This is a genomic window from Rhizorhabdus sp. (assembly GCF_018006725.1).
In the GTDB taxonomy this organism is placed as follows: domain Bacteria; phylum Pseudomonadota; class Alphaproteobacteria; order Sphingomonadales; family Sphingomonadaceae; genus Rhizorhabdus.
On the sequence record NZ_JAGMXV010000012.1, the window covers coordinates 1 to 46,846 of the forward strand.

The following is a 46,846-nucleotide window of genomic DNA, read 5'->3' on the forward strand; positions in this document are numbered from 1 at the left end:
GTGCTCAACCTGTCGGGCCGCGGCGACAAGGACATCTTCACCGTCGCCGAAGCGCTCGGAGTGAAGATGTGAGCGCCACCCCGAAGACCGTACCGGAGCCGAACGCATGAGCCGCCTGTCCGCAACCTTCGCCCGGACCCGCGCCGAGGGCCGCGCCGCGCTCGTCGCCTTCATCACGGGCGGTGACCCCACCCCGGCCGACACCGCAGCGATGCTCGACGCGCTGGTCGAAGGCGGCGCCGACGTGATCGAACTCGGCATGCCCTTCACCGATCCGATGGCGGACGGTCCCTCGATCCAGCGCGCCAATCTGCGCGCGCTCGGCGCGGGCACGACGACCGGCGACCTGCTGGCAATCGCCAGCGCCTTTCGCGAACGCCACCCGGAAGTTCCGTTGGTTCTCATGGGCTATGCCAATCCGATGGTCCGTCGCGGCGCCGACTGGTTTGCGGCCGAAGCGGCGAAGGCCGGCGTCGACGGCGTGATCTGCGTCGATATTCCGCCGGAGCAGGACTCGGTCCTCGGCCCGGCGCTGCGCGCGGCAGGGCTCGACCTGATCCGCCTCGCCACCCCGACGACCGACTCGGCGCGTCTGCCGGCGGTGCTGAACGGTGCCTCGGGCTTCGTCTATTATGTCTCGGTCGCGGGCATCACCGGCATGCAGCAGGCGGGCCAGGCCAGCATCGAATCCGCCGTCGAACGGCTGCGCGCCGCGACCGACCTGCCGATCGCGGTGGGCTTCGGCGTACGCGGGCCCGAACAGGCCGAGGCGATCGGCCGCGTCGCCGACGGCGTGGTGGTCGGATCGGTCATCGTCGACCTGATCGGCGAACATGGCGCGGCCGCCGCGCCGCATGTCCGCGATTTCACATCCACCCTCAGCGCCGCCGTCCGGCGCGCCGCGAAGGAGAAGGCCGCATGAGCTGGCTCGACCGCGTCCGCAAGAAGATCCCGTTCATCACCAAGCGGGATTCGCCCGACAATCTCTGGCACAAATGCCCGGGTTGCCAGCAGATGGTGTTCGCCAAGGAATATGAGGCGAACCTGTCGGTCTGCCCGAAATGCGGCCACCATGGCCGGATCGGCCCCGATGCACGCTTCGACCAGCTGTTCGACAATGGCGTCTACACGCTGCTGCCCGCACCGCAGGTCCGCGAGGATCCGCTGAAATTCCGCGACTCCAAGCGCTATAGCGACCGCATCAAGGAAGCACGCACCAAGACCGGGGCACAGGACGCCTATGCCAATGCACGCGGCACGATCGAGGGCTTCAAGGCCGTCGTCGGCGTGCAGGATTTCGCCTTCATGGGCGGGTCGATGGGTCTGGCCGTCGGCGCGGCCTTCGTCGCGGGCGCCGAAGCGGCGATCGCCGACAAATGCCCCTATATCGTGTTCACCGCTGCGGGCGGGGCGCGCATGCAGGAGGGTATTCTCTCGCTGATGCAGATGCCCAAGACCACGGTCGCCATCGCCAAGCTGCGCGAGGCAGGCCTGCCCTATATCGTCGTGATGACCGATCCGACGACGGGCGGTGTCACCGCCTCCTATGCGATGCTCGGCGACATCCAGATCGCCGAACCCGGCGCGCTGATCGGCTTCGCCGGCCAGCGCGTGATCGAGCAGACGATCCGCGAGAAGCTGCCCGAGGGCTTCCAGCGGGCCGAATATCTGCTCGAGCACGGCATGCTCGACATGGTCGTATCGCGCCACGAGCTGCGTGCGGAGCTGGCGCGGCTGATCGACTATCTCTGCCCCGGCAAGAAGGCGGCCTGAACCGGGCCGGGCGGCGGATTCCATGCCCGATCACGCGATCTCCAGCGATCCGGCGGTCCAGGCGCAGCTCGACCGCCTGTCACTGCTGTCGCCCGGCGCCGATAGTCTCGGGCTGGAGCGGATAGCGCAGCTGTGCGAGCGGCTGGGCCATCCCGAGCGCCGGCTGCCGCCGGTCTTCCATGTCGCCGGCACCAACGGCAAGGGCTCGACCTGTGCCTATCTGCGCGCCGCGATCGAGGCGGCGGGAATGACCGCGCATGTCTTCACCAGCCCGCACCTGATCCGCTTCAACGAGCGCATCCGCATCGCCGGCACATTGATCGACGATGCCGAGCTGGCCGCACTGCTGGCCGAGGTGCTCGACATATCGGATGGCATCGCTCCCAGCTTCTTCGAGGTCACCACCGCCGCCGCCTTCCTCGCCTTCTCGCGCCATCCGGCCGATGCCTGCATCGTCGAGGTCGGCCTGGGCGGACGGCTCGACGCGACCAACATCATCGCCGATCCGATGATCTGCGGCATCGCCCAGCTCGGCCTCGACCATCAGAGCTTCCTCGGCGACACGATCGAGGCGATCGGCGCGGAGAAGGCGGGTATCGCCAAGCCGGGCGTGCCGATCATGACGCTCCATTATCCGGACAAGGTCGCCAACCGCGTCGGTCAGGCGATCGGCGCGGCCGGCGGCGAATGGCATGCCAAGGGCGGCTCCTGGGACGCGGTCGCCTATCAGGGGCGGCTCCATTATCGCGACAGCCAGGGCAAGCTCGACCTGCCCCTGCCCGGCCTCGCCGGGCATCATCAGGCACAGAATGCCGCGCTCGCGGTGGCGATGCTGCGCAAGCAGGATCGCCTCGCCATACCCGCTTCGGCCCTGCGCGCGGCGATGGGCTGGGCGGACTGGCCCGCCCGGCTCCAGCATCTGCGCGGTGGAACGCTTGTCGAGATGCTACCGCCGGGATCCGAACTGTGGGTCGATGGCGGGCATAATCCATCAGCTGGTCGCGTAATCGGCGATTTCCTGCGCTCGCACCAGGCGCCCGGGCGCCCACTGCACATCGTCATGGGGCTTCTCGCCAACAAGGATGCCGGGGGTTTCCTTGCCTCGATGGGGCGGCTGTCGGCCAGCTTTCACATGGTGCCGGTGCCGGGACATGAGCATCATGCGCCCGACGATCTTGCGGAGACTGCCAGGCTGGCCGGTTTCGATGCCCATCCGGCAGCGTCGGTCGAAGGCGCGCTGGCCCGCATCGCGGCGGGCTTTGACGCGGTCCCGCCCATGGTGCTGGTGGGGGGATCGCTCTATCTCGCCGGACGGACGCTCGCCGCCAATGGCACCATCATCGAGTGAGCCATCACCTTACTATTGCGATTGACTCGCAATAGCTATCATGCTTCTCTCATCTCTCAACGGTGAGAGAGATGACCATGTCAGACAAAGCAAGCTCGACCGCCCACCTTCTGCCCCACGACGCGCCCGACCGTTCTGGGACCAGGCTCCTGCTGCTCACCGTTCGCCGGATGGGCGTCGGCGGGCTCGACGATGCGCAGGCCGTGGCGATGCTGATCGGCAGCTTCGGCCTGTCCTTCCGCCGCCCGCTGATCCTCGTCCGCGCGCTGATGGCGGAGGTGGCCCGTGCTTCCCAGCGCACGATCATGATCGCGCCGTCCTGCTGCTGCCGGATGACCGATGCGGAGTCGACATTGCTCGACGCGGTCGCGGTCTCGCTCGACACGCCCGGCTCGGCACACCGCGCCTTCTGCCGCCTGCTGGGCATCGAAACGGCGATCGGGGTACTGTCGAGCGCGCAGGCGGTAGCCCAGGCCTTCGCCGATCTGGGGCGCCCGCTCGACGGCTGATCCTGCGGGTCGCGCCACCCGCCCTCTCCCCCTTTCCCTTGCGCGAACCCGTCGCTATAGCGCCGCTCGACTCTCGCATTCGCAGCATAGGGGCATAGCCAATGACGGCCGTCGGTCAGGACTCTCTCAAAACCCGCTCCACCCTCAACGTCGATGGCAAGCATTACGCTTATTACTCGCTCGCCAAGGCATCCGAGCGGCTCGGCGACATCTCGCGCCTGCCCTTCTCGATGAAGGTGCTGCTCGAAAATCTCCTGCGTTTCGAAGACGGCACGACCGTCACCACCGAAGACGTGCAGGCGATCGTCGACTGGCAGAAGGACCGCACCTCCGAGCGCGAAATCCAGTATCGCCCCGCGCGCGTGCTGATGCAGGATTTCACCGGCGTTCCCTGCGTGGTCGACCTCGCCGCGATGCGCGACGCGATCAGCAAGCTCGGCGGCGACGCCCAGAAGATCAACCCGCTCGTTCCCGTCCACCTCGTCATCGACCACTCGGTCATGGTCGACAGCTTTGGCAGCCCCAAGGCGTTCGACGAGAATGTCGCGCTCGAATATGCGCGCAACGGCGAACGCTATGAGTTCCTCCGCTGGGGCTCGAAGGCGCTCAACAATTTCAAGGTCGTGCCCCCGGGCACCGGCATCTGCCACCAGGTGAACCTCGAGAACATCGCCCAGACGGTATGGGCCTCGCCCGACGGTTCGGGCGTCGACGTCGCCTATCCCGACACCTGCGTCGGCACCGACAGCCACACCACGATGGTCAACGGCCTTGGCGTGCTCGGCTGGGGCGTTGGGGGCATCGAAGCCGAAGCCGCGATGCTCGGCCAGCCGGTCTCGATGCTCATCCCGGAAGTCGTCGGCTTTAAGCTGACCGGCACGCTCAAGGAAGGCATCACCGCCACCGATCTCGTGCTGACCGTGACGCAGATGCTGCGCGCCAAGGGCGTCGTCGGCCGCTTCGTCGAGTTTTACGGCCCCGGCCTCGACGCGCTGTCGCTCGCCGACCGCGCCACCATCGCCAACATGGCGCCGGAATATGGTGCGACCTGCGGCTTCTTCCCGATCGACGACGCGACGATCACCTATATGCGCCTCACCGGCCGCCCGGCCGAGACGGTCGCGCTGGTCGAAGCCTATGCCAAGGAGCAGGGCTTCTGGCGCACCGCCGGTGCTCCGGATCCGGTCTTCACCGACACGCTCGAACTCGACATGTCGACGGTCGAGCCTTCGCTCGCCGGCCCGCGTCGCCCGCAGGATCGCGTCCTGCTCAGCCAGGTTTCGGCCGGCTATAATGGCGAGCTCGCCAGCGGCTACAAGAAGGGCGACGAAGCGAACAAGCGCGTCGCCGTCGAGGGCACCGATTTCGACATCGGCCATGGCGACGTCGTGATCGCGGCGATCACCAGCTGCACCAACACGTCCAACCCGTCGGTGCTCGTCGCCGCCGGCCTGGTCGCCCGCAAGGCGAATGCGCTCGGCCTCAAGGCGAAGCCCTGGGTCAAGACCTCGCTCGCTCCCGGATCGCAGGTGGTCACCGACTATCTCGAAAAGGCCGGCCTGCAGAAGGATCTCGACGCGATCGGCTTCAACCTGGTCGGCTATGGCTGCACCACCTGCATCGGCAATTCGGGCCCGCTGCCCGAGCCGATCTCGAAGGCGATCAACACCAACGATCTGGTCGCCTCGGCGGTCCTGTCGGGCAACCGCAACTTCGAGGGCCGCGTGTCCCCCGACGTGCGCGCCAACTATCTGGCCTCGCCGCCGCTGGTCGTCGCCTATGCGCTGTTCGGCACCACCGCCAAGGACATCACCAGCGAGCCGATCGGCACGTCCAAGGACGGCAACCCCGTCTATCTGAAGGACATCTGGCCGAGCACCGCCGAAGTCGCAGCGACCGTCGCCTCGGCGATCGACTCCGACATGTTCGGCAAGCGCTATGCCAATGTCTATCTGGGCGACAAGAACTGGCAGGCGATCGACGTCGAGGGTTCGGACACCTACACCTGGCGTGCAGGGTCGACCTATGTCGCCAACCCGCCCTATTTCGACGGCATGTCGATGACCCCGGCCCCGGTCGGCGACATCGTCGACGCCCGCCCGCTCGCCATCTTCGCCGACTCGATCACCACCGACCACATCAGCCCGGCCGGTTCGATCAAGCTCGACAGCCCGGCCGGTCGCTACCTGACCGAGCACCAGGTGTCGAAGGCGGACTTCAACAGCTATGGCGCGCGTCGCGGCAACCATGACGTGATGATGCGCGGCACCTTCGCCAACATCCGGATCAAGAACCAGATGATCCCCGGCATCGAGGGTGGCCTGACCAAGCATATCCCGTCGGGCGAAGTGCTGGCGATCTACGACGCGGCGATGAAGTACAAGGACGAGGGCACCGCGCTCGTCGTCATCGCGGGCAAGGAATATGGCACCGGCTCGTCGCGCGACTGGGCGGCGAAGGGCACCAACCTGCTCGGCGTCCGCGCCGTCATCGCCGAGAGCTTCGAGCGCATCCACCGCTCGAACCTGGTCGGCATGGGCGTGCTGCCGCTGCAGTTCGCCGAAGGCATCGACCGCACGACGCTCAAGCTCGACGGCACCGAGACCTTCTCGATCGACAATGTCGCCGGTCTCCGCCCGCGCCAGACGGTCAGCGTCAAGATGACGCGCGCCGATGGCTCGACCGAAACCTTCGAGACCCGCTGCCGGATCGATACCGTCAACGAGCTCGAATATTTTCTCAACGGCGGCATCCTGCAGTACGTGCTGCGCAAGCTCGCCGCCTGATCGGAAACACTTGAAGAAAAAGGGCCGGTCCGCAGCTGCGGGCCGGCCTTTTTCCTGTCTGGCGGCGGTCAGTTCTCATCCCGCTTCCGCCTATGGCGCCGACGCTCTAGGGTCCCGCCATGATCGCGTCCGAAGCCCGCCCGAAAATCGTCCTGCACATCGGTCAGGGGAAGACCGGCACGTCCGCACTGCAATCGGCGCTGGCCCGCAACCATGAGCTGCTGAAGAGTGCGGGCGTCCTCTACCCCGAGCATGCGAGCGCCGAACAGGCGCGCGCCGGCCACGTCATGTCGGGCAATCTCGACCCCGAAAACTGGTTCGAGGGGCAGGTGATCCCGATCGTCGCTGCGGCGCCGGGCTATGCCTCCTATATCTTTTCGAGCGAGCATCTCTTCCGCCGGATGGACACGTTCTTCGCCGCCGAGGGCCGCTATCGCGACCTTTATGATTTCGAGATCCTGATGGCGGTGCGCAGCCCGATCGAGATGCTGCCGTCGGTCTATCAGCAGGCGGTCAAGCGCGGGGGCTTTCACGAGGATATCGCCGCCTTTGCCGAGCATGAGACCAGCACGCGCATCGCCGCCGACCTCGTCGCCGCGATGGAGCGGCAGGGTATCGCCTTCACCCTGTTCAACTATTCGGTGATCCGCGACGCGATCGTCCCGCGCATCCTCGACCATATCGGTGTCCGCACCGTCGTCGAGGGCGGCGAGGCCGCGACCGTCGGCCGGGTCAACCGCTCGCTGACCCTGGCCGAACTGGCCTTCGTCCGCTTCGTCAACCAGATCTTCGGCGCCGATTATGGCCGCCTGATCGCCGATGCGCTCGTCAACGAACTTCCTGACATAGATGGACAATTGCCGCCGCTGGACGAGGAGCTCCGTCGGGACGTGATCGCGCGCAACCGGGCGGCGGTCGATCGGCTCAATGCCTGCCTCCCTCATGCAGAGCAGATCGATCTTGATGCCGAGCAGGTTCCACCCCCGCCTCCCGCCGATGCGACGCTCTCGGCTGAACAGGCCGCGCTGATCCGCCGCATCTTCCCGTCCGCCCTCACGCCGGCCGACGGCGTGATCCTGCGCGACATTGCCATGACGCACGAGCAGGCGGCCCCGCTGTCGCGCGACCAGGCGATCCATCTGATGGAGTATGCGCAGAAGGCCAGGCCGCACGGCCAGATCATCGCCGGCAAGCTCGCCGAATGGCGCGCCGCGCGCGACGCCGAAGCCGGCCGGACAAAAGACTGACGGGCTTGCGGCGAGGGGGTGCGACTGCCATAGGCGCCGGCCCCATGGAGTCGCCCACTATGTCCGCCCCCACCACCGGCGAGGCCATCGGCCTCGACTTCGGTACCACCAACAGCGTTGTGGCACAGACTCAGGCCGACGGCACGGCCGAGCTGCTGAGCTTTGCCGGTGACCGGGCGACAGGCGCGGTGTTCCGCTCGGCGCTGTGCTTCTGGGAAGATGACGGTGCGCGGGGTGGCGTCGCCCATGAGGCTGGCCCCTGGGCGATCGCCGAATATCTCGACTTCCCGCAGGGCAGCCGTTTCATCCAGTCGTTCAAGTCGGTCGCGGCAAGCCCCTTGTTCGACCAGGCGTCGATCTTCGGCAAGCGCCTGCGCTTCGAGGAACTGGGTCAGCTCTTCCTCGAGCGGCTGCGCAGTCATGCCGGCCCGGCCTTCGACCCGCGCGACCGCCGGATCGTCATCGGCCGTCCGGTGACCTATGCGGGCGCCCGCGCCGACGCGGCGCTGGCGCGCGAACGCTATGACAGGATGTTCGCGGACTTCGGGGCCGAGATTCATTATGTCTATGAACCGCTCGGCGCCGCCTTCAGCTATGCCTCGCGCCTGACCGAGCCGACCACCTTGCTGGTCGCCGACTTTGGTGGCGGCACCAGCGACTTCTCGCTCGTGCGGGTCGGCGCGCCGCACGAGCGCCCGCGCTGCGTCCCGCTCGGTTCGTCGGGCATCGGCATTGCTGGCGACCGCTTCGACAGCCGTATCGTCGAGAATCTGGTGCTGCCGCTGCTCGGCAAGGGCGGCAGCTATCGCTCCTTCGACAAGGTGCTGGAGATTCCGGGCGGCTATTTCTCGGACTTCTCGGACTGGTCACGGCTGGCGCTGATGCGCAACCGGCGGACGCTGGAGGAACTGGAGAAGCTGCGGCGCAGCGCACTGGATCCCGAGGCGATCGGCCGCATGATCGCGATCGTCGAGCATGAGCTGGGCTATGCGCTCTACGACGCGGTGGGCACGCTCAAGCGCCAGCTGTCCGAGCAGGAGGTCGCCCGCTTCCGCTTCACCGGCGGCGGGCTCGACCTCGACCGCGAGGTGACCCGCACCGAATTCGAGCGTTGGATAGCCCCCGATCTGGCGCGCATCGACGCGGCGGTCGACGAGGCTCTGCTCGGCGCCGGGATCGCGCCGGAGCAGGTCGATCGGATCTTCCTGACCGGGGGCTCCTCGCTGCTCCCCGCCATCCGGGATCTGTTCGCCCGCCGCTTCGGTGCGGAGCGGCTCGGCTCGGGCGGCGAGCTGACCTCGATCGCGCACGGCCTCGCGCTGATCGGCCAGGCCGAGGACATCGCCGACTGGACGGTGTGAGTTCGCCTGTCAAAAGAGCGGCGTGGCACCGGCGCAACATCGCGCTATGAGGGCGGCATAACCGGCCATTGGAGAGCGTCGTCCCGCCATGCAGCACGAGCAGACCGCAGACCTTCCCTATCTCCGCAAGGTCGTGGGGGCGTCGATGGCGGGGACGGTCGTCGAATGGTATGAGTTCTTTCTCTACGGCACGGCGGCTACGCTCGTCTTCGGCAAGCTCTTCTTCCCGCAGACGGGCAACGAGCTCGACGGCATCATCGCCGCCTTCGGAACCTATGCGGTGGGGTTCATCGCCCGTCCGCTCGGCGGGATCGTCTTCGGTCATATCGGCGACAAGGTCGGTCGCAAGTCGCTCCTCCAGTTCAGCCTGGTCCTGATCGGACTGTCGACCTTCCTGATGGGCTGCCTGCCGACCTTCGGCACGATCGGCTATTGGGCGCCGGCGCTGCTGGTCTTCCTGCGCTTCGTCCAGGGCTTCGCGCTGGGCGGCGAATGGGGTGGCGCCGTGCTTCTGGTGGCGGAACACAGCCCCAACCGCAGCCGCGCCTTCTGGGGCAGCTTTCCGCAGGCCGGCGTGCCGATGGGCAACCTCCTCGCGACGATCGTCCTGCTGCTCCTGTCGGCGACCCTCGACGAGGCCCAGTTCCTGAGCTGGGGCTGGCGGATCGGATTCTGGCTATCGGTCGTGATCGTCGCGGTCGGCTATTATATCCGCACCCAGGTCACCGACTCCCCGATCTTCGAAGCCGCCAAGGCCGAGGCCGAGCAGAAGGCCGATGCCGGCTATGGCCTGACCGAGGTGTTCCGCCGCTATCCGCGCGGCGTATTCAACGCCATGGGCCTGCGCGTTGGCGAGAATATCCTCTATTATATGGTGGTCACCTTCTCGATCACCTACCTCGCCCATATCGGCGTCGACACGACCGAGATCCTGGCGCTGCTGTTCTGCGCGCATCTCCTCCATGTCTTCGTCATCCCGGCGGTGGGAGCTCTGGCCGACCGGATCGGACGCAGGCCCGTCTATCTGATCGGAGCGGCGCTCACCATGGCCTGGCCTTTCGTCGCCTTTCCGTTGTTCGGCACCGGCAGCGCCTGGATCATCCTGTCGGCGATCCTGCTTGGCATGGTCGTCCACGCCTTCATGTATGCGGCCCAGCCCGCGATCATGGCGGAGATGTTCCCGACCCGGATGCGCTACTCGGGCGTGTCGCTCGGCTATCAGGTGACAGCGATCGTCGCCGGCTCCTGGGCGCCGCTGATCGGGACCTGGCTGCTGCGCGCCTATGACCGGTGGGAGCCGATCGCCTTCTACATCCTCGGCGCGGGCGCGATCAGCCTGATGTCCGCGCTGGTGATGCGCGAGACGCGCGGCGTCTCCCTGCTCGCGATCGATCAGGCCGACCGCGAGGCGACCGCCTGATCGGCAGGCTCAGTCGCCGCGCAGCATCGACTGCAGAACGCCATCCCGGCGGACCCAGCCGTGGTGGAGCGCGGCGCCGATATGGACCAGCAGCAGCGCGAACAGCCCCCAGGTCATCAGGAAATGCGCCTCGCGCAGCCAACCATAGCAGGCCAGATCGGGAGCGGTGAGGGGCGGCAGCGTGAACAGGCCGAAGGGCCGCACCGGCGTGCCGGCGGCACTCTGCATCGCCCAGCCCGATAGCGGCACCGCGAACATCCCGGCGTAGAGAAGCCAGTGACTCGCCTTGGCGGCCAGAGCCTGCAGCGGTGACAGGTCGGCGGGCAAGGGCGGCGCGGTGAAACGCAACCGGTTGAGCAGCCGGACCGCCGCGAGCAGCAGCACGAGGATGCCGAAGGACTTGTGCAGCAGGATGGCCGGATCGTGCCAGCCGGAGAGGCTCGTTACCATCGACACGCCCAGGAAGAGCATCGACAGGATCAGCGCCGCCATCACCCAGTGGAGCAGCCGCGCGCTGGCGGGAAAGCCGTGCTTGCTCATCGGGCCTCTCCCAGCGCGGTCTCGCGCGCACGGCGGCGATAGGATTCGGCATAGGCGGAAGACCGCGCGCGCAGGATCGGATCGTCGCTGGCCGCGATTCCGTCTGGCAGGACGAGCGGGTCGAAGGTCAGCCCGTTGCACGCACCGCCTGCCTGCGGACGCATAGCGGTGATGCTCAGCACGCCCGCCGACAGCTCCTGCCGGCCTGCGGTCCAGGGCTTGGTCGCATCGTCGGGATCGTCGCCCGCACCCGCAAAGGTAAAGACCAGGTCGAACTCGACAGGTCCCCGCGCCAGCCGTGCAGCAAGCTCTTTCTGCAGCGCCAGCGGTTCGTCGCTCTCCTGCATGGGAAGCGCGGCCGCTTTCGGCACCGCCGTCCACCGCACCGCACGTCGGCTGCCGTCGGGTGCGACCAGATAGAAGGCGTTGATGCTGTTGTAGCGTTCGGTCGCCCAACTGCTGCTCGTCTTGTAGGCGGCTTGCCAGCTGCGGAAGGGCGCGCTTTCGGGATGCGCCGCGAAGAAGGCGGCGATGCGCGCCGGATCCGGCTTGCCCGTCGCCGGGTCCGGCTTCATCGCGCCCATCTGGTCGAAAAAGGCCTGCGGGGTTCCTACCGCCAGGACTGGCGGCGTGTTCATCGCCGAGCGCCATTGCTGCCCATCGGACTGCGCGAGCATGAAGGCGAGGCTGCGGACCGACGCCTTGAGGTCGGGCGCGGTCGGGTTGCCGCCGCCTAAGGAGAAGCGACCGATCAGCGGCGTCGAGCCCCGCGCGAACAGCGGCGAACGGCTATAGGGCGCCAACGCCCCCGAGGCCTGGAAGCTGCCCGACAGGCAGACGCCCTTGGCATGGGCGCGGCGGAAGCCGGCGAAGACCTTCTCCCCCTGCATCCGGTCGATGAACTTCTGCGTCGTCAGCCCGCGCCCGCCGAGGCGGCCCGACGCCCAGAGAAAGGACGCCAGCAGCAGCAGAATGAGGCCGAAGATCGCGGCCAGCCGCCCCACCGTGGCCTTTTCCCTGGATGTCGTCATGCTGCAGTCCTTAGCCGCGGCTCGGATCGATCAGATATTTCTCGCCGGTCGCCTTGCGCTCATAGGCACGCAAAATGTCGGGATCGAGCGCCTCGGCGAGGCTGATCGTGCGGGTGTAGCCGCTGGCGAAGGTCGTCGTCAGCTCGTCGACGACGCGCTGGCGCAGGCGGTTGGCCACCTCGACGCCCGCCTTGCGCAGGAAGGGCATCAGCAGCCAGGCCGACACGCCCCACTGGAAGCCGAAGGCGAGCCGGTTGAGCGTCGTCGGGCTCTGGTCGAGCGCGCCATAGAGGTACATCTGCTTGAACACGTCCGATCCATAGCGGTTATACCCGCCGGAGCGCGCATTGGCCGCCTGCTCCATCGCGGTGAGGATGTCGCTGGCGAGGCGTCCGCCGCCGATCGCATCGAAGCCGACCGTCGCCTCAGTCTCGCTGATCGCCGCCAGCAGTTGCTTCTGGAAATCGGGCGCGCGGCTGTCGAGGACATAGGTTGCGCCGATGTTGCGCAGGATCGCCGCCTGCTCCTCCGAACGGACGATGTTCACCAGCGGGATGCCGTCGGCGAGGCAGATTTTCTGCAGCATCTGGCCAAGGTTCGACGCTGCCGCCGTATGGACGATCGCCTTGTGCCCCTCGCTGCGCGCGGTCTCGACGAAGCCGAGCGCGGTCAGCGGGTTGACGAACATCGCCGCGCCATCAGCCGCTGTCGCGCCATCGGGAAGCGCCAGCACCTCGCTTGCCTTCAGCTTGCGATAATCGGCATACATGCCGCCGCCGAAGGCGCCGACTTTTCGGCCTTCGAGCGCCTTGGCCGAAGCGCCCGCCGCAACCACCGTGCCCGCACCTTCATTGCCCACCGGCAGTGACTGGCCGACCCGCGCGGCGACCGCACGCAGCCGTTCCTTCGGAACGTCGAACGCCAGGGAGGGGCGATCGGTGCTGCCCTCGCTGCGGATCGAGGACAGGTCGGCCGGACCGACGAGTAGCCCCAGGTCGGACGGATTGATCGGCGCCGCCTCTACCCGCACGATGATTTCGTCGTCCGCCGGCGGATCGAGCGTGACCTCCTCCAGCGTCAGCCGCAGCGTGCCGTCCTCGGCGACGTTCGAGCGAAGTTCGCGTCCGGTGAAACTCATCGTCATTCTCCTTAGCGGCGGCCGCATCAAGCGCGGCACCGTCCGTAATCCTCAGGCGCTCTGGCCCGCCTCGACCGTCATCCAGACGGGTATGAGGGCAGGGTCGAGCCCATCCATCTGGCGGCGCTCGACGCTGCCGTCGGGCAGCACGACGAGCCGGCGGTTGACCTTGTTCCGCCAGTTCATCCGCGCGGTATTTTCCTGGCCGACATAGCAGCCCTTGGTGAAGCTCACCCCATTGAGCAGATCGGCATTGCATTCGAGCCACAGCGTCTTGTCGGAGCCGAGCTCGGCCACGCCTTCCGCGACGCCCAGTGCCTTGCGATGCGCGTGCCAGCCCTGCGCCGCGCCGTCGGCAGGCGCGAGCCAGCGGCGGCCGAGCGCAGCCAGCCGGGGATCGGCTACGCCCTCCGTTCCCGTCGGCGACCAGTGAACCGCCAGCGTCTCGTCGCGTGCAATCGTGATCGGCTTGCGCAGACGGTAGAGCGTCAACCGCCGGACCAGCGCCTCCGCCTGCTCCGCCTCGCAGTCGATCAGCAGATCCTCTTCGGCACCCGCCGGATCGGCCCAGACGATGAAGTCGAACAGCGCCTTGCCCTGCGGCGTCAGCAGGCCGGCCCAGACCGGCAGCGGGCCGGCGACGTCGTTGGTGACGAGGCCCTGGAGAAAGTCGCGAACGCCCAGTCCGGAAAGACGGATCACGGCGCGGTCGATGAGGGTGGTATCGGACATGCGCAGAAGGTAGGAGCATCTCCGCCGGAAGTTAACCCGTGCCGACGCGGAGAGAGTGCCGATCGCGACACCGCCTCCGACGGCGCAACGATGGTGGCTGCACATGACCTATGACCTGATCCTCAAGAACGGAACGGTATGGACCGTCGGTGGGCCGATCGCGGCCGACGTCGGCGTGAAGGACGGCCGCATTGCGGGCATCGGCGTGACGGGCGATGCAGGCGAGACGATCGACTGCGCCGGGCTCGACGTGCTGCCGGGCGTGATCGACAGCCAAGTCCACTTCCGCGAGCCCGGTCTGGAGACGAAGGAAGATCTGGAGAGCGGCAGCCGCTCGGCGGTTCTCGGCGGGGTCACCGCCGTGTTCGAGATGCCGAACACCAAGCCAAACACCGATTCGGCCGAAGCCGTCGCCGACAAGCTCGCCCGCGCTCACCACCGCATGTGGTGCGACCATGCCTTCTATGTCGGCGCCACGACGGCCAATGCCGAAGCGCTCGCCGAGCTGGAGCGCCTGCCAGGCACCGCGGGGGTCAAGATCTTCATGGGCTCGTCGACCGGCAGCCTGCTCGTCGCCGAGGACGAGCATCTGGCGCGCGTGCTCCGCTCGGGCAGCCGCCGGGTCGCGATCCATGCCGAAGACGAGCAGCGCATGATCGCGCGCGAAGGCGAGCGGGTCGAAGGCGACCCGTCGAGCCACCCGGTGTGGCGCGACGACGAAAGCGCCATCCTCGCGACGCGCCGCATCCTGCGCATCGCGCGCGAGACCGGCCGGCGCATCCACATCCTGCACATCACCACGCCCGACGAACTGGCGCTGATTGCGCAGAACAAGGACATCGCGACTTGCGAGGTGACCCCGCAGCACCTGACGCTGGCCGGCGAGGAGGCCTATCCGCGCCTCGGCACCTATGCGCAGATGAACCCGCCGATCCGCTCGGGCGCGCATCGCGACGGGCTGTGGCACTATCTGCGCCAGGGCGTGCCCGACGTGCTGGGATCGGACCATGCGCCGCACACGATCGAGGAAAAGGCCCGAACCTATCCCGCCACGCCGAGCGGCATGCCCGGCGTGCAGACGCTGCTGCCGCTGATGCTCAACCATGTCGCCGAGGGACGCCTCACGCTCCAGCATCTGATCGAGCTGACCTCGGCCGGACCGCAGCGCGTGTTCGGCTTGCGCAACAAGGGACGCATAGCGCTCGGCTATGACGCTGATTTCACCATCGTCGACCTGAAAGCGCGCTGGACGATCGAGGAAAGCTGGCTGGCCTCGCGCTGCGGCTGGTCGCCTTTCACCGGTATGGCACTGACCGGCAAGCCGCTGGGCACGATCATCCGCGGCCATCGCGTGATGTGGGAGGGCAGCTTAGCCGCTTCGGCAATCGGGGAGCCCGTCCGTTTCGCCAGCGTGCCACTGGCCTGATCGGACGATTCGCAAGGTGCCGCTACGGCACGCTTGCGGCCGATCGTTGCGCTGCCGTGCTACTGCCTGTGGATAAGATGCAGGTCACCGCTCGACGCAAACGACTCGCCGAATATGAGCGCGGGCTGAACCGTGATGGTCTTTCCTAACGCCGTCTGTGCTGCCAGTCACAGGCTACGGGACGGGTTGGGGAATCCAAATGACCAGAACGATGCGCGCAATGATTGGTTCCATGCTGCTTGCCTGCATGGTGATCGCGCCGACCGCTGCTCAGGCCCAGACCATCCAGTGCGCGCCCTTTGCCCGCATGTTCTCCGGCATTCAGCTGTTCGGCGCGGCCGCCAGCTGGTGGAACCAGGCGGTCGGCAAATATCTGCGCGGATCGACTCCGCAGACCGGCGCTGTCATGGTGTTCAAGGCGATCGGTTCGATGCGCTCGGGCCACGTCGCCACGGTGACGAAGGTCGTGAGCGACCGCGTGATCAAGATCACCCACGCCAACTGGTCGGTCATCAACGGCCGCCGCGGTCAGGTCGAGCGCGACGTGACCGTCGTCGACGCCTCGCCGTCCAACGACTGGAGCCAGGTCAAGGTCTGGTTCGCACCGATCGGCAAGGTCGGCAACACCGCCTATCCGGTCAACGGCTTCATCTACAAGGACGGCGCCAAGTCGACCGCCGCCGCCGTCCAGGCCGTGCAGGGCGCCGAAGGCTGACCCTCTTCCCGGCGCCTAAGCGCCGGTAGGATTGCCCGTCTCAATTCCAGTCGACGATCGTCCAGCCGCGACGGCGCGCTTCTTCGCGCAGCCCGGCATGGGGGTTGGACGCGATCGCCTCGTCCGCCCATTCGAGCACCGGCACGTCGGAGATGTGATCCGAATAGAAGCGGATGCGGCATGCCTCGCGATCGAGCTTCTGCAGCCCCATCCACGCCTGGATCATCCGCAGCTTGGCCGGGCCATAGCAATTTTCGCCATCGACCTTGTGGCTGACATAATCGTCGATGCCCTTGATCGCACCTGTTGCGATGACGTCGTCCATGCCCAGCCGGCGGGCGATCGGGTCGACCCAGATGCGCGAAGAGGCCGTCGCCAACACCAGCCGGCGACCGGCGGCGCGGTTCTCGGCGAGACTCTCCAATGCACCGGCCCGGACATTGTGTTTCAGGATATGGTCGGCGAAGCTCTCCGCGATCGGCGTCAGCCGGTCGGCATGGATGCGACGCCCGATCAGCATGGCCTGATTGAGTTCCTTGACCCGCTTGCGCTCGATCAGCTTGCACACATAAGCCAGCATTACCCCGGCAGCGAAGGGGACGAAGACGAGGCGCCAGGGCGCCAGCCGCATCGCCGCATGGATCATGAAGGGGGTGAAGGTTCCGGTCCGGGTGATCGTCCGGTCCATGTCGTAGATCGCAAGTTCGGTCATCGGGACGCCCTATAGGCAAATATCGGCAAGGAACAAATCGCCGGGCGGCTCATTTCATTACGGATGCTTGCCGATCTCCGGTCTTTGCGCCACTCCTGGATCCGATGAACGCTCCCGCCGATTTTCAGTTCGATCAGGGCACCTTGCGCTTTTCCGGTGAGCTGACGCTCGCGCGGATCGGGGATCTGTCGCGCCGGCTGTCGGCGCTCGACGCCAGCCCCGAAGAGATCGACCTCAAGGATGTCGACCGGATGGACACGGTCGGAGCCTGGCTCGTCCATAGGATCGTGCGGCGCTGCGACGCGCGCGTCATCGGCGCCGATGACGAGGTCTGCCAACTGCTCGAGCAGCTCGCCGCCGCCGACAAACCGCTCAAGATCCGGCCGGACTCGAGCCCCCCGTTCGTCCGCGTGCTGCGCGAGATCGGCGATGCGGTCTATGCGTCTTTCGACTCGCTGCGTGGCCTGGTCGGCTTCTTCGGCGCGACGATGATCGGCCTGTGGAGCCTGATCACGCATCCGCGCAGCTTCCGCTACAACGCCATGGCTCGACAGTTCGAGGTGGTCGGCGTCAAGGCGCTGGCGATCGTGGGGCTGATGAGCTTCCTGATCGGCATCGTCATCGCCCAGCAGGGGGCGGTGCAGCTCCGCCAGTTCGGCGCGGAGGTGTTCGCGGTCAATCTGATCGGCCGCATAACTCTGCGCGAACTCGGCGTTCTGATGACTGCGATCATGGTCGCGGGCCGGTCGGGCAGCGCCTTCGCCGCTCAACTCGGTTCGATGAAGCTCGCCGAGGAGATCGACGCGATGCGGACGATCGGCGTTTCTCCGATGGAAGCGCTGATCCTGCCGCGAGTGCTCTCGACCGTCATCCTCATGCCGCTGCTCGGTTTCTATGCTGCGGTCGTCGCGATCATCGGCGGCGGCATTTTCTGCTGGATCGACCTCGACATACCGCCGGTCACCTTCATCCAGCGCATCCGCGAGGTGGTGCCAATGACCGACCTTTGGGTCGGCCTGATCAAGGCACCGGTGTTCGGCCTGCTGATCGCCATGTGCGGCTGCTATCAGGGCATGCAGGTGAAGGGCAATGCGGAAGAAGTCGGCCTGCGTACGACCGCTTCCGTGGTGCAGGCCATCTTCCTCGTGATCGTCCTCGACGCGGTGTTCGCCGTGTTCTTCAGCTCGATCGGGTGGATCTGATGGCGCGGCTGAACGTCCATGACGGCGATACCGTCATCCGGGTGCAGGGCCTTCGTAACGCCTTTGCCGACCAGGTCGTCCATGATGGCCTCGATCTCGACGTCCGGCGCGGCGAGATCCTCGGCGTGGTCGGCGGATCGGGCACCGGCAAATCGGTGCTGATGCGCTCGATCATCGGCTTGCAACGCCCCGAAACCGGAACGGTCGAGGTGTTCGGCGAGCCGATGATCGATCGGGACGAGAGCGAGGCCAAGCAGGTTCGCAGCCGTTGGGGCGTGCTGTTCCAGGGCGGTGCGCTGTTCTCGACACTGACCGTGGCGGAGAATGTCCAGGTTCCGATCCGCGAATATTATCCGCGGCTCGATCCGGTGCTGCTCGACGAGATCGCCGCCTATAAGGTCGCCATGTCCGGCCTGCCGGCCGAAGCGGGGCCCAAATATCCGTCCGAACTGTCGGGCGGCATGAAGAAGCGCGCAGGCCTCGCGCGGGCGCTGGCTCTCGACCCGCAATTGCTGTTCCTCGACGAGCCGACGGCCGGGCTCGACCCGATCGGCGCCGCCGCTTTCGATGAACTGATCCGGTCGCTGCAGAAGACGCTGGGTCTGACCGTCTTCCTGATCACCCACGACCTCGACACGCTGCACGCGATCTGCGACCGCGTCGCGGTGCTGGCGGACAAGCGCGTGATCGCGGTTGGAACGATCCCGGAACTATTGGCGTTGGACCATCCGTGGATTCAGGAATATTTCAACGGCCCGCGTGGGCGAGTGGCGGCCGATGCCGCCGAACGGGCGGCTGCGAAGGGCGCCGGGGAATGAGGGACTGATGGAAACCCGGTCTAATCATGTGCTCGTCGGCGGGGTCGTTCTGGCCCTGCTTGTCGCTTTGCTGGCGTTCATCGTCTGGCTCGCCGGGTTCAACACCGTCAGCATCCAGCGTTACGACATCTTCTTCAAGACCTCGGTCGACGGGCTTGCCAAGGGGTCGCCGGTCAATTTCTCGGGCGTGCCTGTGGGCAAGGTCGAAGAAATCAAGCTGATGCCCGAGAGCCCCGAATTCGTCCGCGTACGCATTGCCGTCGAGAAGGACTCGCCGATCCTCCAGGGCACGACCGCCACGATCGCGGGTGTCGGGTTCACGGGCGTGAGCCAGGTCAATCTGGACGGCGCGGTCAAGAACGCCCCGCCGATCACCGAGGCAGGGCCTTATGGCGTGCCGGTCATCCCGACCAAGCCGGGTGCGTTGGGCGAGTTGCTCAATTCCGCGCCTGAACTTCTCCAGCGCATCTCGACGCTTACCGCGCGTCTGACCGAACTGCTCAACGACAAGAACCAGAAGTCGATCACCGGCATCCTCGCCAATGTCGACCGGCTGTCGGGCGATCTGGCCGATCGCGGCCCGGAAATCGCGGCCGCCGTCGTTCAGCTCAAGACCACGATGGAGCAGGCGGGCCTCGCTGCCGAACGCGTCGGCGAACTCGCGCAGACCACCAATGGCGTGGTCCAGACCGATGTGCGTCCGGCGATGGCCAATCTGAACAAGGCGACCGCGTCCGCCCAGCACACGCTGGAGACGCTCGATGCCGCGATCACCGATGCACGGCCGGGCATCAAGGCCTTCTCGTCGGAGACGGTGCCGCAGATCAACCAGCTGGTGCGGAACATCGCCGAGATGTCCGACTCGCTGAACGCCATTTCGTCGAAGCTCGATCGGGGCGGTGCCGGCGCCGTGCTGGGCGGATCGAAGCTTCCCGACTATAAGCCGAGGGATTGAGGCCATGCTGCGCCGTTCGCTGATCGCCGTTTCTTCCGCCATTCTTCTGTCGGGCTGCGTCAGCCTGGGCGAGGACCCGCCCGAGCGGCTGATGGGTCTGACCGCGCAGGCGACGGTTCCGGCCGGCACCGCCAAAGTCGCGCGCGATACGCAGGCCGTCAGCGTCGCGATGCCCGCTTTGCCGTCCCAGCTACGCAATCAGCGGATCGCCGTACAGACGGGGATGACCTTCGCCTATCTGCCCAAGGTCGCCTGGGTCGATACGCCAGGTGCGCTGTTCCGCTCGGTTCTCGCCGAAACGATCGAGGCGAAGACCGGTCGCTTCGTGCCGGATCATCGCAATGCCTCGATCACGCCGGACAACCGCCTGGGCGGAACGCTGATCGCCTTCCAGCTGCTCGGCGGACAGGGTCAGGTGCTCGTCACCTATGACGCAACGCTGGCGCGGGCAGGCAGCGACGAAGTGAAGACCCGCAGGTTCGAGGCGCGTGTGCCGGTGGTGGGCGAGGATGCCGCCAGCGTCACGGCGGGCCTCAATCAGGCCGCCAATCAGGTGGCGGCGGAGGTAGCGGACTGGATCGGTCAGGGCTGAGCCCGGCCGCCCATCAGATCAGAGATCGACGCCGGAGGCGATCGCCTCGAGCTTGCGGATACGCTCCTTGAGATCGGCGAGTTCGATGCGGGCGGCGGGCGATGGGCCGATAGCCGGTTCGCTGGTCCCCGGCATACGCCGTTCAAGGCGCAGTCTTTCCAGTTCCAGCCAGCCGCGCCAGCCCGACAGGGCGGTAAAGGCGACGACACCCAGGCCGATCAGCCCTGCCCCGCTCACGGTGAGCCAGAAGGTAGAGTCTATCATGGTCCCGTTCCTTCCTTGAGGATCAGTCTGCCCGGCGCAGAGCCTCGATCTCGCGATCGAGCGCCATGCCGCGGTCATTCTCGGTTGCGATGCGCTCGAGGACGGCTACCCGCTCCTTCAGCGTCCGGATTTCGTCGCGCAGCCGCTGGGCGTCGCCATCGTCGGGCTTGGCCCAGGTTTCACCCTTGCGGGTAACGCCATATTTGGCGCGAAAGATGCTGGCGATGGCGGTGATCGCGACGATCAGCACGACCATTTCAAAGGGGTTCATCCTGCTTCTCCTTGCGGATGCAATCAGTTGAGCGGCTGGTCGCGCAGGCGATCGATCTCCACGGCGAGGTCGGTCGAACGGTCGGTCAGGATCCGTTCGAGCACCGCGACGCGCTGTTCGAGCCGTTCGGTCTTCGCCGCATATTGGGCGGCCTTTTCGGCCGCTTCGGTGGAGATCGCCTTGATCTGCTTCTTCCGCAGCGACATCCATTCGGTGGCGACCCAGCCGAGGATGGCGATGATCGGAACGCTGGCGATCATGAAGTAGAAGAGATTAGCCATGGGAAACCTCAGTTCGCGGGGCCACGCAGCGCGTTGATTTCCTGGTCGAGCCGAAAGCTGCTGTCGGTCACGATCCGTTCGACGGTGGCAAGGCGCTCCTTGATGGCGGACAGCTCCGCCCGGAGCTGCGCATTCTCGCCGGAGAGCAGCTTTACCCGCTCCATCGTCTCGTCGCTGGTGCGCGGATAAACGGCCTTGCCCCAGCTGTTTTCGAGCGGATAGCCATGTTTGACCCTGAGCCAGGTCGTCACGATCCAGCCAACGACACCGAGGACGGCGACGATCGTCGCACCCGGCACCAATACTGACATCGGAATATCCATTGTTCTTCCCCTAACCCGACAGCCATCGCTGTTTACAGGACTGTCGGTTTTACCGTTCGACGAACATCATTCCCGGTTCGACGAACGTCATGATGTTGACGGTGCCGCGCCTCGACTGCCTTGGCGTTCGGGCGCGACATGGCGGAGCTCAGCGGAGCGCGTCGATCTCGCGGGCCAGCGCCGAATTATGGCTGGTGACATGGGTCTCGACGTCCGCGATGCGGCGGTCGATGTCGCGGAAGCGGGCACGGACGTCGCGGACCGAGGCGCCGGGGCGGGCCCGTACGGTCTGCCAGAACTTCTGCTCCTCGCGGTCGCCTTCGTAGAATTCGCGCGGCTTGTCGTCGACCAGCCAGTTGACCAGCAGATAGGCGACCAGCGTCCAGGGGAAGCCCCCGAGCAGGGTCAGCAGAACGGTGCCGACGCGGACCAGCGTGACGTCGATCCCGGTATAGTCGGCAAGCCCGGCGCAGACGCCCAGCCATTTGCGGTTACGCTTGTCGACGTAGAATTTGGTGCGGCGAGCGGACATTTCGAACCTTCCCTTCCTGTTGTGTCGGCGTCCTCGCGATCAATGGTCGCGGCGCCAATCGTCCTGGCCACGCTCTGCCATCTGGCGCGGCCGCCAGCTGGGGTCCTGGCTGTCCAGGATCCGCTCCAGCGTGGCGACCCGATCGTCCAGGCGACGGGCCATTTCGTGCATGTCGTCGAGAAGCTTCTCGTCCTCGACCGTCAGCCCGCCATTCTTCTTCCACTGGGTGACATAGTGGAAGACGAGCCAGGGCAGGCCCAGAAAGAGGATGCCGACGACCCCGATCGGGACGAGAATATCTTCCATCGCCTCAGGCCCCCTTGTTCTGCGCCTTGGCCTTCAGCGCGGCCAGCTCGGCATCGACCTTGTCGGACGACCGCAGCTCGGCGATCTCCTCCTCGAGCGACTTGGGCGCAGCGCCCATGCCCGCCGCTTCGGCGCGGCCCTCGGCATAGTCGACCCGGCGCTCGAGCAGTTCGAAACGCGAGAAAGCCTCGTCGATCTTCGGACCGGCATACATTTCCCGCATGCGGGCGCGGTTGTTCGCCGATTCGAGGCGGGTGACGATGCTGTTCTGGCGGGCCCGCGCCTCGCGCAGCTTGCCCTGCAGCTTCGCGATGTCGGCTTCGGAAGCCTTCAGCGATTCGTCGAGCAGGTCGATCTCTTCCTGCAGCTGGCCCGCCAGATCGGCGGCCTTCTGCTTTTCGACCAGCGCGGCCTTGGCCAGGTCCTCGCGATCCTTGGACAGCGCCAGTTCGGCCTTTTCCAGCCAGTTGGCCTGGACGGTTTCCAGCTTGGCGATCTGGCGGCGCAGTTCCTTCTGGTCGGCGATCGTCCGCGCGGCCGAGGCACGCACCTCGACGAGGGTCTCTTCCATTTCGAGGATGATCATGCGGATCATCTTCGCGGGGTCCTCGGCCTTGTCGAGAAGGTCGGTGACGTTGGCGGCGATGATGTCGCGAGTTCGGGAGAAAATCCCCATCTGTCAGGCTCCTTGATTACGCTCGATACTCGCTTGGCGGGTCCGCCGGGCAGTCTACCCCGTCCGGCGGCGGACACCATGCGTTAACGGAGGGTGCCTTCCTGCTGGAAGGCGGCGGGGCCGACATGCGCAGGGGCAACTGCCCCGAGGACGCAGATCAGCGAGAGAAGCGCGGCGCCTACGGCCGAGACCGTGATGCGCTGCAGGTCGATGGTGTCGAGACCGAACATTGTCCTGTTTCCCTGTCGTTCCGGTTCCGGCGGTGCCGGTATGTCTCATGCAATGCAGAAGCCGTGCCAAATCGGAAAATGTTAGAATCTCAAGGAGATAGTGAGATTCGGCGACTCAGCCGGACAATTGGCTATTGCCAAGTCTTGGGATTTTACGCCAACCATGGGCGATGGAACGCGAAGCCCAGTTCATCGGCCAGTCGCTGGCCTTCCTCGACTCGGTCGAGCGGGCCAGTCGCGCCGCTTCGCTCAACCGGCCGGTGCTCGTCATCGGCGAACGCGGCACCGGCAAGGAACTGGTCGCGGAGCGGCTCCACCGCCTGTCGCAGCGCTGGGACGGACCGCTCGTCACCCTGAACTGCGCCGCGCTGCCAGAGACGCTGATCGAGGCAGAACTGTTCGGCCATGAGGCCGGCGCCTTCACGGGTGCGACCAAGGCGCGTGCGGGGCGATTCGAGGAAGCGCATGGCGGCACGCTCTTCCTCGACGAACTCGCGACATTGTCGATGGGCGCGCAGGAGCGGCTGCTGCGCGCGGTGGAATATGGCGAGGTAACGCGGATCGGCGCGTCGCGGCCCGTACGGGTCGACGTGCGGATCGTTGCCGCGACCAACGAACATCTGCCCGACCTCGTCGAGCGCGGACGCTTCCGCGCCGACTTGCTCGATCGCCTGTCGTTCGAAGTGATCACCCTGCCGCCGCTCCGAGTGCGCGAAGGCGACGTGCAGGTCCTCGCCGATCATTTCGGGAGGCGGATGGCGTCCGAACTGGGCTGGCCGCACTGGCCCGGCTTTTCGGCGGGCGCGAGCATCACGCTGATCGAGCATCCCTGGCCCGGCAATGTCCGCGAGCTGCGCAACGTCGTCGAGCGCGCCGTCTACCGCTGGGACGATCCAGAGCGGCCGATCGACGACATTCAGTTCGACCCGTTCGAGAGCCCTTGGCGTCCGGCGACGGCGTCACCCCCGCCCGCCGCAACATCGTCGGCCGTCACGGCTTCTCCCGAGAAGGCCAGCCCGGCAGCCCCGCAGGCCTCGGCGCCCGCGCCGACGAGCAGCTGCGACGACTTCCGCACGGCGGTCCTGACCTATGAGAAAATGCTGCTCGAAGATGCTCTGCGTCGCTGTCGCTTCAACCAGCGTGCGACCGCACTCGCGCTGAAGCTGAGCTACGACCAGCTGCGCCACGCACTGCGGCGTCACGACCTGCTCGACCGGCAGGCATGAGCCTGGCCGATCGCCTCTTCGCGACCTTCGACCGCCTCTATGTGATCAATCTCGCCGCACGCGACGACCGCCGCCGTGAAATGGCGGAGGAACTCGCGCGCCTCGGCCTGGGTTTCGACCATCCCCGCGTGCACCTGTTCGATGCCGTCCGGCCCGAATCCGCGGGCCCCTTTCGAAGCATCGGCGCACATGGCGCCTTTCTGAGCCAGCTTGGCCTGCTGACCGAAGCGCGCAAGGACGGGCTGCGATCGATCCTGATGCTGGAGGACGATTGCGACTTCGTCGCGAGCGCGCAGGAGCGGTTGCCCGAGTTGCTCGACCGGCTCGATAGCGGGGGGGTCGGTCTCTTCTATGGGGGCTATGAACTGCCCGAAGGCGACGCGGGCTTTGACCTCACAGGGCCGGACCTCGCCCGGGTTCCGCCGGCGCTGACGATCAGGCTTGCCCATTGCCTGGGTTTCGGACCGGCTGCGATCGAAGCATTGCCCGACTTTCTGGGGGCGATGCTGACACGCCCCGCCGGGAGCCCGGATGGTGGCCCGATGGATGTCGATGGCGCCTATAACTGGTTCCGTCGCGCCTGTCCGGATTACCCGACCTATCTCGCCATCCCGCCGATCGCCTATCAGCGCCCGTCGCGTACCGACATATCGGCGACGGGACCGCTCGACCGCTTGCCCGGGCCGTTGCGCCGGGTTGCGCGCGGCGCGCGGCGCGCCTGGCAGAGACGCCGCTGAATCAAAAGGGCCGGAGGATCGCTCCCCCGGCCCCTTGTTCCGTGCGGACGATGATCTCAGCCGAAATTGGCGTTGGTCATCGCATAGAGCATCGGGATCGAGAGCAGCGTGTTGGTGCGCGAGAAGATCATCGCGGTCTTGGCAGCGGCCGCCTTGGTGTCGGCGTCGGCCTCGACGATGCCCAGCGCCTTCTTCTGCGCCGGCCAGATCAGGAACCACACGTTGAACGCCATGATCAGCGCCAGCCACATGCCGATGCCGATCAGGCGATAATCGGGCGCGAAGGTCAGCGCGGCGACCAGGTAGCCGGTGACATGCGCCACCGACAGGCCGGTGACGACGGTGAGGAGGGCGCCATAACGGAAGAAGAACAGGGCCTTGGGAGCGATGTACTTGGAAACGCCGGGCTTCAACTCGGCCGGCACCGACGGCATCGTCGGAATCTGGACGAAGTTGAAATAATAGAGAAGGCCGATCCACAGGATGCCGAAGAACACGTGCAGCCAGCGCAGCACATAATTGGCGAGCAGCGACGGATCCGGATGCACATAGGCGATCAGAGCGATCGCGGCGGCCAGGCCGACGGCCAGCACCAGATGGAGATTGGCGAAAAATTTATCCATGGAGTTCCCCTGCATCTTGCGTCCGCACCCTTGGCATTGCGGATCGCTTCCCGGACACAGTTTAGAAATTCGTTCCGCTTTTGTCACACATTATGATGGGCCCGCGATGCCGTTCGGGGGTGGCTGCGATGCCGCGTCGCCGGAACGCCACGGCAGATCGCTTTTCAGTGGACCTTCCCACCCCCCAAATCGTTGAGGAGCCGTATTTTTCCATCCACAGGCTCATGGAGTTTCCAATGGCGTTCTCGCTTCCTCCCCTTCCGTTCGACCGCACGGCTCTGGAGCCAATATTGTCGGCCGAAAGTTTCGACTATCATCATGGCAAGCATCACCAGGCCTATGTGGACAAGGTCAATGGCTGGCTCGATGAAAAGGGCCTCAACGGCAAGTCGCTGGTCGAAATCGTCAAGCTGGCCAAGGACATGGGCGACAAGCCGCTGTCGAACAACGCCGGCCAGATCTGGAACCATAATTTCTTCTGGCAGTGCCTGGCCCCCGAGGGCTCGACCAAGCCGTCGGACAAGCTGGCGAAGATGATCGAAGCGAGCTTCGGCAGCCAGGAGGAGCTGGTGAAGAAGCTGTCCGCTGAAGCGGTCGGCCATTTCGGCAGTGGCTGGGCCTGGCTCGCGCTCGCAGGCGACAAGCTGGTGATCATCTCGCTCCACGATGGCGAGACGCCCCTCACCCACAGCGATCTCAAGCCGCTGCTGACGCTCGATGTGTGGGAGCATGCCTATTATATCGACTATCGCAATGCGCGGCCGAAGTTCGCCGAGTCCGTGCTCGGCAAGGTCGTGAACTGGGACTTCGTCTCGCGCAATGTCGAGGGCGACGCTGTCGCGGCAGCCGATCTTCCCGCCGCCTGAGGTCCGGGGCGCCCCCTTCCCGGGAGGGGGCGCTACGCCTCTTCGATCTCGTCCAGAAAACGCCCCAATCTCTGCCGCAGCCGGGCGGCGCCATCGGTCAACGATCGGGCGATCCCGGAAATCTGTTCGGCACCCGATGCCGCATCGGCCGCGCTGCCGCTGATCTCCGAGGCCTGGGTGCGGATACGCTCATTGGCTCCTGCGGCATCCCGCACATTGGCGCTGACCGCCTCGCCCACCAGCCGATTGCGCTCGACTGCCGCATCTACGGTGGCGGACAGATCGTCGAGCGCCGCGATGGCAGCCTCGATCCCGGCCTGTCCTGCGGCAACGCTGCCGACCCCGCTGCGCACGCTGTCGATCCGGGCCGCGATCAGGCCCACCGAATCCCGCGTCTGGCGGGCGAGCGCCTTCACCTCTGACGCGACGATGGCGAAGCCCCGGCCAGCTTCGCCGGCGCGTGCCGCCTCGATCGTCGCGTTGAGCGCGAGCAGGTTGATCCGGCGGGCAACGGCATCGATCGTCTCGACCACCGCCCCGATCTCGTCGGTCGTCTGACCTAGCTGGCGCGCACGGCGGCCGCCTTCCTCGATCATGCCCGCGACGTGCAGAGTCGACGCGCGCGCCGCCGCCATCTCGCTGCTCAACTGGCTGAGTGCCGCGACAAGCTCCCTGCCCTGTTCGGCAACAACCCCGACATTGTCGGCTGCCTGGCCGGCAGCCGCCATTACTGACAGGCCCTTGGCGCCCACATCGCGCGCGCGCGCGCCCATGCGGCCTGCGCTTTCCTCAAGCGCCGACGACGCCCCGATCATGTCGCCTGACAAGGCCGCCGCCTCCGCGCGCATCGCGCTGGACGCCTCTCCGATGCGGCGCAGTCTCGCAGCCCGCCGCGAAGCCAGCGCCGCCTCCCGGTCAGCAGCCAGCCTGAGCAAGGTACGCCCGCTGAGCGCTCCGACGAAGCGGGTGTCGCGCGTGAGGAGAATGGCATCATGCCCGTCGCCCTGTGAGACGAGCGCGAAGAGTTCACCGAGCGGCGCGTCGGCCTCGGCCACCGGCACCGCGCTGACGAAGCCGTCGAGGCGACGATAAAGACTGTGGTTGCAGAGCAGGGCATGGCCAAAGGGGTTGAGCAGGAGCCTGCGCACATCGCGCTCGAGCACCGCCCCGAGCGGCCGGCCCTCGCCATCCACCACGGGAAGCGCCTCCAGGTCCGGACAATCGCGGAAACAGGCGATCACGTCACGGACGCCGGCATCCGCCCCGACCGATCGGGTGATCATCGCCGAGCGCAGACTCTCGTCCACCCTCGCGGGCATGATCGCCATATCGAAGCTCATCGACGCCTCCTCCGCCCCAACTCCTAGGCGGCGCTGGTAAACGGAAGGTAAGCCCAGCGTTACAGTTCGATGAAACTTATATGAAATACAGAGGCTTAGAAGAAGGACTCAACCTTGGGGCGGCAACGCCGCATCCTCGGCCGTCTCGCTGTTCAGCCCGTGCCGCATCAGCATCGGCACATTCGCGATGGCGAACAGGATCGTCGCGGGGAGCGCCCCCCACAGCTTATAGCCGAGCCAGAATTCCATGCTGGTCGACCGCCATACGAGCTCGTTCGCTACCGCCATGGCCACGAAGAAGATCGCCCAGTTGCGCGTGAGCTTGGTCCAGCCGAGGTCGGTGAGACCCGGATAGGCCTGGCCGAGGACGAGCTTGAGCGTCGGCCGGTCGGTGTAGAGGCCGAAGCCGAGAATGCCGGCGACCATCAGATAATAGACGGTCGGCTTCATCTTGATGAAGGTCGCGTCGTGCAGCCACACGGTCAGGCCACCGAAGACCGCGACCATCACGCCCGAGAAGAGCAGCATCGGCGAGATGCGGCGCGTCCTTATCCACGACGCCGCGATGGCGACGAAGGTAGCCCCCATGAAGATCGCAGTCGCCCGAACAACGTCCTTGGTCAGCCACCACGCCGACAGATAGACGACCAGCGGCCCCAGATCGATCAGCAGCTTGAGGCCCGAGCCGGCCTCGCGCTCGGGCGCAGACGTCGCCCCGCTCATTTCGCGATCCTCTCGAGGCCCGCAATGGCGCGCGCCACCTCGCCCGGATCGAAGGGCTTGAGGTCATCGATCGACTCGCCGAGACCGATCGCATGGACCGGCAGACCGTAACGCTCGGCCGCCGCGACCAGCACGCCGCCACGCGCCGTTCCGTCGAGCTTGGTCATAACCAGGCCGGTGACCCCGGCGGCTTCCTTGAAGATCTCGATCTGGCTCAGCGCATTCTGACCCGTCGTCGCATCGAGCACGAGCAGCACGTCATGCGGCGCGGCGGGGTTGAGCCGGCCGAGAACGCGCCGGATCTTGCCGAGTTCGTCCATCAGGCCGGTCTTGTTCTGCAGCCGGCCGGCGGTGTCGACGATCAGCACGTCGATGCCCTTCTCGGTCCCCTGCTTGACGCCCTCGAAGACCAGGCTGGCAGCGTCGCCGCCTTCTTGCCCGCTGATGATCGGAATACCGATGCGGTCGGCCCAGACCTTCAACTGTCCGATCGCTGCCGCGCGAAAGGTGTCGCCGGCGACAAGCATCACCGCATAGTCCTGTTCCTGCAGCCAGTGCGCCAGCTTGGCGATCGTCGTGGTCTTGCCCGATCCGTTGACCCCGATCACCAGGATCACCTGCGGACGCGGAAAAGCCTCGATCTCCAGCGGCTTGGCGGCAGGCGCCAAAACCTTTTCGATCTCCTGCGCGACGATCTCGCGCAGACGACGCTCGTCGAGACCCTTCTCGAACATTTCGCCGGCCAGCCGCTCGCGGATGCGCCGCGAGGTCGCCGGGCCGAGGTCGGACGCAATCAGCGCCTCCTCGATCTCGTCGAGCGTGGCGTCGTCGAGCGCGGCCTTGCCGAACAGGCCGGTCAGATTTTCGCCCAGCCGGTCGGAAGTCTTCCGGAACCCCCCGAACAGCTTTTCGTGCCAGCGCAATTCGCTCATTCGATCCTGCCTGTTAAGCCATGCTCGTCATGGCCGGTGATGGTTGCCTCGGCGATGCTCCCTACGCGCGGGATGGTGCCTTCGATCCGGACGCGGGCGAAATTGGGCGCATGGCCGACCCCGCCGCGCTCGACCAGCAGGCTTTGCTGCGTGCCGACGAGACTGGCGAGCCAGCGCCTTCGCCGCGCTTCGCCGCGCTCGCGCAAGGCCTCGGCACGGGCACGAACCACCGCGGGCGAAAGCTGCGGCATGCGCGCGGCCGGCGTGCCTGCGCGCGGCGAATAGGGAAAGACATGCGCGAAGACGATGTCGCAATCATCGATCAGGGCTGCGCTGTTGGCCGCCATCCCCTCGTCCTCGGTCGGGAAGCCGGCGATCAGGTCGGCGCCGATCGCGATCTCGGGCCGGGCGGCCTTGAGACGCTGGACCATCGCCACGGCATGCGCGCGGTCATGGCGGCGCTTCATCCGCTTGAGGATCATGTCGTCCCCGGCCTGCAACGACAGGTGCAGATGTGGCATGATCCGGCTCTCGCCGGTCAGCAGCGCGAACAGCCGGTCGTCGATCTCGACCGAGTCGAGCGACGACAGACGCAGGCGGCGCAGGCCGGGCACATGGGTCAGGATGCGTTCGACCAGTTGTCCCAGCGTAGGGCTGCCTGGCAGGTCGGGGCCATAGCTGGTCAGGTCGACACCCGTGAGCACGACCTCGGCATGGCCCTGGTCGACCAGCGCCCGGATTCGGTCGACCACCAGTCCGGCGGGAACGGAGCGGCTGTTTCCGCGCCCTTGCGGGATGGCGCAGAAGGTACAACGATGATCGCAGCCATTCTGGACCTCGACGAACGCGCGCGCATGGCCTGCAAAGGCGGAGGCCATATGCCCGGCAGTCTCGCGCAGTTCCATGATGTCGGAGACATGGATGTCCGCCACCGGCCCGCGTTCGAAGGCGAGCAGGTCGGGCCGCCCCTTCTCCGCATTGCCGATCACGCGCGCTACCTCGGGCATCGCGGCGAAGGTCGCCGGGTCGATCTGCGCGGCACAGCCGGTGACGACGATGCGCGCATCGGGGCGCCGGCGGGCCGCGCGACGGATCGCCTGGCGGGTGCGGGTGACGGCCTCGTTGGTGACGGCGCAGCTGTTGACGATGATCAGGTCGTCGTCGCCCGCCGCCGCCGCGCGCATCGCCTCGCTCTCGGCGATGTTGAGCCGACAGCCCAGGGTGATCAGCTCGGGGCCGCTCATCAGAGCGCTCCCATATCCGACCCGAGATCGAGCTCACCGGTAAAGACATGGGTGGCGGGACCGGTCATCCGCACCGGGCGACCCGGCGCCCAGTCGATGGTCAGCGGTCCGCCCGGCAGCGTCACCCGGACCGGCGAGTCGACGAGACCGGCGCGGATCGCCGCGACCGCCGTCGCACAGGCGCCGGTGCCGCAGGCATCGGTCAGACCCACGCCGCGCTCCCACACGCGCAGCCGGATATCGGAGCGGCTGTCGACGGTGGCGACGTTGACGTTGATCTTCGCCGGAAACAGCGGGTCGGTCTCGATCAGCGGGCCGAGCCGGTCCAGCGGCACCGCATCCGTCTCCTCCACGAAGAAGATAAGGTGCGGATTGCCGACATTCACCGCAGCAGGAGCCTCCAGCATTTCCCAGCCGACCGGCATTGTCCGCGTGTCCATCGCATAGGCCAGCGGTATCGCATCCCAGTCGAAGCGTGGCTCGACCAGGTCGACCGCAACCGCATCGCCATCCGCCTGCCCCTCGAGCATTCCGCCGAGCGTCTCCAGCCGCGCCGTCCCGCCCAGCAGGCTCACGACGCAGCGGGTCGCGTTGCCGCAGGCTTCGACCTCGCTGCCATCGGCGTTGAAGATGCGCATCCTGGCATCGGCGACGTCGGACGGTTCCAGCAGGATCAGCTGATCGCAGCCGACCCCGGTCTTGCGATCGGCGATCGCCCGGACGCGTCCGGAAGCGAGCTCGACCGCGCCGTCGCGCGCGTCGATCACGACGAAGTCGTTGCCCAGACCGTGCATCTTGTGAAAGCGAAGCTTCATGGCCCGCGCGGCTTAAGGTTTCAGGGCGACGAAGTCCACAGGCGGGCCCGTAGCTGCAGCGGGATCAGGCGCGCTTCTTGCGGCCCTGGCGCATCGCCACGACGCCACCCGCCACCGCACTGGGGCTGGCGGCGATCAACTGCCCGCGTCCGGCGAGCAGCCCACGCGTGTTGCGCGCCGGCGCCGCGCGGCCGAAATGCCAGCCCTGGACGGTCAGATTACCGATCTCGCCCAGCAGCGCCGCAATCTCGGCATTCTCGACGCCTTCGGCGACTACCTCGATATTCAGTCCCTCGGCCAGCGAGACGATCATGCGGACGAGCGCGGCGGCATCGGCATCCTCGACCATGCGCAGAACGAAGCTGCGGTCGATCTTAACCCGGTCGAGCGGCATGGCGCGCAAATGCGTCAGGCTGGAATAGCCCGTGCCGAAATCGTCGAGTGCGACACGGATGCCCTGATTCTTGAGACTGGCGATGATCGCCAGCGCAAAGCCCTGATTTTCGAGCAGTGCAGCCTCTGTGATTTCGATCTCCAGACGCTCGGCCGGAAAGTTGAGTTCGGTCAGCAGCTTGACGATCTTCTGTGCGAGCCAAGGGTCGCGCATCTGCGTCGGGCTGATGTTGACCGCCAGGATGAGCGCCGGATCCCATTGGCGAGCCTCGGCGATCGCCGCGCGCATCACCGACATCGACAGTTCCCCGATCAGGCCCGATTCGTCGGCGACCGGTATGAACACTGCCGGCTCGATCACGCCATGGTCGGGATGCTCCCAGCGCGCCAGCACCTCGAAGCCGCGAATGGCGCCGGTCGCCAGATCGATCTGCGGCTCGAACCAGGGAACGATCTGTCCGCTCGGAATCCCCGCGCGCAGGCCGAGTTCGATCTCGTTTCGCAGTTCCAGCTCGCGTTCCATGCTGGAGTCGAACCAGGCACGCTGGTTTCGTCCTGCACGCTTGGCGGCATAGAGGGCTATATCCGACCGGCGCATCAGCGTGTCGATCGTGCGGCATCCCGGCTCGGTGCGGGCGATGCCGACCGAAGCGCCGATCCGCGCCTGCACGCCGCCGATGGCGAACGGCTCCTTCATGCGCGCCAGGATCGCGTCGGCGACGCTTTCGACGGCGGACGGATCGTCGGGGTTGAACGGGAAAGCACAGGCGAACTCGTCTCCGCCGAGCCGGGCGGCAAGCGCATTGTCCGGAAGCGGTGCCACGATCGCGTCGGATGCCGCGCGCAGCAGCTGATCGCCCGCCAGGTGCCCATGCATATCATTGACCGACTTGAAATGGTCGAGGTCGATCATCAGCATCGCCAGCGATCCGTTGCGCGGCAGCACCTGATCGATCAACCGGGCGCCCGCCTCGGCCAGCGCCCGCCTGTTAAGCATGCCGGTCAACGGATCGGAGGTCGCCAGTTCGCTCGCCCGCGCCTCGGCGGCACGTCGCAGCTCGACCTCATATTTGAGCGCGCGATAGCGCCGCCATCCGAGCAGCATCAGGGCAATGTTCAACAGCAGGACGGAGATGGTGAGATTGTCGGCGACCGAGAGAGCCGCCCCATCGGCGCGAATCAGCGTACCGCCCACGCTCAGTGCAGAAACGATCACAAGCAGGACGGCGGCGATGGTGACACCCGCCGCGAGCAAGTCACGACGGTCGCGGACGGGGCGCGCGGACGGGCCCTCCCCCAGCATCCTGTCGTGCATGTCTGTCTCCGGCTGAATCGATACCCCGATCCTAGGATCGGCTGGTTGCCAAGCCTTTAACGCGGAGCCCGGACCGCGCCTTTTCGATGGCGTCAGGCTCGCCTGCACGCCGACAGATTGTAAGTTTCTTACATGTTTTCACCCCTCGGCGACCTCCACCCCACTGCCCGACCCGCTTTTGCACACGCGGCCTACTGACTTTCGGACCTTTTAGGCGTCAGTGGCGGCATAACTTGTACAGCAGGACACAGACCATGAGCTATCAGGACGAAATCGCACAGGCCGAACAGCTGATCCGCCAGAAAGGTTCGCCCTGGGCCGGCATCGGCGCCGAGGCGGTCGCCCGGATGCGCCTGCAGAACCGTTTCCAGACCGGCCTCGACATCGCCCGCTACACCGCGAAGATCATGCGCGAGGACATGGCGGCCTATGACGCCGACCCCGCCAACTACACCCAGTCGCTGGGCTGCTGGCACGGCTTCATCGGGCAGCAGAAGCTGATCTCGATCAAGAAGCATTTCGGCACCACCAAGCGCCGCTACCTCTATCTGTCGGGCTGGATGGTCGCCGCACTGCGCTCCGACTTCGGCCCGCTGCCCGACCAGTCGATGCACGAGAAGACCAGCGTTCCGGCGCTGATCGAGGAGCTCTACACCTTCCTCCGTCAGGCCGATGCCCGCGAGCTGAGCCTGATGTTCCGCGACCTCGACAAGGCGCGCGAGACCGGCAATCAGGTCGAGGAACAGCGCCTGATCCACGCGATCGACAATTATCAGACGCATGTCGTGCCGATCATCGCCGACATCGATGCCGGCTTCGGCAATGCCGAGGCGACCTATCTGCTCGCCAAGAAGATGATCGAAGCCGGCGCCTGCGCGCTGCAGATCGAGAATCAGGTGTCCGACGAAAAGCAGTGCGGCCATCAGGACGGCAAGGTCACCGTGCCGCACGAGGACTTCCTCGCGAAGATCCGCGCCTGCCGCTACGCCTTCCTCGAACTGGGCATCACCGACGGCATCATCGTTGCCCGCACCGACTCGCTCGGCGCCGGCCTGACCAAGCAGATCGCCTATTCGGCCGAACCCGGCGACATCGGCGACCAGTATAACAGCTTCCTCGACTGCGAGGAGATCACCGACGTGTCGACGATCAACGGCGACGTCGTGATCAACCGCAACGGCAAGCTGATGCGCCCGAAGCGCCTGCGCTCCAACCTGTTCCAGTTCCGCGAGGGCACCGGCGCCGACCGCTGCGTCCTCGACTGCATCACCTCGCTGCAGAACGGCGCGGACCTGCTGTGGATCGAGACCGAGAAGCCGCACATCGAACAGATCGCCGGCATGGTCGACCGCATCCGCGAGGTCATTCCGAACGCCAAGCTGGTCTACAACAACTCGCCGTCGTTCAACTGGACGCTCAATTTCCGTCAGCAGGTTTTCGACCGCTGGCAGCAGCAGGGCAAGGACGTTTCGGCCTATGACCGCAACCGCCTGATGAGTGTCGATTATGACGGCTCGGAGCTGGCCGACGAAGCCGACGAGAAGATCCGCACCTTCCAGCGCGATGCTGCGAAGCGCGCGGGCATCTTCCACCATCTGATCACCCTGCCGACCTACCACACCGCGGCGCTGTCGACCGACAACCTCGCCAAGGAATATTTCGGCGACGCCGGCATGCTCGGCTATGTGCTCAACGTGCAGCGGCAGGAAATCCGCCAGGGGATCGCCTGCGTGAAGCACCAGAATATGTCGGGTTCGGACATCGGCGACGACCATAAGGAATATTTCGCCGGTGAAGCCGCGCTCAAGGCCGGCGGCGTCCACAACACGATGAACCAGTTCGCGGCATAAGCGGACGGCATAGGGATCGGAGAGGATCGGGAGGGCCCGTCGCGCAAGCGGCGGGCCCTCTTCGCATGAACGGGCCGCCCGGCGCCAACCCCATATAGAAATTGCCTTTCGCGCCTTTTGCGGGTAGAGGCCGCCTCGTCTTACAGACAAGGAAAGCATTGGAAGCGTCCACGGACGCACGCTGGCCGGCGAGGTTTCGCCCGCCGGCGCGCTTTGCGTTTCGGGTTTGAAAGGCTGGATTCCCGCGCTTTGGCGCAGCTGGAGAAACGCATGTTCGAAAGTCTGAGCGAAAGGCTGGGAGGGGTCTTCGACCGCCTGCGCGGCCGTGGCGCGCTCGCCGAATCGGACGTGCGCGAGGCGATGCGCGAAGTCCGCATCGCGCTTCTCGAAGCCGACGTAGCGCTGCCGGTCGTCCGCACCTTCGTCGATAAGGTCACCGAACAGGCCGTGGGCCAGCAGGTCCTGCGCTCGGTCACGCCGGGCCAGCAGGTGGTCAAGATCGTCAACGACGCGCTGGTCGAGATGCTCGGCGCCGAGGCATCCGATCTCAATGTCGATGTCAGCCCGCCCGCCATCGTGATGATGGTCGGCCTGCAGGGCTCGGGCAAGACGACCACGACCGCGAAGATCGCGAAGCGGCTGACCGAGAAGGGCCGCAAGAAGGTCCTGATGGCGTCGCTCGACGTCAACCGCCCGGCCGCGCAGGAGCAGTTGGCGGTACTCGGTACCCAGGCCTCGGTCGCGACCCTGCCGATCGTCGCCGGCCAGCAGCCGGTCGACATCGCCCGCCGCGCGGTGCAGGCCGCGAAGCTGCAGGGCTTCGACGTGCTGATGCTCGACACCGCCGGTCGCCTCCACGTCGACCAGGCGCTGATGGAGGAGATGAAGGCGGTCGCCGCCGTCGCCGACCCGGAAGAAATCCTGCTGGTCGTCGACGCGCTGACCGGTCAGGACGCGGTCAACGTCGCCAAGAACTTCTCCGATCAGGTCGCGCTGACCGGCGTCGTGCTGACCCGTATGGACGGCGATGCGCGCGGCGGCGCCGCGCTGTCGATGCGCGCCGTCACGGGCAAGCCGATCAAGTTCGTCGGCACGGGCGAGAAACTGGACGGCATCGAGCTGTTCCAGCCGTCGCGCGTCGCCGGTCGAATCCTCGGCATGGGCGACGTCGTCAGCCTGGTCGAGCGCGCCGCCGAGACGATCAAGGCCGAAGAGGCCGAGCAGCTCGCCGCCCGCATGGCGAAGGGCCTGTTCGACATGAACGACCTGCGCAACCAGCTCAACCAGATGCGCCGCATGGGCGGGCTTTCGGGTCTTGCCGCGATGCTGCCGGGTATCAAGCAGGTCAAGCAGGCGATGGCCTCGGGCGCCGCCGACGACCGCGTGCTCGTCCGCATGGATGCGATCATCGGCTCGATGACCCCCAAGGAACGCGCCAAGCCCGAACTGCTCAACGCGAAGCGCAAGATCCGCGTCGCCAAGGGTTCGGGCACGACCGTCCAGGACGTCAACAAGCTCCTGAAGATGCATCAGGACATGGCGACCGTCATGAAGAAGATGAAGAAGATGGGCGGCCTCAAGGGCCTCGCCGGCCTTCTGGGCGGCGGCGGCGGCCTCGGTGGCCTGCTCGGCGGCGGTGCGGGCGGCATGCCCCCGATGCCGGGCGGCGGCGGAAGCCTCCCCGGCCTTCCCGGCATGCCCACCAATCCGCAGGGCCTGCCCCCCGGTTTCCAGAATTTCTTGAAGAAGAAATAAGCACTTAATCCAGATCCGCACGATTTCAGAAAGGAAGTCCCAATGTCCGTCTCGATCCGTCTCGCCCGTGGCGGCGCCAAGAAGCGCCCTTATTATCGTATCGTCGTCGCCAACTCGCGCAGCCCGCGCGACGGCGCCTTCATCGAGAAGATCGGCGCCTATAATCCGCTCCTCGCCAAGGACGATCCCAAGCGCGTCGTGCTCGACACCGAGCGCGCCAAGCATTGGCTGTCGGTCGGCGCGCAGCCGACCGATCGCGTCGCCCGCTTCCTCGACGCCGCCGGCGTGAAGGAGCGTGCGGCCCGCAACAACCCGAACAAGGCCGAGCCGGGCGAGAAGGCCAAGGAGCGCGCCGAGGAGCGCGCCGCCAAGCTTGCCGCCGCCGAGGAAGCCGCCAAGGCTCCGGCCGAGGAGGCTCCGGCCGCCGAAGCTCCGGCCGAAGAAGCCGCCGAGGCCTGATCCTTTCCCTTCGGGGATCGACAAGGTGCGATGCCGCCCCCTGCCCTGTCACCGGTCATCGACCGGCGGCGCGGCAGGCCGGGCGGCTCGCCATTTCCGGGGCTTCCCGCCCCAGCGGTCTTGAGGAGACCCGCATGACCAGCGATCGTCCCATCGTCCTCGCCGCGATCATCGGCGCGCACGGCCTGCAGGGCGAGGTGCGGCTCAAGCTGTTCAGCGAGGATCTGAAGGCCTATCCGACGCTCAACGGCGCCGGCCGGACCTTCACCCTCAAGTCGCTGCGAACGGGCGCTAATGGCGCGGTCGCGCGCTTCGCCGAGGTCGCCGACCGCAACGCCGCCGAGGCGCTCCGCGGGACCGAGCTGAGCGTACCGCGCTCGGCGCTGCCACCGCTCGCCGACGGCGAATATTATCATATCGACCTGATCGGCCTGCCCTGCTTCGCAAGCGATGCGCTGATCGGGACCGCCGTCTTCGTCGAGGATTTCGGGGCCGGCGACGTCCTCGAAATCGAGAAGCCCGACGGCAAGCGCTTCATGGTCCCCGTCGCCAAGGCGGTCACGATCGAGCCCGAGCGGCTGCTGATCGATCCGGAGTTCGTCGAATGAATCCCGTTACCGCCTATCTGCTGATCGGATCGCTCTATCTGGTGATCATCGCCTATGGCGTCGTGCGGACGCGCAAGCGCCGCCTGCCGGTCCAGCTGCGGATCGTCAGTGCCGCCCTGCAGGTCGCGGTGCCCCCGGCAGCGATCGCGGCGCTGCTCGCCTATGGCGCCGATGCGCAGACCTTCGCGACCTGGCTGCCGCTCCTGGGCCTGATGGCGCTCGCCGGCTTCTTCCTGGCATTGTGCACCGACATCATCGCGCGGCGAGTGGTGTGATAGATCAATCTGACGTATATACAGTCCGTATATACGGAGGGCGTCATGGGTGACGAATATCGCGCCAGAATATTCAAATCGGGCAATTCGGTCGCCCTGCGTCTGCCGAAGGCACTTGGTCTCAAGGAAGGGACCGAGGTGATCGTCCGCGAAGAGGGTGGGGAGTTCGTCTTCAAACCCGCAGACGAAGCTCCAAAGAAAATCGATCTGACGGGCATCGCGGGCTCGATGCCCTGGCTCAAGCCGCTGACCCGGGAAGAACGCGAATTCGAAGAGCGCGAACTCGACTGGGAGGGAAAGCTGCTTCCGCGTGGCTGACCCGGCATTTTTGATCGACTCGAACATCTTCATCTATGTTCTGCGGGATGCGCATGGGTCGGCGGCTTCAAGGCTTGGCGAATGCACGCTGGGAAGCGCCGTCACATCCATGATCGTCTATGCCGAGGTAATGCGCGGTTTCGCGACCGCCGGACCCGAGGGGATCGTCGAGGTCGAGCGGCTTTTCGATCTTATCGCTCCCCTGCCTTTCGACAGGAAAGCGGCTGACATTTACATGCGACTTCCTTTCAGGCGCGCATCCTTCGATCGCCTGATCGCTGCGCATGCCCTGTCGCTCGATCTCACCCTCATCACCAATGACGAGAGCGACTTCAGGGACATCCCGGGTCTTCGCGTCGAGAACTGGGCGATCTGATGCCCGACGATATCGTTCCCTCGGCGCAATGCTCCGCCCCTTTCCTCCCACCGATGGCATCCATCGCCACGGCTCGGCTTCTCCAGCAGCGATCGAAAACATGACCTTCACCGCCACCATCCTTACCCTGTACCCGGAGATGTTCCCCGGCCCGCTCGGCGTGTCGCTGGCGGGGCGTGCGCTGGCGGAGGGGAAGTGGGCGTGCGAGCCAGTCCAGATTCGCGACTTCGCCACCGACCGGCACCGCTCGGTCGATGACACGCCGGCCGGCGGCGGCGCGGGCATGGTGATGCGCGCGGACGTGCTGGCGCGGGCGGTCGACCATGCGTTGGAGCGGCAACCCGGTGCCCCCCTGCTCGCGATGACGCCGCGCGGCGCGCCGCTGACCCAGGCGCGGGTGCGGCAGCTTGCCTCCGGGCCCGGCGTCACCATCCTGTGCGGGCGATTCGAGGGAATCGACGAACGTCTGTTCGAAGGCCGCCCGATCGAGCCGATTTCGATCGGCGACTATATACTTTCGGGCGGGGAAATGGGCGCTTTGACCCTGCTCGACGCTTGCATTCGGCTGCTTCCCGGCGTAATGGGCGCCCCCGATAGCGGGGACGACGAGAGCTTCGAAACGGGGCTTCTCGAATATCCGCATTATACCCGACCTGTCGAATGGGAAGGGCGCACGATCCCCGAAGTGCTGCGATCTGGGGATCATGCGAGGATCGAGGCATGGCGCAAAGCCATGGCCGAGACCGATACAAGGCTAAGGAGGCCGGACCTTTGGGAGCGCCATGAGGGCGCTCGGGACCAGTCTCCCTCTGGCGCGCGGCGACAGAAGAAGGAGCGATGAGCATGAACCTCATCCAGCAGCTCGAAGCCGAGCAGATTGCCAAGTTCAAGGAAGCGAAGTCGATTCCCGATTTCCGCCCCGGTGACACCCTGCGCGTCGGCGTGAAGGTCGTCGAAGGCGAGCGTACCCGCGTCCAGGCCTATGAGGGCGTCTGCATCGCCCGCGCCAACAAGGGCATGGGTTCGTCGTTCACCGTCCGCAAGATTTCGTTCGGCGAAGGCGTCGAGCGCGTCTTCCCGCTCTATTCGCCGAACGTCGAGTCGATCGAAGTCGTCCGCAAGGGCGTCGTCCGTCGCGCCAAGCTCTATTATCTCCGCGGCCGCCGCGGCAAAGCCGCACGTATTGCGGAGCGTCGTGACAATAAGCCGGCCGCCGAGGCCCAGGAAGCCTGATAGCAGGCTCTCCCAACCAAACCTCGCAAGCGGCCGGCTCCCCAGGGAGACCGGCCGTTTGTTTATCCCGAGATGTTTACATCCCTGTCATTCCCGTCGCCGGATCGTGAACCCTTCACGCACCGCCAATTCCAACCGGCGAACCGATCGGGAATGACCGCCTAGAAGGAACTGACCATGGGCTATCGTGTCGTCGTCGCAGGTGCCACCGGCAATGTGGGCCGCGAAATGCTGAACATTCTGGCCGAGCGCGAATTCCCGATCGCGGAGCTCGCCGTCCTCGCCTCCGCGCGCAGCCAGGGCGACATGATCGAGTTCGGCGAGACCGGCAAACAGCTCAAGGTCCAGAATATCGAGAATTTCGACTGGGCCGGATGGGATATCGCCCTGTTCGCAATCGGCTCGGACGCGACCAAGGTCTACGCCCCGATCGCCGCCGCCGCCGGCTGCACCGTGATCGACAATTCGTCGCTCTACCGGATGGACCCGGACGTTCCGCTGATCGTGCCCGAGGTGAACCCGGAAGCGATCGACGGCTACAAGGCGCGCAACATCATCGCCAACCCGAACTGCTCGACCGCGCAGATGGTCGTGGCGCTCAAGCCGCTGCACGATGCGGCGACGATCAAGCGCGTCGTCGTGTCGACCTATCAGTCGGTGTCGGGCGCCGGGAAGGCGGGCATGGACGAGCTGTTCGAGCAGAGCCGCAACATCTTCGTCGGCGACCAGGCCGAACCGAAGAAGTTCACCAAGCAGATCGCGTTCAACGTGATCCCGCACATCGATAAGTTCCTCGACGACGGCTACACCAAGGAAGAGTGGAAGATGGTCGTCGAGACCAAGAAGATCATGGACCCGAAGATCAAGGTCACCGCGACCTGCGTCCGCGTGCCCGTCTTCGTCGGCCATTCCGAATCGATCAACATCGAGCTCGAGAACGAGCTGTCGGCCGAGGACGCCCAGAAGATCCTGCGCGAGGCGCCGGGCGTGATGCTCGTCGACAAGCGCGAGGACGGCGGATATGTCACGCCGGTCGAATGCGTCGGCGAGTTCGCGACCTATGTCAGCCGCGTCCGCGAGGACCCGACCGTCGAGAACGGCCTGGCCCTGTGGTGCGTGTCGGACAACCTCCGCAAGGGCGCCGCGCTCAACGCCGTCCAGATCGCCGAACTGCTCGGCCGTCGCCACCTGAAGAAGGCGTAAGCCGCTTTCCTTTTCCCGCCGCCCGGACGATGCTGGGCGGCGGGAGAGGATGATGACCGAGACCATGACCGGCGGCTGCCAGTGCGGCCGCATCCGCTACACGGTCGAGATCGAGTCCGACGAGGCCTATCTCTGCCATTGCCGCATGTGCCAGCGCGCGACCGGCGGGGTTTCGATCGCCTTCGTCAATGTGCCGAAGGCGGCGCTGCGCTGGGACAGCGAGCCCGATTGGTACGCCAGCTCGGCAATTGCCCGCCGCCCCTTCTGTGCGACCTGCGGGACGCCGCTGGGTTTCGAATATCCCGACAGCGAGAAGATCGACCTGACCGTTGGCAGCTTCGACGCGCCCGGCCGCTTCCGCCCGGCCCATCATTTCGGCGCGGAAAGCCTGCATGAAGCGTGGATCGACACGAACGACCTGCCGCGCTACCGGACCGACGAGCATCAGACGCTCGTCGATCGCTGGATGAAGACCCTTGGCAGACTTCCCGACTGAGACCACCCTCCATAGCTTCAAGGGCGTCGACGGCGCGCCCATGGCCTGGCACGGCATGGGCCCGGAGGATGGCCGTCCGGTCATCCTGATCCACGGCCTCTTCTCCAACGCCCAGACCAACTGGGTGCGCTATGGCCACGCCGCCAAGCTGGCCGCCAAGGGCCGGCGGGTGATCCTGCCCGACCTGCGCGCCCACGGACAGAGCGCCAAGCCGCACGACCCCTCGGGCTATTCGAGCGACATATTGGCCGACGACAATCTCGCACTGATCGATCAGCTGGGCTTCGGAGCCGGCGACTATGATCTCGGCGGCTATTCGCTCGGCGGGCGGACCACTGCGCGCATGCTGGTGCGCGGCGCGCGGCCGGGCAAGGCGATGCTCGCGGGCATGGGGCTCGAGGGGCTGCTCGATCTTGGCGGGCGGGTGTCCTTCTTCCGCAAGGTGCTCGAAGGGATCGGCACCCACCAGAAATTCTCGCCCGAATGGATGGCGGAGGGCTTCCTGCGCACCACCGGTGGCGATGCCAAGGCGCTGCTCCTGCTGCTCGACAATTTCCCGCGCATCCAGCGGGCCTCGCTGACCGAATTGTCGCTGCCGATCCTGGTCCTCACCGGATCGGAGGACCAGGATAATGGCTCCGCGCGCGCGCTGGCGGCGCAACTGCCCAATGCCGGCTATGTCGAGGTGCCCGGCAACCACATGAGCGCGGTCACCCTGCCCGAGATGGGCGACGCCATCGCCAACTGGTTCTGACGGCGGCGGTGACGCCGATCAGCGCTTGCGGACGAACTCCGCGCGCAGGACAAGGCCGCGGATGCCGTCGAACTTGCAGTCGATCTCCTGCGGATCGCCGGTCAGCGCGATCGACTTGATCAGCGTGCCGCGCTTCAGCGTCTGGCCCGCGCCCTTGACGTCGAGGTCCTTGATCAACGTCACCTGATCACCATCGGCCAGCAGGTTTCCGACCGCATCACGCACCTCGATCCGCGACGCGGCCTCGCGGCGCTGGGCAAGCTCCGACGCCGGCACCCATTCGCCGCTGTCCTCGTCATAAACATAATCGTCGTCGCTCATCGTACCGGCTCCAGAACATGCTCTACAGCCGCCTTAGACCAGCGGAACGACAGCTGCGACAAGGAAAGCCCCTCATGGCCGTATGACGGGGCCAGGACACGGGCTTGACCGGCCGGCGGCGGCGTGATGACTGTGCTGTCAGTAAGATAATCGACGAGGATCCTCCCCCATGAACATTGCGATCAAGGCGGCGACATCCGCCATGGCGCTCGCCGTCTGGCTGGCCGGCGCGCCGGCGATGGCGGCCGACGCGGCACCGGCCACCACCACGGCGACCAGCGCCGCGCCCACCGCCGCCGAAGCCGATGCCTTCGTGACCGACGCCGAAAAGCAGCTGAACGACCTCGGCATCTATGGCGCGCAAGTCGCCTGGATCAATTCGACCTATATCACCGACGACACCGATGCCGTCGCGGCGCGGGTCGGCGCCGAATATACCGAATTGCAGGTCCGGCTCGCCAAGGAGGCTGCGCGCTTCGACGGGGTCGCCGGCCTCGGCTACGACACGAAGCGCAAGCTCGACATCCTCAAGCAGGCGATCGTCCTGCCCGCCCCGTCGACGCCCGGCGCCGCGAAGGAGCTGAACGACCTCGCGACGCGCCTCCAGTCGACCTATGGCAAGGGCCGTGGCACCTTGCGCGGGCAGGAGATCAACGGCTCGGACATCGAGGCGGCGATGGGGAAGAACCGCAACCCCGCCGAACTCAAGGAAATGTGGGTCAGCTGGCACGACAATGTCGGCAAGCCGATGCGCCAGGATTATGCGCAGCTGGTCGAGATCGCCAACAAGGGCGCGGTCGAGCTCGGCTACAAGGATGTCGGCGCGATGTGGCGCGCGGGCTATGACATGCCAGCCGACGATTTCGCGAAGATGATGGACCGGCTGTGGATCCAGGTGAAGCCGCTTTACGATGCGCTCCACTGCTATACCCGCGCCAAGCTCAACGCCAAATATGGCGACGCGGTGCAGGCGAAGACCGGGCCGATCCGCGCCGACCTGCTCGGCAATATGTGGGCGCAGGAATGGGGCAATATCTACGACATCGTCGCCCCGCCCGGGACCGGAGACATCGGCTACGACATCGGCGAGCTGCTGAAGGCGAAAGACTATGACGCGATCCGGATGGTGAAGACCGGCGAGCGCTTCTACACCTCGCTCGGCTTTGCGCCGCTGCCCGACAGCTTCTGGACTCGTTCGCAGATCACCAAGCCGCGCGACCGCGAAGTCGTCTGCCACGCCTCGGCCTGGGACGTCGACAACAAGGACGACCTGCGCATCAAGATGTGCACCAAGGTCAATGCCGACGACTTCGTGACCATCCACCACGAGCTCGGCCATAATTTCTACCAGCGCGCCTATAACAAGCAGCCCTATCTCTACCTCAACGGCGCCAATGACGGCTTCCATGAGGCGATCGGCGACTTCGTCGCGCTGTCGGTCACGCCGGACTATCTGGTAAAGATCGACCTGCTCGATCCAGCGAAGGTGCCGAGCGCCGACAAGGATATCGGCCTGCTGCTGCGGCAGGCGATGGACAAGGTCGCCTTCCTGCCCTTCGGCCTGCTGATGGACAAATGGCGCTGGGGCGTGTTCAGCGGAGAGACCCCGCCGGGCCAGTACAGCAAGGCCTGGACCGACCTGCGCCTTCGCTATCAGGGCATCGCCGCACCCGAGCCGCGCGACGAAGGCGATTTCGATCCGGGCGCCAAATATCACATTCCCGGCAACACGCCCTATGCGCGCTACTTCCTCGCCCGCATCCTGCAGTTCCAGTTCTACAAGGCCGCCTGCGATCAGGTGGGCTGGAAGGGTCCGCTGCACCGCTGCTCCTTCTATGGCGACAAGCGGGTGGGCGAGAAGCTCAACGCGATGCTGGAGATGGGCGCGTCCAAGCCCTGGCCCGACGCGCTGGAAGCCTTTACCGGCACCCGCGAAATCGATGGCTCGGCGATGATCGCCTATTTCAAGCCGCTGATGACCTGGCTGAAGCAACAGAACAAGGGCCAGCGCTGCGGCTGGTGAGCCAACGGCGGGGTGCGTCCACGGACCGCCCCGCCATTCCCTGCCGGCATAGCGCTGCCGTTACGGCAGGCATGGCTTTCGGCATTGCCTTTTGTCCGGATTCGCTGCACTGGCGCGCCCCATCGGCCTGCTGGCATCGCTGCGGATGCGGGACGTTCGTCTTGCATGGGTCCGGAGGAAGACCATGTCGGCTGCGGTGGTGAACGTCATTACGCTATTCTTCGTCTCGACCCTGCTGGCCGGGATGATGCTGATCGCCTGGCGCAGCTTCGGCCGCCCCGCTCATGTGCTGATCTGGGCCCTGGCCTACAGCGCCGCGTCGATCGAATGGATCTGCAACATCTATTTGCGGTTCGGGGGCGTCTCGACCCAGCCCTTTCTGGGCTTCGTCTACGGCCTCTGCTGTCTTGCGAACGGACTGCTGGCAGCAGGCTGTTACATCCGCCTGAAGCCCGAGGCGCGACGGCTGCCCCCGCTGCTGGCGGCGGGCGTAGCCGCTGCGCTGATCGGCACGATCGTCGCAATCGACGACCATCAGGCGCTACGCGACATCCTCTGGCTGTCCTTTGCGGGTTCGATGCTGCTGATCTGCGCCGCGTGCGTGGCCCATCCTCTCGGCCGGGCATCGCTGCCCGAGCGCGCGGTCGCGGCGATGTTCCTGCTCTTCGCGCTGGTCGATTTCTGCCTGGCTTTGATGGCTCCCGGCCAAGGCGCGCATGGTGAGGGAGCGGGCCATGCGCTGTTCAGGACCGTCCTCGTGATCGCCTATCCGCTCGCCTTCACCGGGGTAGGGCTGTTCACGGTCTTCCTCGTCGCGACAGACCTGGCGGAGTCGATGCGACGCCTTGCCACGTCGGATCAGCTGACCGGCATCCTCAACCGCCGTGGCTTTGAGGAGGCGGCCGAGCGCGCGATCGTCAACGCGCAGCGGCAGCAGGCGCCGCTGGCGCTGGTGCTGGCCGACATCGACAATTTCAAGGCGATCAACGACCGCCACGGCCATGCCGTCGGCGACTGCGCGCTCAAGCATTTTGCCCAGCGCCTCGAACGGCTCGTCCGGCGCGGCGATCTGGTCGGTCGGGTCGGCGGCGAAGAGTTTGCCCTGCTGCTGATGAACACGCGCGACGCCAATGCGCTGGAGGTTGTGGAGCACGTCCGCCTCGACATCGCGTCGGTTCCCGTCAACGGCGCCGGCCCGCTGATGATGACCGCCAGCTTCGGGGTGACCGGCATCCGCCCCGGCGATACGTCGTTGGCGCAGTTGCTGATGCGCGCCGATCGTGCGCTCTACCGGTCGAAGCTGGACGGGCGTGACCGCATCACCCATGCCGACGAACTGGAGGAGGCGCGCGCCATCCTCCACGAGCGGGTCTAGCGCGCAGCGTCCGCGTCAGCGGAAGGGCGGCTCGTTGAACGCGCGCAGCTTGCGGCTGTGCAGGCGGGCGCCCTCGCCGCGCAACTGGTCGACCGCGGCGATACCGATCTGGAGATGCTCGGCGATCGCGCGTTCGTAGAAGCGGTTCGCCTGACCCGGCAGCTTGATCTCGCCATGGATCGGCTTGTCCGAAACGCATAGCAGCGTGCCATAGGGTACGCGGAAGCGATAGCCTTGCGCCGCCAGCGTCGCCGACTCCATATCGATCGCAACCGCGCGGCTCTGGCTGAAGCGCAGCGCCGAGGCGGTGTAGCGCAGCTCCCAGTTGCGGTCGTCCGACGTGACGACGGTGCCCGTGCGCATCCGCAGCTTGAGCTGCTCCATGCTCTGCCCCGAGA

The 46,846-nt window shown here is 66.2% G+C and carries 52 protein-coding genes and 1 pseudogene; 31 read left to right on the plus strand and 22 right to left on the minus strand.

The annotated features are described in order from the left end of the window. Positions 1 to 106: 106 nt before the first annotated feature. The 8 genes from trpA to KAY22_RS03410 all read left to right on the plus strand — a co-directional run bounded on the left by trpA (position 107) and on the right by KAY22_RS03410 (position 10,444). Positions 107 to 922 carry a tryptophan synthase subunit alpha gene (gene trpA / locus KAY22_RS03375; RefSeq protein ID WP_296620003.1) on the plus strand — a complete coding sequence of 272 codons (816 nt, stop codon included), beginning with the start codon at positions 107 to 109 and terminating at the stop codon, positions 920 to 922. After that, on the plus strand, positions 919 to 1,773 hold the full coding sequence (accD, locus tag KAY22_RS03380) for an acetyl-CoA carboxylase, carboxyltransferase subunit beta (RefSeq protein WP_296620006.1): 855 nt from the start codon (positions 919 to 921) through the stop codon (positions 1,771 to 1,773). Before trpA ends, accD begins: the two co-directional genes overlap by 4 nt. Positions 1,774 to 1,795: 22 nt before the next feature. Further along, positions 1,796 to 3,121 (plus strand): folylpolyglutamate synthase/dihydrofolate synthase family protein, encoded by a 1,326-nt coding sequence (locus tag KAY22_RS03385; protein ID WP_296620009.1) that lies wholly within the window; start codon positions 1,796 to 1,798, stop codon positions 3,119 to 3,121. Positions 3,122 to 3,198: 77 nt separating this feature from the next. Then, complete coding sequence (locus KAY22_RS03390; protein WP_296620011.1) at positions 3,199 to 3,630, plus strand: DUF6628 family protein; 432 nt, start codon at positions 3,199 to 3,201, stop codon at positions 3,628 to 3,630. Positions 3,631 to 3,731: 101 nt separating this feature from the next. After that, the gene (gene acnA / locus KAY22_RS03395) at positions 3,732 to 6,416 is read left to right on the plus strand and encodes an aconitate hydratase AcnA (protein ID WP_296620014.1); all 2,685 of its coding nucleotides are present in this window, start codon (positions 3,732 to 3,734) and stop codon (positions 6,414 to 6,416) included. Between the two features lie 119 nt (positions 6,417 to 6,535). Beyond that, positions 6,536 to 7,663 (plus strand): hypothetical protein, encoded by a 1,128-nt coding sequence (locus tag KAY22_RS03400; RefSeq protein ID WP_296620017.1) that lies wholly within the window; start codon positions 6,536 to 6,538, stop codon positions 7,661 to 7,663. Positions 7,664 to 7,722: 59 nt separating this feature from the next. After that, on the plus strand, positions 7,723 to 9,024 hold the full coding sequence (locus KAY22_RS03405; protein ID WP_296620019.1) for an Hsp70 family protein: 1,302 nt from the start codon (positions 7,723 to 7,725) through the stop codon (positions 9,022 to 9,024). Between the two features lie 88 nt (positions 9,025 to 9,112). Next, the gene (locus KAY22_RS03410; RefSeq protein WP_296620022.1) at positions 9,113 to 10,444 is read left to right on the plus strand and encodes an MFS transporter; all 1,332 of its coding nucleotides are present in this window, start codon (positions 9,113 to 9,115) and stop codon (positions 10,442 to 10,444) included. A 9-nt stretch (positions 10,445 to 10,453) separates the two neighbouring features. Here KAY22_RS03410 and KAY22_RS03415 read toward each other — a convergent pair whose 3' ends face one another. The 4 genes from KAY22_RS03415 to KAY22_RS03430 are packed head-to-tail and all read right to left on the minus strand — an operon-like array spanning position 10,454 to position 13,885. Beyond that, positions 10,454 to 10,984 (minus strand): cytochrome b, encoded by a 531-nt coding sequence (locus KAY22_RS03415; protein ID WP_296620025.1) that lies wholly within the window; start codon positions 10,982 to 10,984, stop codon positions 10,454 to 10,456. Continuing rightward, positions 10,981 to 12,015, minus strand: coding sequence for a catalase family peroxidase (locus KAY22_RS03420; protein WP_296620027.1), 1,035 nt, complete (start codon positions 12,013 to 12,015; stop codon positions 10,981 to 10,983). Before KAY22_RS03420 ends, KAY22_RS03415 begins: the two co-directional genes overlap by 4 nt. Positions 12,016 to 12,025: 10 nt before the next feature. Continuing rightward, positions 12,026 to 13,153 carry a zinc-binding dehydrogenase gene (locus tag KAY22_RS03425; protein WP_296620030.1) on the minus strand — a complete coding sequence of 376 codons (1,128 nt, stop codon included), beginning with the start codon at positions 13,151 to 13,153 and terminating at the stop codon, positions 12,026 to 12,028. Positions 13,154 to 13,204: 51 nt separating this feature from the next. Continuing rightward, the gene (locus tag KAY22_RS03430) at positions 13,205 to 13,885 is read right to left on the minus strand and encodes a folate-binding protein (protein WP_296620033.1); all 681 of its coding nucleotides are present in this window, start codon (positions 13,883 to 13,885) and stop codon (positions 13,205 to 13,207) included. 103 nt (positions 13,886 to 13,988) lie between these two features. On the opposite strand from KAY22_RS03430, the gene KAY22_RS03435 reads away from it, so the two are divergent. Both KAY22_RS03435 and KAY22_RS03440 read left to right on the plus strand, forming a co-directional pair. After that, the gene (locus KAY22_RS03435; protein ID WP_296620036.1) at positions 13,989 to 15,311 is read left to right on the plus strand and encodes a dihydroorotase; all 1,323 of its coding nucleotides are present in this window, start codon (positions 13,989 to 13,991) and stop codon (positions 15,309 to 15,311) included. A 220-nt stretch (positions 15,312 to 15,531) separates the two neighbouring features. Next, the gene (locus tag KAY22_RS03440; protein ID WP_296620039.1) at positions 15,532 to 16,026 is read left to right on the plus strand and encodes a CHAP domain-containing protein; all 495 of its coding nucleotides are present in this window, start codon (positions 15,532 to 15,534) and stop codon (positions 16,024 to 16,026) included. Between the two features lie 40 nt (positions 16,027 to 16,066). Here the strand turns inward: KAY22_RS03440 and KAY22_RS03445 are convergent, their stop codons facing one another. Then, positions 16,067 to 16,738, minus strand: coding sequence for an HAD-IB family hydrolase (locus tag KAY22_RS03445; protein ID WP_296620042.1), 672 nt, complete (start codon positions 16,736 to 16,738; stop codon positions 16,067 to 16,069). Between the two features lie 104 nt (positions 16,739 to 16,842). Between KAY22_RS03445 and KAY22_RS03450 the strand changes: the two genes are divergently transcribed. Genes KAY22_RS03450 through KAY22_RS03465 form a run of 4 tightly spaced genes read left to right on the plus strand, consistent with a single transcriptional unit; the run spans position 16,843 to position 20,305 of the window. Beyond that, complete coding sequence (locus tag KAY22_RS03450; protein WP_296620044.1) at positions 16,843 to 17,940, plus strand: MlaE family lipid ABC transporter permease subunit; 1,098 nt, start codon at positions 16,843 to 16,845, stop codon at positions 17,938 to 17,940. Further along, positions 17,940 to 18,758, plus strand: a complete 819-nt coding sequence (locus KAY22_RS03455) for an ABC transporter ATP-binding protein (protein ID WP_296620047.1) — start codon at positions 17,940 to 17,942, stop codon at positions 18,756 to 18,758. The genes KAY22_RS03450 and KAY22_RS03455 overlap by 1 nt, the downstream gene beginning before the upstream one ends. 7 nt (positions 18,759 to 18,765) lie before the next feature. Then, complete coding sequence (locus KAY22_RS03460) at positions 18,766 to 19,713, plus strand: MlaD family protein (protein WP_296620050.1); 948 nt, start codon at positions 18,766 to 18,768, stop codon at positions 19,711 to 19,713. A gap of 4 nt (positions 19,714 to 19,717) precedes the next feature. Next, positions 19,718 to 20,305: an ABC-type transport auxiliary lipoprotein family protein gene (locus KAY22_RS03465; protein ID WP_296620053.1), complete on the plus strand. Its 588-nt coding sequence runs from the start codon at positions 19,718 to 19,720 to the stop codon at positions 20,303 to 20,305. An 18-nt stretch (positions 20,306 to 20,323) separates the two neighbouring features. On the opposite strand, the gene KAY22_RS03470 is transcribed toward KAY22_RS03465, so the two are convergent. The 8 genes from KAY22_RS03470 to KAY22_RS03505 form a co-directional block, all read right to left on the minus strand. Further along, on the minus strand, positions 20,324 to 20,569 hold the full coding sequence (locus tag KAY22_RS03470; protein WP_296620056.1) for a hypothetical protein: 246 nt from the start codon (positions 20,567 to 20,569) through the stop codon (positions 20,324 to 20,326). Positions 20,570 to 20,591: 22 nt separating this feature from the next. Further along, a complete protein-coding gene (locus KAY22_RS03475) occupies positions 20,592 to 20,840 on the minus strand; it encodes a hypothetical protein (RefSeq protein WP_296620058.1) in 249 nt (82 codons plus the stop codon). A 23-nt stretch (positions 20,841 to 20,863) separates the two neighbouring features. Next, positions 20,864 to 21,121, minus strand: coding sequence for a hypothetical protein (locus KAY22_RS03480; RefSeq protein WP_296620059.1), 258 nt, complete (start codon positions 21,119 to 21,121; stop codon positions 20,864 to 20,866). Positions 21,122 to 21,129: 8 nt separating this feature from the next. Beyond that, entirely contained in the window at positions 21,130 to 21,432 is a 303-nt protein-coding gene (locus KAY22_RS03485; RefSeq protein WP_296620061.1) for a hypothetical protein, read from the minus strand. A gap of 160 nt (positions 21,433 to 21,592) precedes the next feature. Continuing rightward, positions 21,593 to 21,976: an envelope stress response membrane protein PspC gene (gene pspC, locus KAY22_RS03490; protein ID WP_296620063.1), complete on the minus strand. Its 384-nt coding sequence runs from the start codon at positions 21,974 to 21,976 to the stop codon at positions 21,593 to 21,595. Positions 21,977 to 22,015: 39 nt separating this feature from the next. Further along, positions 22,016 to 22,282 (minus strand): envelope stress response membrane protein PspB, encoded by a 267-nt coding sequence (gene pspB / locus KAY22_RS03495; RefSeq protein WP_296620066.1) that lies wholly within the window; start codon positions 22,280 to 22,282, stop codon positions 22,016 to 22,018. A 4-nt stretch (positions 22,283 to 22,286) separates the two neighbouring features. Next, positions 22,287 to 22,958 (minus strand): phage shock protein PspA, encoded by a 672-nt coding sequence (gene pspA, locus KAY22_RS03500; RefSeq protein ID WP_296620068.1) that lies wholly within the window; start codon positions 22,956 to 22,958, stop codon positions 22,287 to 22,289. Between the two features lie 83 nt (positions 22,959 to 23,041). After that, a complete protein-coding gene (locus tag KAY22_RS03505) occupies positions 23,042 to 23,188 on the minus strand; it encodes a hypothetical protein (protein ID WP_296620070.1) in 147 nt (48 codons plus the stop codon). A gap of 170 nt (positions 23,189 to 23,358) precedes the next feature. On the opposite strand from KAY22_RS03505, the gene pspF reads away from it, so the two are divergent. Together pspF and KAY22_RS03515 are read left to right on the plus strand one after the other, a co-directional pair. Beyond that, positions 23,359 to 24,414 (plus strand): phage shock protein operon transcriptional activator, encoded by a 1,056-nt coding sequence (pspF, locus tag KAY22_RS03510; RefSeq protein WP_296620072.1) that lies wholly within the window; start codon positions 23,359 to 23,361, stop codon positions 24,412 to 24,414. Then, positions 24,411 to 25,151: a hypothetical protein gene (locus KAY22_RS03515; protein ID WP_296620074.1), complete on the plus strand. Its 741-nt coding sequence runs from the start codon at positions 24,411 to 24,413 to the stop codon at positions 25,149 to 25,151. The genes pspF and KAY22_RS03515 overlap by 4 nt, the downstream gene beginning before the upstream one ends. 56 nt (positions 25,152 to 25,207) lie before the next feature. Here KAY22_RS03515 and KAY22_RS03520 read toward each other — a convergent pair whose 3' ends face one another. Continuing rightward, positions 25,208 to 25,774: a urate hydroxylase PuuD gene (locus KAY22_RS03520; RefSeq protein ID WP_296620077.1), complete on the minus strand. Its 567-nt coding sequence runs from the start codon at positions 25,772 to 25,774 to the stop codon at positions 25,208 to 25,210. A gap of 236 nt (positions 25,775 to 26,010) precedes the next feature. Between KAY22_RS03520 and KAY22_RS03525 the strand changes: the two genes are divergently transcribed. Beyond that, entirely contained in the window at positions 26,011 to 26,640 is a 630-nt protein-coding gene (locus KAY22_RS03525; protein ID WP_296620079.1) for a superoxide dismutase, read from the plus strand. Between the two features lie 32 nt (positions 26,641 to 26,672). On the opposite strand, the gene KAY22_RS03530 is transcribed toward KAY22_RS03525, so the two are convergent. The 6 genes from KAY22_RS03530 to KAY22_RS03555 form a co-directional block, all read right to left on the minus strand. Then, positions 26,673 to 27,980: a methyl-accepting chemotaxis protein gene (locus KAY22_RS03530; RefSeq protein WP_296620081.1), complete on the minus strand. Its 1,308-nt coding sequence runs from the start codon at positions 27,978 to 27,980 to the stop codon at positions 26,673 to 26,675. Between the two features lie 108 nt (positions 27,981 to 28,088). Then, positions 28,089 to 28,703, minus strand: coding sequence for a septation protein A (locus KAY22_RS03535; RefSeq protein WP_296620083.1), 615 nt, complete (start codon positions 28,701 to 28,703; stop codon positions 28,089 to 28,091). Continuing rightward, positions 28,700 to 29,635, minus strand: a complete 936-nt coding sequence (ftsY, locus tag KAY22_RS03540; protein WP_296620085.1) for a signal recognition particle-docking protein FtsY — start codon at positions 29,633 to 29,635, stop codon at positions 28,700 to 28,702. Before ftsY ends, KAY22_RS03535 begins: the two co-directional genes overlap by 4 nt. Further along, positions 29,632 to 30,879, minus strand: a complete 1,248-nt coding sequence (gene mtaB, locus KAY22_RS03545) for a tRNA (N(6)-L-threonylcarbamoyladenosine(37)-C(2))-methylthiotransferase MtaB (RefSeq protein WP_296620087.1) — start codon at positions 30,877 to 30,879, stop codon at positions 29,632 to 29,634. The genes ftsY and mtaB overlap by 4 nt, the downstream gene beginning before the upstream one ends. Beyond that, positions 30,879 to 31,694 carry a diaminopimelate epimerase gene (gene dapF / locus KAY22_RS03550; RefSeq protein ID WP_296620090.1) on the minus strand — a complete coding sequence of 272 codons (816 nt, stop codon included), beginning with the start codon at positions 31,692 to 31,694 and terminating at the stop codon, positions 30,879 to 30,881. Before dapF ends, mtaB begins: the two co-directional genes overlap by 1 nt. A 64-nt stretch (positions 31,695 to 31,758) precedes the next feature. Continuing rightward, a complete protein-coding gene (locus tag KAY22_RS03555; protein WP_296620094.1) occupies positions 31,759 to 33,402 on the minus strand; it encodes an EAL domain-containing protein in 1,644 nt (547 codons plus the stop codon). Positions 33,403 to 33,656: 254 nt separating this feature from the next. On the opposite strand from KAY22_RS03555, the gene KAY22_RS03560 reads away from it, so the two are divergent. The 12 genes from KAY22_RS03560 to KAY22_RS03615 all read left to right on the plus strand — a co-directional run bounded on the left by KAY22_RS03560 (position 33,657) and on the right by KAY22_RS03615 (position 42,729). Then, positions 33,657 to 35,252: an isocitrate lyase gene (locus KAY22_RS03560; RefSeq protein ID WP_296620096.1), complete on the plus strand. Its 1,596-nt coding sequence runs from the start codon at positions 33,657 to 33,659 to the stop codon at positions 35,250 to 35,252. Positions 35,253 to 35,522: 270 nt separating this feature from the next. Next, positions 35,523 to 37,007 (plus strand): signal recognition particle protein, encoded by a 1,485-nt coding sequence (gene ffh / locus KAY22_RS03565; protein WP_296620099.1) that lies wholly within the window; start codon positions 35,523 to 35,525, stop codon positions 37,005 to 37,007. Positions 37,008 to 37,049: 42 nt separating this feature from the next. Continuing rightward, positions 37,050 to 37,466 (plus strand): 30S ribosomal protein S16, encoded by a 417-nt coding sequence (gene rpsP / locus KAY22_RS03570; RefSeq protein ID WP_296620102.1) that lies wholly within the window; start codon positions 37,050 to 37,052, stop codon positions 37,464 to 37,466. Positions 37,467 to 37,600: 134 nt separating this feature from the next. After that, the gene (gene rimM / locus KAY22_RS03575; RefSeq protein WP_296620104.1) at positions 37,601 to 38,074 is read left to right on the plus strand and encodes a ribosome maturation factor RimM; all 474 of its coding nucleotides are present in this window, start codon (positions 37,601 to 37,603) and stop codon (positions 38,072 to 38,074) included. Beyond that, on the plus strand, positions 38,071 to 38,349 hold the full coding sequence (locus tag KAY22_RS03580) for a hypothetical protein (RefSeq protein WP_296620106.1): 279 nt from the start codon (positions 38,071 to 38,073) through the stop codon (positions 38,347 to 38,349). The genes rimM and KAY22_RS03580 overlap by 4 nt, the downstream gene beginning before the upstream one ends. A 45-nt stretch (positions 38,350 to 38,394) precedes the next feature. Beyond that, complete coding sequence (locus tag KAY22_RS03585; RefSeq protein ID WP_296620110.1) at positions 38,395 to 38,667, plus strand: AbrB/MazE/SpoVT family DNA-binding domain-containing protein; 273 nt, start codon at positions 38,395 to 38,397, stop codon at positions 38,665 to 38,667. Then, a complete protein-coding gene (locus tag KAY22_RS03590) occupies positions 38,660 to 39,043 on the plus strand; it encodes a type II toxin-antitoxin system VapC family toxin (RefSeq protein WP_296620113.1) in 384 nt (127 codons plus the stop codon). Before KAY22_RS03585 ends, KAY22_RS03590 begins: the two co-directional genes overlap by 8 nt. A gap of 100 nt (positions 39,044 to 39,143) precedes the next feature. Next, positions 39,144 to 39,884: a tRNA (guanosine(37)-N1)-methyltransferase TrmD gene (gene trmD, locus KAY22_RS03595; protein ID WP_296620115.1), complete on the plus strand. Its 741-nt coding sequence runs from the start codon at positions 39,144 to 39,146 to the stop codon at positions 39,882 to 39,884. A 2-nt stretch (positions 39,885 to 39,886) separates the two neighbouring features. Further along, entirely contained in the window at positions 39,887 to 40,276 is a 390-nt protein-coding gene (gene rplS / locus KAY22_RS03600) for a 50S ribosomal protein L19 (protein WP_296620117.1), read from the plus strand. A gap of 177 nt (positions 40,277 to 40,453) precedes the next feature. Next, complete coding sequence (locus KAY22_RS03605) at positions 40,454 to 41,479, plus strand: aspartate-semialdehyde dehydrogenase (protein WP_296620119.1); 1,026 nt, start codon at positions 40,454 to 40,456, stop codon at positions 41,477 to 41,479. A gap of 52 nt (positions 41,480 to 41,531) precedes the next feature. After that, the gene (locus tag KAY22_RS03610) at positions 41,532 to 41,975 is read left to right on the plus strand and encodes a GFA family protein (protein WP_296620130.1); all 444 of its coding nucleotides are present in this window, start codon (positions 41,532 to 41,534) and stop codon (positions 41,973 to 41,975) included. Then, on the plus strand, positions 41,956 to 42,729 hold the full coding sequence (locus KAY22_RS03615) for an alpha/beta fold hydrolase (protein WP_296620121.1): 774 nt from the start codon (positions 41,956 to 41,958) through the stop codon (positions 42,727 to 42,729). The genes KAY22_RS03610 and KAY22_RS03615 overlap by 20 nt, the downstream gene beginning before the upstream one ends. An 18-nt stretch (positions 42,730 to 42,747) precedes the next feature. On the opposite strand, the gene KAY22_RS03620 is transcribed toward KAY22_RS03615, so the two are convergent. Continuing rightward, on the minus strand, positions 42,748 to 43,050 hold the full coding sequence (locus KAY22_RS03620; RefSeq protein WP_296620123.1) for an alkylphosphonate utilization protein: 303 nt from the start codon (positions 43,048 to 43,050) through the stop codon (positions 42,748 to 42,750). 169 nt (positions 43,051 to 43,219) lie between these two features. Between KAY22_RS03620 and KAY22_RS03625 the strand changes: the two genes are divergently transcribed. Both KAY22_RS03625 and KAY22_RS03630 read left to right on the plus strand, forming a co-directional pair. Further along, on the plus strand, positions 43,220 to 45,073 hold the full coding sequence (locus tag KAY22_RS03625) for a M2 family metallopeptidase (RefSeq protein WP_296620125.1): 1,854 nt from the start codon (positions 43,220 to 43,222) through the stop codon (positions 45,071 to 45,073). A 184-nt stretch (positions 45,074 to 45,257) separates the two neighbouring features. After that, positions 45,258 to 46,448: a GGDEF domain-containing protein gene (locus tag KAY22_RS03630; RefSeq protein ID WP_296620128.1), complete on the plus strand. Its 1,191-nt coding sequence runs from the start codon at positions 45,258 to 45,260 to the stop codon at positions 46,446 to 46,448. Positions 46,449 to 46,463: 15 nt separating this feature from the next. On the opposite strand, the pseudogene KAY22_RS03635 reads toward KAY22_RS03630, so the two are convergent. Further along, positions 46,464 to 46,846, minus strand: a pseudogene (locus KAY22_RS03635) (AMP nucleosidase); the annotation flags it as partial.

Bases quoted from the DNA above. Each gene is read 5' to 3' on its own strand.
- trpA (WP_296620003.1), top strand. From the start codon at position 107: ATGAGCCGCCTGTCCGCAACCTTCGCCCGGACCCGCGCCGAGGGCCGC.
- accD (WP_296620006.1), top strand. From the start codon at position 919: ATGAGCTGGCTCGACCGCGTCCGCAAGAAGATCCCGTTCATCACCAAG.
- KAY22_RS03385 (WP_296620009.1), top strand. From the start codon at position 1,796: ATGCCCGATCACGCGATCTCCAGCGATCCGGCGGTCCAGGCGCAGCTC.
- KAY22_RS03390 (WP_296620011.1), top strand. From the start codon at position 3,199: ATGTCAGACAAAGCAAGCTCGACCGCCCACCTTCTGCCCCACGACGCG.
- acnA (WP_296620014.1), top strand. From the start codon at position 3,732: ATGACGGCCGTCGGTCAGGACTCTCTCAAAACCCGCTCCACCCTCAAC.
- KAY22_RS03400 (WP_296620017.1), top strand. From the start codon at position 6,536: ATGATCGCGTCCGAAGCCCGCCCGAAAATCGTCCTGCACATCGGTCAG.
- KAY22_RS03405 (WP_296620019.1), top strand. From the start codon at position 7,723: ATGTCCGCCCCCACCACCGGCGAGGCCATCGGCCTCGACTTCGGTACC.
- KAY22_RS03410 (WP_296620022.1), top strand. From the start codon at position 9,113: ATGCAGCACGAGCAGACCGCAGACCTTCCCTATCTCCGCAAGGTCGTG.
- KAY22_RS03415 (WP_296620025.1), bottom strand. From the start codon at position 10,984: ATGAGCAAGCACGGCTTTCCCGCCAGCGCGCGGCTGCTCCACTGGGTG.
- KAY22_RS03420 (WP_296620027.1), bottom strand. From the start codon at position 12,015: ATGACGACATCCAGGGAAAAGGCCACGGTGGGGCGGCTGGCCGCGATC.
- KAY22_RS03425 (WP_296620030.1), bottom strand. From the start codon at position 13,153: ATGAGTTTCACCGGACGCGAACTTCGCTCGAACGTCGCCGAGGACGGC.
- KAY22_RS03430 (WP_296620033.1), bottom strand. From the start codon at position 13,885: ATGTCCGATACCACCCTCATCGACCGCGCCGTGATCCGTCTTTCCGGA.
- KAY22_RS03435 (WP_296620036.1), top strand. From the start codon at position 13,989: ATGACCTATGACCTGATCCTCAAGAACGGAACGGTATGGACCGTCGGT.
- KAY22_RS03440 (WP_296620039.1), top strand. From the start codon at position 15,532: ATGATTGGTTCCATGCTGCTTGCCTGCATGGTGATCGCGCCGACCGCT.
- KAY22_RS03445 (WP_296620042.1), bottom strand. From the start codon at position 16,738: ATGACCGAACTTGCGATCTACGACATGGACCGGACGATCACCCGGACC.
- KAY22_RS03450 (WP_296620044.1), top strand. From the start codon at position 16,843: ATGAACGCTCCCGCCGATTTTCAGTTCGATCAGGGCACCTTGCGCTTT.
- KAY22_RS03455 (WP_296620047.1), top strand. From the start codon at position 17,940: ATGGCGCGGCTGAACGTCCATGACGGCGATACCGTCATCCGGGTGCAG.
- KAY22_RS03460 (WP_296620050.1), top strand. From the start codon at position 18,766: ATGGAAACCCGGTCTAATCATGTGCTCGTCGGCGGGGTCGTTCTGGCC.
- KAY22_RS03465 (WP_296620053.1), top strand. From the start codon at position 19,718: ATGCTGCGCCGTTCGCTGATCGCCGTTTCTTCCGCCATTCTTCTGTCG.
- KAY22_RS03470 (WP_296620056.1), bottom strand. From the start codon at position 20,569: ATGATAGACTCTACCTTCTGGCTCACCGTGAGCGGGGCAGGGCTGATC.
- KAY22_RS03475 (WP_296620058.1), bottom strand. From the start codon at position 20,840: ATGAACCCCTTTGAAATGGTCGTGCTGATCGTCGCGATCACCGCCATC.
- KAY22_RS03480 (WP_296620059.1), bottom strand. From the start codon at position 21,121: ATGGCTAATCTCTTCTACTTCATGATCGCCAGCGTTCCGATCATCGCC.
- KAY22_RS03485 (WP_296620061.1), bottom strand. From the start codon at position 21,432: ATGTCAGTATTGGTGCCGGGTGCGACGATCGTCGCCGTCCTCGGTGTC.
- pspC (WP_296620063.1), bottom strand. From the start codon at position 21,976: ATGTCCGCTCGCCGCACCAAATTCTACGTCGACAAGCGTAACCGCAAA.
- pspB (WP_296620066.1), bottom strand. From the start codon at position 22,282: ATGGAAGATATTCTCGTCCCGATCGGGGTCGTCGGCATCCTCTTTCTG.
- pspA (WP_296620068.1), bottom strand. From the start codon at position 22,958: ATGGGGATTTTCTCCCGAACTCGCGACATCATCGCCGCCAACGTCACC.
- KAY22_RS03505 (WP_296620070.1), bottom strand. From the start codon at position 23,188: ATGTTCGGTCTCGACACCATCGACCTGCAGCGCATCACGGTCTCGGCC.
- pspF (WP_296620072.1), top strand. From the start codon at position 23,359: ATGGAACGCGAAGCCCAGTTCATCGGCCAGTCGCTGGCCTTCCTCGAC.
- KAY22_RS03515 (WP_296620074.1), top strand. From the start codon at position 24,411: ATGAGCCTGGCCGATCGCCTCTTCGCGACCTTCGACCGCCTCTATGTG.
- KAY22_RS03520 (WP_296620077.1), bottom strand. From the start codon at position 25,774: ATGGATAAATTTTTCGCCAATCTCCATCTGGTGCTGGCCGTCGGCCTG.
- KAY22_RS03525 (WP_296620079.1), top strand. From the start codon at position 26,011: ATGGCGTTCTCGCTTCCTCCCCTTCCGTTCGACCGCACGGCTCTGGAG.
- KAY22_RS03530 (WP_296620081.1), bottom strand. From the start codon at position 27,980: ATGAGCTTCGATATGGCGATCATGCCCGCGAGGGTGGACGAGAGTCTG.
- KAY22_RS03535 (WP_296620083.1), bottom strand. From the start codon at position 28,703: ATGAGCGGGGCGACGTCTGCGCCCGAGCGCGAGGCCGGCTCGGGCCTC.
- ftsY (WP_296620085.1), bottom strand. From the start codon at position 29,635: ATGAGCGAATTGCGCTGGCACGAAAAGCTGTTCGGGGGGTTCCGGAAG.
- mtaB (WP_296620087.1), bottom strand. From the start codon at position 30,879: ATGAGCGGCCCCGAGCTGATCACCCTGGGCTGTCGGCTCAACATCGCC.
- dapF (WP_296620090.1), bottom strand. From the start codon at position 31,694: ATGAAGCTTCGCTTTCACAAGATGCACGGTCTGGGCAACGACTTCGTC.
- KAY22_RS03555 (WP_296620094.1), bottom strand. From the start codon at position 33,402: ATGCACGACAGGATGCTGGGGGAGGGCCCGTCCGCGCGCCCCGTCCGC.
- KAY22_RS03560 (WP_296620096.1), top strand. From the start codon at position 33,657: ATGAGCTATCAGGACGAAATCGCACAGGCCGAACAGCTGATCCGCCAG.
- ffh (WP_296620099.1), top strand. From the start codon at position 35,523: ATGTTCGAAAGTCTGAGCGAAAGGCTGGGAGGGGTCTTCGACCGCCTG.
- rpsP (WP_296620102.1), top strand. From the start codon at position 37,050: ATGTCCGTCTCGATCCGTCTCGCCCGTGGCGGCGCCAAGAAGCGCCCT.
- rimM (WP_296620104.1), top strand. From the start codon at position 37,601: ATGACCAGCGATCGTCCCATCGTCCTCGCCGCGATCATCGGCGCGCAC.
- KAY22_RS03580 (WP_296620106.1), top strand. From the start codon at position 38,071: ATGAATCCCGTTACCGCCTATCTGCTGATCGGATCGCTCTATCTGGTG.
- KAY22_RS03585 (WP_296620110.1), top strand. From the start codon at position 38,395: ATGGGTGACGAATATCGCGCCAGAATATTCAAATCGGGCAATTCGGTC.
- trmD (WP_296620115.1), top strand. From the start codon at position 39,144: ATGACCTTCACCGCCACCATCCTTACCCTGTACCCGGAGATGTTCCCC.
- rplS (WP_296620117.1), top strand. From the start codon at position 39,887: ATGAACCTCATCCAGCAGCTCGAAGCCGAGCAGATTGCCAAGTTCAAG.
- KAY22_RS03605 (WP_296620119.1), top strand. From the start codon at position 40,454: ATGGGCTATCGTGTCGTCGTCGCAGGTGCCACCGGCAATGTGGGCCGC.
- KAY22_RS03610 (WP_296620130.1), top strand. From the start codon at position 41,532: ATGACCGAGACCATGACCGGCGGCTGCCAGTGCGGCCGCATCCGCTAC.
- KAY22_RS03620 (WP_296620123.1), bottom strand. From the start codon at position 43,050: ATGAGCGACGACGATTATGTTTATGACGAGGACAGCGGCGAATGGGTG.
- KAY22_RS03625 (WP_296620125.1), top strand. From the start codon at position 43,220: ATGAACATTGCGATCAAGGCGGCGACATCCGCCATGGCGCTCGCCGTC.
- KAY22_RS03630 (WP_296620128.1), top strand. From the start codon at position 45,258: ATGTCGGCTGCGGTGGTGAACGTCATTACGCTATTCTTCGTCTCGACC.